The 41,575-nt window shown below is 68.7% G+C and carries 32 protein-coding genes and 1 pseudogene (1 of these 33 running past the window's edge); 23 read left to right on the forward strand and 10 right to left on the reverse strand.

Annotated features, from left to right (window positions below; genetic code table 11):
• On the forward strand, positions 1–642 hold the 3' portion of the coding sequence (locus tag JQN83_RS14340) for a protein kinase domain-containing protein (protein WP_208567629.1). The gene continues 942 nt to the left of window position 1, outside the view; only the last 642 of its 1,584 coding nucleotides appear in the window; the start codon falls outside the window, past its left edge; the stop codon is at positions 640–642.
• On the opposite strand, the gene JQN83_RS14345 is transcribed toward JQN83_RS14340, so the two are convergent.
• Positions 612–4,031, reverse strand: a complete 3,420-nt coding sequence (locus tag JQN83_RS14345; RefSeq protein ID WP_208567630.1) for an ATP-binding protein — start codon at positions 4,029–4,031, stop codon at positions 612–614. The two genes, JQN83_RS14340 and JQN83_RS14345, sit on opposite strands and share 31 nt — an antisense overlap.
• 55 nt (positions 4,032–4,086) lie before the next feature.
• Positions 4,087–6,498 (reverse strand): ATP-binding protein, encoded by a 2,412-nt coding sequence (locus tag JQN83_RS14350; RefSeq protein ID WP_208567631.1) that lies wholly within the window; start codon positions 6,496–6,498, stop codon positions 4,087–4,089.
• 343 nt (positions 6,499–6,841) lie between these two features.
• Between JQN83_RS14350 and JQN83_RS14355 the strand changes: the two genes are divergently transcribed.
• Positions 6,842–7,219: a hypothetical protein gene (locus JQN83_RS14355; RefSeq protein ID WP_208567632.1), complete on the forward strand. Its 378-nt coding sequence runs from the start codon at positions 6,842–6,844 to the stop codon at positions 7,217–7,219.
• Positions 7,220–7,318: 99 nt separating this feature from the next.
• On the forward strand, positions 7,319–7,942 hold the full coding sequence (locus tag JQN83_RS14360; protein WP_208567633.1) for a helix-turn-helix transcriptional regulator: 624 nt from the start codon (positions 7,319–7,321) through the stop codon (positions 7,940–7,942).
• Between the two features lie 380 nt (positions 7,943–8,322).
• On the opposite strand, the gene JQN83_RS14365 is transcribed toward JQN83_RS14360, so the two are convergent.
• A complete protein-coding gene (locus tag JQN83_RS14365; RefSeq protein ID WP_208567634.1) occupies positions 8,323–8,559 on the reverse strand; it encodes a cold shock domain-containing protein in 237 nt (78 codons plus the stop codon).
• A gap of 223 nt (positions 8,560–8,782) precedes the next feature.
• A complete protein-coding gene (locus JQN83_RS14370) occupies positions 8,783–9,562 on the reverse strand; it encodes an NAD(P)H-dependent oxidoreductase (protein ID WP_208567635.1) in 780 nt (259 codons plus the stop codon).
• A gap of 144 nt (positions 9,563–9,706) precedes the next feature.
• Here JQN83_RS14370 and JQN83_RS14375 point away from each other — a divergent pair, with 144 nt between their 5' ends.
• On the forward strand, positions 9,707–10,558 hold the full coding sequence (locus tag JQN83_RS14375) for a helix-turn-helix transcriptional regulator (protein WP_208567636.1): 852 nt from the start codon (positions 9,707–9,709) through the stop codon (positions 10,556–10,558).
• Positions 10,559–10,907: 349 nt separating this feature from the next.
• On the forward strand, positions 10,908–11,435 hold the full coding sequence (locus JQN83_RS14380; RefSeq protein WP_208567637.1) for a DUF6244 family protein: 528 nt from the start codon (positions 10,908–10,910) through the stop codon (positions 11,433–11,435).
• A gap of 12 nt (positions 11,436–11,447) precedes the next feature.
• Here JQN83_RS14380 and JQN83_RS14385 read toward each other — a convergent pair whose 3' ends face one another.
• The 3 genes from JQN83_RS14385 to JQN83_RS14395 form a co-directional block, all read right to left on the reverse strand.
• Entirely contained in the window at positions 11,448–11,930 is a 483-nt protein-coding gene (locus JQN83_RS14385; RefSeq protein ID WP_307799280.1) for an NUDIX domain-containing protein, read from the reverse strand.
• A 148-nt stretch (positions 11,931–12,078) separates the two neighbouring features.
• Positions 12,079–13,290: a PLL family lectin gene (locus JQN83_RS14390; protein WP_208567638.1), complete on the reverse strand. Its 1,212-nt coding sequence runs from the start codon at positions 13,288–13,290 to the stop codon at positions 12,079–12,081.
• Between the two features lie 387 nt (positions 13,291–13,677).
• Positions 13,678–15,972, reverse strand: coding sequence for an ATP-binding protein (locus tag JQN83_RS14395; RefSeq protein ID WP_208567639.1), 2,295 nt, complete (start codon positions 15,970–15,972; stop codon positions 13,678–13,680).
• A 642-nt stretch (positions 15,973–16,614) separates the two neighbouring features.
• Here JQN83_RS14395 and JQN83_RS34330 point away from each other — a divergent pair.
• Together JQN83_RS34330 and JQN83_RS14405 are read left to right on the forward strand one after the other, a co-directional pair.
• Positions 16,615–17,013, forward strand: a pseudogene (locus JQN83_RS34330) (BTAD domain-containing putative transcriptional regulator); the annotation flags it as partial.
• A gap of 145 nt (positions 17,014–17,158) precedes the next feature.
• Positions 17,159–20,254: an AfsR/SARP family transcriptional regulator gene (locus tag JQN83_RS14405; protein WP_307799283.1), complete on the forward strand. Its 3,096-nt coding sequence runs from the start codon at positions 17,159–17,161 to the stop codon at positions 20,252–20,254.
• Here the strand turns inward: JQN83_RS14405 and JQN83_RS14410 are convergent.
• On the reverse strand, positions 20,215–22,026 hold the full coding sequence (locus JQN83_RS14410) for a condensation domain-containing protein (RefSeq protein ID WP_208567642.1): 1,812 nt from the start codon (positions 22,024–22,026) through the stop codon (positions 20,215–20,217). The two genes, JQN83_RS14405 and JQN83_RS14410, sit on opposite strands and share 40 nt — an antisense overlap.
• 184 nt (positions 22,027–22,210) lie before the next feature.
• Here JQN83_RS14410 and JQN83_RS14415 point away from each other — a divergent pair, with 184 nt between their 5' ends.
• The 14 genes from JQN83_RS14415 to JQN83_RS14480 all read left to right on the forward strand — a co-directional run bounded on the left by JQN83_RS14415 (position 22,211) and on the right by JQN83_RS14480 (position 38,107).
• On the forward strand, positions 22,211–23,476 hold the full coding sequence (locus JQN83_RS14415; RefSeq protein WP_208567643.1) for an MFS transporter: 1,266 nt from the start codon (positions 22,211–22,213) through the stop codon (positions 23,474–23,476).
• 279 nt (positions 23,477–23,755) lie between these two features.
• Positions 23,756–24,445, forward strand: coding sequence for an O-methyltransferase (locus JQN83_RS14420; RefSeq protein WP_208567644.1), 690 nt, complete (start codon positions 23,756–23,758; stop codon positions 24,443–24,445).
• A 153-nt stretch (positions 24,446–24,598) separates the two neighbouring features.
• A complete protein-coding gene (locus JQN83_RS14425) occupies positions 24,599–25,201 on the forward strand; it encodes an O-methyltransferase (RefSeq protein WP_208567645.1) in 603 nt (200 codons plus the stop codon).
• Positions 25,198–26,241, forward strand: coding sequence for a hypothetical protein (locus JQN83_RS14430; protein WP_208567646.1), 1,044 nt, complete (start codon positions 25,198–25,200; stop codon positions 26,239–26,241). Before JQN83_RS14425 ends, JQN83_RS14430 begins: the two co-directional genes overlap by 4 nt.
• Positions 26,242–26,330: 89 nt before the next feature.
• Positions 26,331–26,549: a phosphopantetheine-binding protein gene (locus JQN83_RS14435; RefSeq protein WP_208567647.1), complete on the forward strand. Its 219-nt coding sequence runs from the start codon at positions 26,331–26,333 to the stop codon at positions 26,547–26,549.
• Positions 26,550–26,565: 16 nt separating this feature from the next.
• Positions 26,566–29,664 (forward strand): AMP-binding protein, encoded by a 3,099-nt coding sequence (locus JQN83_RS14440; RefSeq protein WP_208567648.1) that lies wholly within the window; start codon positions 26,566–26,568, stop codon positions 29,662–29,664.
• 88 nt (positions 29,665–29,752) lie between these two features.
• Entirely contained in the window at positions 29,753–30,004 is a 252-nt protein-coding gene (locus tag JQN83_RS14445; protein ID WP_208567649.1) for an acyl carrier protein, read from the forward strand.
• Position 30,005: 1 nt separating this feature from the next.
• On the forward strand, positions 30,006–31,196 hold the full coding sequence (locus JQN83_RS14450) for a hypothetical protein (RefSeq protein ID WP_208567650.1): 1,191 nt from the start codon (positions 30,006–30,008) through the stop codon (positions 31,194–31,196).
• A gap of 19 nt (positions 31,197–31,215) precedes the next feature.
• A complete protein-coding gene (locus JQN83_RS14455) occupies positions 31,216–32,112 on the forward strand; it encodes a TauD/TfdA family dioxygenase (protein ID WP_208567651.1) in 897 nt (298 codons plus the stop codon).
• The gene (locus JQN83_RS14460; RefSeq protein ID WP_208567652.1) at positions 32,109–33,569 is read left to right on the forward strand and encodes an AMP-binding protein; all 1,461 of its coding nucleotides are present in this window, start codon (positions 32,109–32,111) and stop codon (positions 33,567–33,569) included. The genes JQN83_RS14455 and JQN83_RS14460 overlap by 4 nt, the downstream gene beginning before the upstream one ends.
• Before the next feature lie 8 nt (positions 33,570–33,577).
• Positions 33,578–34,489 carry a TauD/TfdA family dioxygenase gene (locus tag JQN83_RS14465; RefSeq protein ID WP_208567653.1) on the forward strand — a complete coding sequence of 304 codons (912 nt, stop codon included), beginning with the start codon at positions 33,578–33,580 and terminating at the stop codon, positions 34,487–34,489.
• Positions 34,490–34,574: 85 nt separating this feature from the next.
• On the forward strand, positions 34,575–36,338 hold the full coding sequence (locus tag JQN83_RS14470) for a carbamoyltransferase family protein (RefSeq protein ID WP_208567654.1): 1,764 nt from the start codon (positions 34,575–34,577) through the stop codon (positions 36,336–36,338).
• Between the two features lie 63 nt (positions 36,339–36,401).
• The gene (locus JQN83_RS14475) at positions 36,402–36,644 is read left to right on the forward strand and encodes a phosphopantetheine-binding protein (RefSeq protein WP_208567655.1); all 243 of its coding nucleotides are present in this window, start codon (positions 36,402–36,404) and stop codon (positions 36,642–36,644) included.
• Positions 36,641–38,107, forward strand: a complete 1,467-nt coding sequence (locus JQN83_RS14480; protein ID WP_208567656.1) for a condensation domain-containing protein — start codon at positions 36,641–36,643, stop codon at positions 38,105–38,107. Before JQN83_RS14475 ends, JQN83_RS14480 begins: the two co-directional genes overlap by 4 nt.
• Position 38,108: 1 nt before the next feature.
• On the opposite strand, the gene JQN83_RS14485 is transcribed toward JQN83_RS14480, so the two are convergent.
• Together JQN83_RS14485 and JQN83_RS14490 are read right to left on the reverse strand one after the other, a co-directional pair.
• Positions 38,109–38,822 (reverse strand): LmbU family transcriptional regulator, encoded by a 714-nt coding sequence (locus JQN83_RS14485; RefSeq protein ID WP_307799285.1) that lies wholly within the window; start codon positions 38,820–38,822, stop codon positions 38,109–38,111.
• 20 nt (positions 38,823–38,842) lie between these two features.
• Positions 38,843–39,178, reverse strand: coding sequence for a hydroxyisourate hydrolase (locus JQN83_RS14490; RefSeq protein WP_208567658.1), 336 nt, complete (start codon positions 39,176–39,178; stop codon positions 38,843–38,845).
• 190 nt (positions 39,179–39,368) lie between these two features.
• Here JQN83_RS14490 and JQN83_RS14495 point away from each other — a divergent pair, with 190 nt between their 5' ends.
• On the forward strand, positions 39,369–39,683 hold the full coding sequence (locus JQN83_RS14495) for a glycosyltransferase (RefSeq protein WP_208567659.1): 315 nt from the start codon (positions 39,369–39,371) through the stop codon (positions 39,681–39,683).
• 135 nt (positions 39,684–39,818) lie between these two features.
• On the forward strand, positions 39,819–41,399 hold the full coding sequence (locus tag JQN83_RS14500; RefSeq protein ID WP_208567660.1) for an HAL/PAL/TAL family ammonia-lyase: 1,581 nt from the start codon (positions 39,819–39,821) through the stop codon (positions 41,397–41,399).
• The last annotated feature ends 176 nt before the right edge of the window (positions 41,400–41,575 follow it).

Raw genomic sequence — 41,575 nt, forward strand, 5'->3', positions numbered from 1 at the left:
CCGGTGCTCGCCGCGGCGATCGCCATCGGGTGGAACGCCATCCCCCACGACGCGCCCTCGGCGCAACGTCCCACCTCCTCGTCTGCCGCGGCACCGCCACCGACGAGGATGGTCGCCGCCCAGACATCCGCTCCCGAACGCACCCCCTCGCCCACCGCCGCGCCCCGCTCGGCTCGGCCGAGCAGCCCGCCGACCGTCGCCGACAAACCCTCCCGGCCGACGCCCAGCCCCACCGGGCGGGGCCTGGTCAACGACGCCGGCCGTAACCTGGCCCTCGACAAGTTCGCGACGGCTTCCACCGTGGAAGGCCATCCGTGGCCCGCCGGGGACGCCGTGGACGGCGACCCCACGACCCGGTGGGCCAGCCTGTTCAGCGATCCCCAGTGGTTGGCCGTGGATCTGGGCAAGCAGTGGCAGATCCACAAGGTCGTGTTGCACTGGGAGATGGCCTTCGCCACCGCCTACCGGGTGGAGGTCTCCACGGACGGCCAGCGGTGGACGACCGTGTACCGCACCGAGTCGGGCAAGGGCGGGATCGCGCAGATCGACACCGACGGCGCGGTCGGTCGCCACGTACGGGTGTACTGCACCGAGCGCGTCGGCCCCTACGGCTACTCGCTGTACGAGATCGAGGTGCGCTGAGCGCCCCGCCCCGACGGCTCGTGGCCGGCCGCCGGTTCCACCCCGAACCCGCCCAGCCGGCGACGGGTGCGGCGCAGGTCCCACCGGGCGCCGAGCACGGCGTACAGACCCGCCGCCTCGCCGCCTGCCCGCGCCGCCGCGTGCGGCTGCCGACCGGCCGCGAGGAGCACCGCGGCATCCTCCAGGGCTGCGGCCAACTCCACCACCCGGCCGGCCGCCCGGTAGTGCGCCGCCACCGCCAGCGCAGGCTCCGGGTCGCCGGTGAGCAGCGCCCGGCAGCGGGCCGCCGCCCGGTGCGCCCGCCCCGGCCGGACCTCCCTGGCCGCCTCGTCGGCACAGCTGGCAACCGCCTGTTCGGCCACGTCGTGCCGACCCAGCTCCAGCGCGAGCCGGACGACGCCGGGCAGCCACTGGTGCCGCAGCAGCAGTGGGGCGTACGCCCGCGTCAGCAGCGGGTCGAGCAGGTGCAGCGCCTGCTCGGCGCGGCCCTGCTGCTCGGCGAGCATCGAACGGGCGACCAGCAGGAAGTCGCCGCTCTCGCGCTCGGCGGCGGTGGCCGGCAGCAGCTCGGTCGAGTCCAGGTGCCCGCTGGCCAGCACGGCGTCGTCGCGGTGCGCGGCGACCAGCGCCGCCGTACCGTGCAGCAGCACGGCGACCGCCCCGGGCTCCCGGGTGCCCAGCAGGGTGGCGCCGGGCGGGTCGTCGGTGACCGCGCTGACCACGGACAACACGTCGTCCCAGCGGCCCGACCAGTAGTGCTGCACCGCTGCGGTGACGTGCAGGCCGGACGGCAGCCGGTGCCGCAGCGCGAAGAGCGCGGCCTCGCGCAACGTCCGCTCGGCGTCCTCCAGCCGGTCCAGGTTCTGGAGCGTGAACGTCCGGTTGTCGAGCAGATCGAGGTACAGGCCGCCGAAGGCCGGATGGTCCCGCATGACGTCCAGCGCACGGTCGACGTACTCCAGCGCCCGCTCGTGGTCGCGGCGGATCGTGTTGGTCAACCAGGTCGTCTGCAGCGCGAACACCGCCTCGTGGGGCTGGTTCGCGGCGAGCGCGGCGGCGTGCCGCGCCGCCGCCGCCCGGTCCACCCGGTCCAGGTCGTCGAGTGGGCCCCGGTGCAGGCTGGCCAGCAGGATCCGGTGCCGGGTGTGCCAGAACGCGGGTACGGCGGGGTCGGCGAGCGCCTCCTCGACGATGCCGAACGCCGCCGCGACGTCACCGCCCCGACGGGTCATCGTGGCGAGCAGGTGGCGCATCTCGGCGCGGTCGGCCGGGTCCGAGGCGAGCCGGACCGCCTCCCGCGCCTCGTCCAGCGCCGGACGCCCCTGCCGGAACTCGATGCGGACCAGCGCGATCAGCAGGCGCTCGCGTTGCCGCAGATCGGGCACGTCGGTGCCGAGCACCCGGCGGAGCAGCTCACTGGCCAGCGGGCGGGCCCGGCGGGCCAGTTGGACCTGATGGTCGATCAGCCAGGACACCATCCAGCCGTCCACCATCGGCGCCGCCGCGGCGAGTTGTCCGGCCACTCGAACCACCGGGTTGCCACCGTTCACCAGCACCTCGGCGGTGTGCCGGTGCAGAGCCGCCCGGGACGCGGCGGGGATCCCCTCGTACAACACCTGCCGCAGGAACCGGTGGCGGAAGGCCAGGTCGTCGTCGGCGGGCACGACGACCCGCGCGGCGAGTGCCTCCTCCACGCCGGACACCAGGTCGACGGCGGAGCGGCCGGTCACCGCGCCGAGGTCGTCGACGGAGAACCGGGCACCGAGCAGCGCCGCCGTCCGGAGCACCTCCTGGGTGCCGGCCGTGAGGCCGTCCATGGCGGCACGGATCATCGCGAGCAGCGGGCGGGGGGCTTCGATCGCCGTGGTGCCGGGGATGTCGGCCCTGCCGTCGACCACCTGCACCAGATCCCGACGCAGCAGGTCCGTGGTCAGCTCGTGGGCGTAGCGGGGATTGCCCGCCGAGATGGCGACCACCTCGGCCAGGTTGGGCCCGGGGGGCACCCCCACCAGGTCGGTCAGCGTCTGCTCGATCACGTCCGCCGGCAGGGCCTCCAGCGGGAGCAGGTGTCCCTGTCTCGCCTGGACGGCGCGGCGGAGCCGGGCCAGCTCCCGATCGCCCGGCTCCAGCCGGGCGGCTGCCACCACCAGCAGCGGCAGCCGGCGGGTGCCGGCGACCAGCCGCTCCCAGCACGCCACAGCGGATCGATCGACGCTGTGCAGCCCGTCCAGGACCAGCAGCAGGGGGGCGGTGGCGCACGCGGCGCGCACCTCGGCCAGGACCCGTTCGGTCGTCGCCGGGGTGGCGGCACCGGCCGACCCGGCCCGCCCACCGGAGGCGTGACCTGCGGCGGGGTCGGCCGTCAGCCCCAACGCCCGGATCACCGTCGAGAGTGGCACATGCTGGTCCGGCTCCTGGGCGGTTCCCCAGGCGACCCGGCAGCCGCGCTCGGCCGCGTCGTCGAGCGCGGCGTGGAGAAGAGTCGTCTTGCCGATGCCGGCCTCACCCTCGACCCAGGCCACGGCACCCTGACCGGCCGCGGCCGCGGCGACCAGTTGCCGCAGCCGGCCCAGTTCGGCATCGCGGCCCGCAAGAGCCGCCCGGCCGGTCCGGGCCGGTGCCGGCGCATCGCGGTGCGCGTCGGACGGGGCACCGGAGACGATCTCGTGCAGCCGGGCGAGGGCGGGGCCCGGTTCGACGCCGAGTTCGGCGCGCAGAGCGTCCCGGATCGCCCGGTAGACCCGCAGCGCCTCCGCCCTGCAGCCGCCGCGGTGCAGGGCCAGCATCAGCAGCTCGTGCAGCGGTTCGTGCAGCGGATGGTCGCGGATCAGCCCGGCAAGGTCGGCCAGCACGCCGTCGTCGCCCAGCTCGACGAGGAGGCGGGCACGCTGCTCGGTGGCACCGAGTCGCCGGCTGGCGAGCCGGCTGCGTTCCGCGTCGATGCGCGCACCGGTGAGTCCCGCGTACGCCTCGCCGTGCCACAGCCGTAGCGCCTCGTCGAGCCGGGCCACGGCGGCCGTCCCGTCGCCGGCCACGCGCAGCCGCTCCGCCTCGGCGCTGAGCCGGTCGAACCGATCGCTGTCCAGGTCGTCGGGGTGCAGGCGCAGGGCGTAGCCGTGCCGACCAGAGGTCAGCGACCCGGGTCCGAGGACACGACGCAACCCGGACACGTACGTGTACACACTGCCCACCGCCGTGGGTGGCGGCGCTGGTCCCCACACCCCCGCGATCAGCGCGTCGCGTCCGACGTCGCGCCCGGCGGCTGCGGCGAGCAGCGCGAAGACCGTCCGTTGCCGGGCCGGCCCCAACGGCAGCTCCTGATCTCCGCGCCAGGCCCGGACCGGTCCGAGGACGGCGACCCGCAGCCGGTCCTCCGCAGTGGTCGTCATCGACCCTCCGGCCCGGGAACCGGGAGACGGTCCGTGCCACGGACAGGACCACCGGTCACGAGACGGAGGGCCTTCCGCCGCCGAGGAGCCGGGACCGGGACAGCTGCGGTTCGGTCGGTTTGCCCGGCAGGCTCGGCCGGATCCGGCCGAGCAGCAGACGTAGCTGCTCGATCCAGTGCCCGCCGATGCGGCGTTCCCGCAACGCCGCATGGGCGATCTGCGCCGCGGTCTCGAAGTCGCCCCGCCGCTCGTGGCTGTGCGCGGCGATCCAGCGCATCTCGCCGGCGAGTTCCGGGTCGGCGGTACGGGCCGCGACCCAGCCGGCCTCGGCTGCGGCGTTGCGATCCGCACGCAGCAGCAGCCGGGCCAGCCACGCGGTGAGCGTGAGGCGTCGGGCCGGGTCGAGGGTGTGCTGGGCGTGCGCCTGCGCGAGCACGGCGATGGCGATCCCCGGTGCCGCCTCGGCCACCCGTTCGACATGTTCGGCCAACCAGTTGGCGGAGCATTCGTCGACCAGAGCCTTCCCGACGAGCATCAGGGCGACCACCCGCTCGGGTGCCGTGCCCGCTTCGGCGAGCCGCTGCGCGTACCGGCGGCAGAGGGTGACCCGCAGCGCGGCGGGGGTGCTCTCGCACAGCGTGCGGGCCACGACCCGGTGCCGCAGGCGCAGCCGGTCCCCCGGCGCGAGGATCCCTGCGGCCCGCACCGGGGCCAGCATCCGGGCGAGGTCGTCGGCCGGGTGGCCGGTGACCGCACCCACCTCGGCCATCGTGCAGCCGGCGGGCTGCGAGCCCGGTGCCCGCACCTCGTACGCGCTGAGAAACGCGACCGCCCGCAGCACCTGGCGGGTGTCGTCGGGGAACGGGGAGAGATGTGCGGTGACCGCCGCGACCAGGCCGGACCCCGGGAACGGGTCGATTCCCTCCGTCGCGAGTTGCCGCAGGTATTGCGGGTGCCCGTCGGCATCGTCGAGGATCCGGGTCAGGTCGTCGGGCTCGGGCGGTGGCGACGCGACCGCCCGGACCAGTGCGCCCGCCGATCGGGAGTCCAGCGGACCGAGCGTGAGAGTTTCGGCGGTGGCCGGCCCGACCGCCCGTTCGGCACCGGAGCGCACGGCGGCGACCAGCAGCAGCGGCAGCTCCCGCGCCTGGGCGCCCAGCGTTTCCCAGGCCCGCAGCGTGGCCGGGTCGGCCCAGTGCAGATCGTCGATGACGAGAATCAGCGGCGTCTCGGTCGTGGCGCGACGGACCAGCTGCACCGTCCGGGTCGCCACGTCGGCGTCCGTCCGATCCGGGTCGGTGGCGTCGACCTGGTCGCCCCAGTCGGCCAGCAGCCGGTCGCCGGCCTGGTCGGCACCGGGCTCGCCCCCCGGGTCCGCGGCGGTGGCCTGTGCTCCCACCGCGCGCCGGCCCGGCCCGGTGGTCAGTGCGGACTCGACGCAGTCACGCAGGGTGCCGGACGGGGCGTCCCGGGTGGCCTCGTCGCCGACCGCCCAGCCGAGGCGGCACCCGGCTGGGGCATGGGGCAGCGCGGCCCTGAGCAGCGCCGTCTTGCCGATGCCGGCCGGGCCTTCGAGCAGGATGCTGCCGCCTCTCCCGGCGGCGACCCCGGTCACGGCCCGTCGCAGCCGAAGCAGTTCCCGGTCCCGACCCAGCAGCGGGGCAGCGTCGATGCGGACGGGCGGTTCGGCCGGGGCAGCCGCCGGTATGCCTGCGCTGGGGACCGTCGACCGGCTGGCCAACTCGACGGGGCGGGCGGCAACGGGTGATCCGACCGGCCGCGAACCGCCGGTGGACACGCGGGAATCCGTGGGCCGGGCCGCCACCGGTGGCGCGACGACGAATGTGCGACGGGGTTCCTCCCGGTGCGGATGGGCCGTCATCAGCTCCCGGAGGACCTGAGCCGCCTCCTGCTGGCGTCCGCGCCCGGTCAGCAACTCGGCGTACCGCTCGGCCGTGGCGATCCGCAGCGCGGTCAGGCGGGACCGCTGTTGCTCGGCGAACGGCCCGGGCACCCCGGCGAACGCCTCGCCACGCCACAGGCGCAGGGCCGCGGCCGTGGCGTTCAGTTCGGCGTCGGTGTGGCCGGTGGACCGTTGCCGCTGGGCCTGCGCGTGCAGCGACTCGAACCTGAGGACGTCGACCGAGGTCGGGGTGAGGTGCAACTGGTAGCTGCCGCCGCCCGAGCTGAGCAGCCGTCCCGCCGTCCATCGACCCCGGGCCGGTTCCAGCAACTGACGCAGCGTGGACACGTAGGTGTAGACGTTGCCGGCGGCACTCTGCGGCGGATCGTCTCCCCAGACGGCGTCGACCAGTTGGTCACGGGAGACGGCCTCCCCGGCACGCAGCGCGAGCACGCAGAGGACGGCGGTACGGCGTGCCGAGCCGAGCACGAGCTCGGTGCCGTCCCGCAGGGCTCGCACCGGACCCAACAGTCGGAGTTCGACACCCACCTGCTGCGTTGACATGGCCGCCCTTAGCTCGCTGCTCCGCGTGCCTGGCCCGCGACGTGGTCGGCGCTGCCTGGCACACCACTACCGGCGGGATGGCGTGATGGTCTGACCGTGCGACGTGCCCACCGGTCGATTGTCCACCATCCCCGCCGGTGCTGCCACTCAGGAAGATCACTGGAGCGGCGGGAGACCGGGTGGACGTACAACGTCAGTGGCGCGCACCCGGTGCCGGCGTCTGGCTCGTCCGGGGTGCGTAGTCGTTCCCGACGGGCGACAGACCGGGCAGGTCGGCCCGAAGTACGGGCAGACCCCGGGTCGACGTCTTCCGCCCCGGCCGTCGCCCTGCTGGACTCGACAGGTGTCGGTCGATCCTCGCCCACCGGCGAACTCGTTCGCCGGTGAGCTTCTGCTCACCCTGGCCCGCGAGGGGCGGTTCGTGCTGGACGCGGCGCGGGCCGACCAGGCGATAGCCGAGCTGGAAAGCACGCTCTCCACCGTGCGGGCCCGGCTGCGCATCCTGCGGATCTGGCGACACGCGCCGCCCCAGCGGGTGGACGAGATCCCCGACGAACTCGCCCTGGACGTCGTCGAGGCCATCTTCGCCGACCAGCTCGCGCCGGGCCGGCTGGAGTTGGCCGCCGCGGAGATCCCCAAGTACATCGAGGCGCTGCGCCGGGCCCGGGTGGTGCCGCCCGAGGCGGACCGGCTCACCAGCCGCTGGGGGCCGCGACCGTGAACCTTCACGTGCCGGGGAGCAGCCGTGAAGGTGGCGTGGAGATTCTCTGAAGGGTCGTCGCGCAGACTTTCGCCGCAGCCATCAGAGGCGGAGGTTCCGGTGGAGAAGGTACGACTTGTTCTGCAGGCGTCAGATCCGTTCAGCTACGCGGGTCTCGACAGCTTCCTGCGATCCTGCCCGGCGATCGAGGTGTTGCCGGTCGAGGATCGTGCGGATGCGCAGGTGGTGGTGTTCGGTTGCGAGCAGCTGACCGTGGACGTGGTGGCGACGCTGCGACGCTCGGCGGCGCAAGCGGGTCTGCCCGTGGTCCTCGTACTCCGCACGATCACCGAGGGTGAGCTGCTGATGGCGGTGGAGAGCCGGGTGGTGGCCATCCTGCCGCGGGCGACGGTCACCGCCGAACGGTTGGCCGCCAGTGTGCTGACCGCGGCCAACGGCGGCGGCGTCATGCCGGCGAACCTGGTCGGTGAGCTGCTCAAGCACATCGAGCGACTCCAGCGTGAGGTGCTGGCCCCGAACGGCCTGAGCTCCTCCGGCCTCACGCCCCGCGAGGTCGACGTGCTGCGGCTGATGGCGGACGGGCTCGACACCGGCGAGATCGCCGGCAGGCTCTGCTACTCCGAGCGGACCGTCAAGAACGTCATCTACGGCGTCACCCATCGGCTGAGGCTGCGCAGCCGATCCCACGCGGTGGCGTACGCGCTGCGCAGCGGCATGATCTGAGCCGCGCGACAGCAACGGCCGGTTCGGCATGTCGTCTGCGGCGACCGCCGCCCATCGCGCCCTCGGGACCGACCGTGACCTGCCGTCGCCCTGGCCGATATCGCCCCGGCCCAGGCCGTGCCGCTGGTCGGCGCACACACTGCCGCTGCCCATCCGCCACTTCGACGCCGGACGGGCTGCCGGCGCGCTGCGCCGGTGTGGTCACGCCGCCCGCGTGCACCCGGTCCACCGCTGCATCCGGTACGCCACCGCGCCTGCCCCGCCAGTACCTTCACCTTCTGCCGCAGCGGTGTCCGCCGACGAGACTGCGTAACTGTCGACACACTCCCAGACACGCCCGCTGCCTCGATCGACAGTGTTGTTCCGGTGCCGCTGCCCGGTCAGAGGGTGGTGACTTCGACAGCTCGGGCGGGGTAGCCGTCCTGGCCTGGGACTTCGTAGTGGCATCGCACTCGCCGACCCGGAGTCAGGCTTCGATACTCGGTGGGACCTGCAACGATGTGGCTGAAGTGCACCCAGACGGTCAGCTCAGCGTGATCGAGGGCGATGGTTCCCCAGCCCTCTTCGAGGTGCCAAATTTCCACCACGCCAGTGTCCTGCAGGCTCTGATCACTCACGATTATCAGACTATTGGCTGGGCGGAGGCCGGGCACGAAACTGCCGCGCCCGGCCTCCGACGGTGACTTTGGGCCACACCCAGGTGATGACCCAGTTCCCTTGCGCAGTGAGTGTGCCGTTGCCGCCGCTGCCCTGGTTGTGCCGGAAGGCGAACGTGATGAGAGTGCCGTTCTGGGTGAGGGCACGGCGTCCGGTCGGGGTCACCCCGGCGCAGGCCCGCCGTCAATCCCGCACGTGCAGGTTGAAACCCCCGCGCCCAGGAGCCTCCAGGCCCTCCTTCAATCGTAGTGACGGAATCTCGTAGTCACCGGAGTTCTGCCGCCGGAACGCGATGGGCGCTGTCGTCTCCAGCGTCAGCAATCGTTGCTTCCACCTTTTCGTCACGTCCTCGAATTCTCCGTCGGACATCCTGACGGCGTCATACAACACGAATGGCGGTAGCACCTCCATGCCCGGGTAGTAGAGGATCCCGTGGTGGATCGGGAACAGCAGATCCCCGATGGGGCCGTTGATCCCGCGATCGGTGTAGTGCGACTGTGGGCCGCCCACGGTCACCGAGAGGATCGCCCGCCGCCCGAGCAGGATTCCCTCGCCGTAACGCTCGCCGTAGCGGGTCTCGTCGTGCACGCCCACGCCGTAGGCGAAGTGGAAAGAGAACACCCGGTCCACCCAGCCCTTGAGGATGGCCGGCATCGTGTACCACCACAACGGGAACTGGAAGATCACCGTGTCGGCCCAGAGCAGCTTCTCCTGCTCGGCTGTCACGTCGGGGGTGAGTGCGCCGGCGTCGTACGCCCCACCCGAACTCGGTACCACCCGTAGCGGGCTCGTGGCGTACCCGCCGAAGTCGGCTGCGTCCACGACGGCCTTCCAGTTCATCGCGTACAGGTCACTCACCCGCACCTCGTGACCGGCGGCCTCAAGAGTGGACACCGCGACATCCTTCAGCGAGCCGTTCAGCGAACGCGGCTCCGGATGGGCGTACACGATGAGCGTTTTCATGGCTGATCCCTTCGACGACGTGGGTCGCCACCGATACTCGACGGCCGGGACCGCCCCGTTCAGGGGCCCGAGTTCCGTCGGACCGGACTTCCTGGTACCGGCAGGACCACCCGCACACGGGTCACCCGAGCGATACTGGAGGCCATGGACGATCTCGCGGGCTTCCTGCGTATCCGGCGCTCCCGGGTCGACCCGTCCGTCGCCGGCATCCCGACCGACAGCCGGCGTCGCGTCGAGGGTTTGCGTCGCGAAGAGGTCGCTCATCTGTCCGGGGTCAGCGTCGACTACTACGTACGCCTGGAGCAGGGCCGCGCCACCCAACCCTCGGAACAGGTCCTCGACGCGCTCGCCCGCGTCCTCGGACTCGACGAGACCGAACGCGGTCACCTGCACCGGCTGGCCCGGCAACGCCGCCGTCGCACCAGGTCACCCAGCAGTCGCCCCCGAGCGGACCTGCTGCGGGTACTCGACCTGATCATCGACGCCCCCGCCCTGATCGTGGACCACCGGATGGACGTGGTCGCCGGCAATCGCCTCGCCGGACTTCTCTACGGTCGAAACGCGACGGGCCTGAACACCGCCCGGCACATCTTCCTCGAAGAGACCGAACGTGGCCTCTATGCAGAATGGGAGAAATGCACCCTCGACGTGGTCGGGCACCTTCGCCTGGCCGCCGGCAGATACCCCGATGATCCCCGCCTGGCCTCGCTCATCGGCGAACTGTCGATGGGCAGCGAGCGCTTCCGTCGTCTCTGGGCCCGTGCCGACGTACGCGCCCGCACGCACGGACGCAAGGCCTACCGGCATCCGCTGGTCGGGCTGCTCGAACTGCACCAGGAGAACTTCGCCCTGCCGGATGAATCGGGCATCGAACTGATAGTCCTGTCGGCGCCGCCGGAAAGCCCCGCCGAAGACGGGCTGCGCCTGCTGGCCTCACTCAACGACGGCGGGAACACCCCGGGGAAAGGACTGCGGGTCACCAACTACTCGTCATGAGCCGTGCGCCCATCTGCCACCGGGCACGCATCGCCGGGCCAATTGTCGCGCAGCTGACCATGCGCTGGAACGCACAGTTCGTCGTGATCCCTGCCGGGGCGGTGCCGTCGGTGGTGCCGGGCGCGCAGGAGGTGCGTGCCGTGCGCGATCCGGGTCGTTCGGGGGCGACGTCGATGTGGACACCGGTTCGTGATCCAGCCCGGGCGACCCGGGTGGGTCGCCACCGGAGGTGAGACCGAGCCGAAAACCTACGCGGTACCGCTACCGCTGCTGACTCTGGTGAGCTGGCAGGGCCTTCGGTAGCGTCAAACGCACCCGTCCGCCGTCATCGATTGGGGATGCTGCCTTCGTGTCACAGGTTGAGAAGATCACTGGTGAGCTCCGCGCCCTGATGGCCGGAGTCGAGCGGGCGCAGGGGTTGACGGCCGCTGCCGACCGGCAGGCGCAGGAGGTGGCATTACGTGCCACGAGCGCCGGCTTCCTCGCCGTCGCCGCAGGCGTCGCCCGGATACGCACCGCGATCACCGACGTCCAGGGCACCCTGGGACGGCTGGGAGGATCGATCGGTGAGGCGACGAAAGCCGCCGCCGCCGTACCCCAACAGGCCACCCCGCAGGAGACGGTCGCCGCACTGACGCCCGTGCAGAGCGCCATCGGCGCCGCCCGCGACGCGGCGGGCGGCGTCATCACCCAGATCGGGGAGGCACAGCAGCTCGTCACCACGATCCTCCAGGGCGGCCAACCCGGACCGCTGCTACAGGCCCTCGACGGCATCAAGCAGGTCCTGATGCAGGTCGTCGCCCGCACCAACGGTGCACGACAGGCCACCGAGGCGGCGATCGCCGAGGCACAGCGGGTGGGATCAGCGGGAAACTGACGGGGCTGGAGGTCAGTGCGTGCGGAAGCCGTTCTCCAGGTCGAGCATGGTGCCCTCGGCCTTGGCACGCAGCGCCGCGACGACCCGGCGTGCCAGCAGCTCAGGCATGCGCTCCCGGATCTGCTCCTCGGTGCACCAGGCCCAACTGCGCAGCTCGTCCGGGGGCAGGAGGATGTCGGCCGTGCCCACCTCATCGAGGGTGCCGCCGTCGTAGACGAACATCATGCCCTCGGTGCGGTCCGGCCGAGGGGGCACCCAGTCGGTCACCAGCAGCCGACCAGGCACCACCGCCCTGCCCAGTTCCTCCTTCACCTCACGGGCCGCCGCCTGCCGAGGAGACTCGTCCGCGTCGACGCACCCGCCGACGATCTCCCAGTAGTCCTTGTAGACGGGCTCGACCAGCAACGCCCGCCCGGCAGCGTCGGTGATCAGAACTGCCGCGCCCATCCGCTTACGGGGAAGCGTCGCCGTGTAGTCGCCGGATGGTGTGCTCACCTTCGCAGGCTACCCGCGCCAGCGGCCCCGACATGTCACCTTGGACCGTCCTGGACGGCTGACGAGTCGCGGACGAGATCGCAGCAGACCGTCCATCCTCGCCACCGTGAGCGCCCGCTGCCCGGCCGCCCGGTCGAGGCTGGACCCGCTATGTGGCGCTCCGGTTAGTCCAGTTCCACCAACTCCCGTTCCACCACCGACTCCACAGATTGCCGCTGGTGTCGAGCACGAAGAGCGCCGGCCGGCTTGAATCCTGCGGCGCGACCACGGCGGAGCCACCCCCCGCCGGCCGGAACGGAGGGTTCTGGTCACTCCAGTACCAGTTCGACCCGTCCCAGTAGTTGATCCACAACCCGCCCTCATCAGTACGGTAAAAGGAGAACGGGGAGCTGCCATCGACCGAGAGGACACCGAGCGGGGCGGTCACCAGCGTCTCCCCGGGAGGTGAGCCCAAATTGTGCCACTGCCATCCGGCCCCGGACCGCCAGCGCAGCCAGGCGTTACGGTCGGAGCCGAGGACGAAGAGGTACGGGCGGGCATCCGGCACCACCTGGATCGCATTCCGCGCACCGAACGCGTTACTGCCGGAGTCGAGGTTGACGCCGGGGTTCCCCAGGTCGTTCCAGATCGCGGCCCGACCGTCGACCCGGGCACTCCAGAGGTGTCCGTCGTTGCCGACGACGTAGACCTGCGGGGTGCCCCCCTCCAGCAGCACGCCGAGCGGCCCGTAGGCGGAGACGCCGTCGGGGGGTGAGCCGAGGTTGGCCCAGGACCACACCGAACCGTTCCACCAGTTCACCCAGGTCGCCTCGTCGCCGTCGCTGCGCACGAAGACGTACGGGCTGCTGCCGCCTACGGCGACGGCGGCGAAGCTCGGCCAACTCACGAAGTTCGCACCAGGCGGCGCACCCTGGTTGCGCCACTGCCAGGTGGAGGACGACCGCCACAGGCTCCAGAGGTTGCCGTCGGTGCCGAGGACAAAGGCGTACGGCCGGCCGAAGTTGTCGACGATGGTCACCCCGACCGGCATCCGGATCCCGACCCCCGGCGGTGTGCCCATGTTGGACCAGTTCCACCCCTCGGTCTGGTCCTGCCAGTTGATCCAGAGGTTCCCGTCGGTGCCGATGCTGAAGACGTACGGATACCGGTCACCCACGGCGACCGTGCCGACGATGTTCCGCACCGGGGGTGGGGTGATGGTAGCGGCGGACCTGGTGAGGAGCTGACCGCCGGCGACCGGTCGCGTCGCCTCCCGTTCCGGCTCGGCCGCTGCGGCCGTCGGGGTCGTGCCCATCGTGACGGCCAACGCGACGGTCGCGACCGTCGCCAGCATCCGGCGGACCAAGGTGCTGCCTCTCATTGTGTCCTCTCGTGGCAGGAGCGATGCATTGAATCATGAGGATCGCTCGCGTAGCCACAGTCGAGAAGCCGATCCGGTCGACTTCCCGACCCAGGATCCACCGGCCCCTGAGCACGCACGGCCACCTGAACTCACTTCGCGAGCCGACGCACACCTGACCATCGTGTTCGCCGCCTGGCCGCATCGCGCTGGACCGCCCGCCGCTGCCGCACCATCACTGCCGCCGACCCCTACCAGCCGAACTCCGTACCACTCTCGGGGCCAGCCACAGCACGTGCGACACACCCGATCAGCCCACATCCCCAACGCTCTGTGGTCAGCAGTACACAACTGACGCACTCGCGGCGCTCGTCGGGAGCACCGGTCGCTACCTCGCCGTGGGTGGGTTCACACCTCAACGGACACGGTCGGAGGGCGTGTCGTCGAATGTCGCGACGTGGGTCCGGTGCCATGGGCGGTGACTTTGGTCCGGACGCTACCGGCGCTGGGATGATCGAGGCCGGTAAGTAGTTCGAGGGCCTTGTGCCACGACCGTGAGGCGTTGACGCTGTCGCCCATGTCGTGCTGGGTGTCGCCGAGGTGGTCGAGTGCCTCCGCCTCGCTGAACTGGTCGCCCAACTCCCGGTGCACGTCCACCGCCTGCTCGTAGCAGACGACGGCTTGGGCGTGCTGGCCGAGGTGGTGGTGGATGTGGCCGAGGCTGTCCAGGGTCATTCCCTGACCGGCCCGGTCGTTGAGCTCTCGCAGGAGGACGAGGGCTCGTTCGCAGTAGACCAGGGCCTGTGCGTGGTCGCGGAGCAGGGTGAGGTGCCAGCCGATCGCGTTGTGGCATCTGGCCTGCCCGAGCCGGTGGCCGGTTTCGCGGTACAGGTCAAGGGCTCGGTGGTCGTGTCGGAGAGCCTGCTTCAGGTCACCCCGTCGCTCACACGTGATGGACAGGGTGTTGTGGATGTGGGCCTGTTCAGTGCGGTCACCGGCCAGGACGGCGAGATCCAGGCCGCGATGGAGCTGGGTGTCGGCGTCGTCGAACCGGTACAGCCGCGTGTACGCGCGGCCGAGCTGGCGGTGGGCGCGCGCCTCCATGACCCGATCGGCCACCCGGGCTGCGGCCGCGATCGCGGTTCGCCAGATCACCAGCCCGTCGTGCCAGTGCCCCCGACGGTCCAGGAAGACCGTTACAGCCTGGGCGAGTTGTCCGACCTGTGCCTCCCGGCCGGTGGTGGCGTGGTCGATGATGTTGAGCAGGACAGCGCGTTCACTGGTGAACCAGTCGAGTGCGCGCTGGTAGTCGGTGAACTGTTCCGGTACGGTCCCCTCGGCCGGCGGGGCCGGCTCGGTGTGGTCCGTCGCGGGGTCCAGCAGCTGATTGGCGTTGTACGCCGTGTGCAGGTAGTGGTCGAAGATCCGGCCGATGGCCGCCCGCCGGTCCGATTCGGATTCGGTGGACCGGGCCAGGTGCGCGGCGTAGTCACGCATCAGGTCGTGCCAGGTGTGCCGGCCGGGATGACGCTCGGCGGTGAGGCTCGCCGAGATCAGTTCGAGCAGTGACGACCGTGCCTCGGGGAGGGGAACGGCGGCGAGGCTGCCCGCGGCCGCGACGGTGACATCCGGACCCGGGTGGAGGCTCAGCAGCCGGAACAGGCGGGCCGCCGGTGGGGTCAGTGCCTGATAGGACCAGGAGAACACTGCCCGGACGTCGGTTTGCGGGTCGCCGTCCCCGAAGACGTCCAACCGGCCCGGTACGTCTGCCAGTTCCCGGACCACGGCGGCCAGCGGCAGCTCCAGGTACATCGCTGCGCGGGCGGCGACCACGGCCAGTGCCAGTGGTAGCCGAGCGCAGCGGTCGACGATCTCGTCGACCGCTGTGGGTTCGGCGGTGACCCGGTCGAGGCCGAGCCGGTCGGTCAGCGCATCCTGGGCCTCCACGGTGGTGAACAGGTCCAGCATGAGCGGGTGAGCACCCTCGACGGCCACCAGGCTGGAGAGCCGGTTGCGACTGGTGATCACGACCAGGCAGCCGGGTGCGGCGGGCAACAACGGACGCACCTGGACGGCGTCGCGGGCGTTGTCCAACACGATCAGCATGCGCTTATCGGCGAGCAGACTGCGGTAGAGCGCCGCCTGGGCGTCCAGATCGGCGGGGATCCGGCTTGGCGGCACCTCAAGGGCGTCGAGGAGACGACGGACCGCCTCGGCCGGGTCCACCGCCCGGCCGCCGGGGTCGAAGCCACGCAGGTCCACGTACAACTGCCCGTCACGGAACCGGCCGGCTACCCGGTGCGCCCAGCACACGGCCAACGTGGTCTTGCCCACCCCCGCCGTGCCACCGATGGCGACGATCACCACCGTGCCGGCGCGGGCGCTCATCTCGGCCAGGGCGTCCAGCGTCGCCAGCTCGTGGGCGCGACCCGTGAAGTGGCGCACCGCCAACGGAAGCTGTCGGGGAACCGGCATGCCGCCCGGGTAGTCGGCACCGCCGCCGCCGGGATCCGCTGGCGCGGCGGACTTCTCGCTGAAGGCGTACTCCAGCAGGGTGTATCGGGGGCGCCAGTGCTCTTCGATGCCGGTTGCCACCGACAGCCGGTCCAGCCGGCCGTGCTCGTCGGCGTACCGGTGGCAGTTGGTGACCAGGCCCCTGATCAGTTCCCAGTCGGGAAGTCGCCGGATCTGGCCATTCAGCACGGCCGCGAGCTGAGTCTTACCGCGCCCGAGCTGCAGCTCCAAGGCCCGCAGACTCGGTCCACCGGCCTGCCTCCGCAGGCTCCGTAGATCATCACACAATCGCCGCAGGAGCTGCGGGGCGGATTCAGCGGCCAACTGTGGGCCTCCGGTGTGTACGCCGCCGTCCGCTCTTTCCCACGGACAGCGCGCATTCACCTGCGCCGCACAGTTCGAGTGTCCGCAGCTGTCCGGGATCCACGAATGTCAGTGTAGCGAACGATCATAGTGATTCATCGACATCCATGCTGACGAGAGGATCGCGATCATGCCGCCGACCTACCACATCGGGTGTCGGCCGCTCAGGTCGCCTGCCTTCGCCGGCGAAACTCCTCCCTGGTCGAGAAATTTGACCAGACCTTACCGGACAGTCTCATTCGTCCTTCGTACCGCGTCCCGGGTATCCACATGAACCACCCATCGTGGACTAGGGCCACCGAATGGTCTTATCCACGTCTGGGCCGGAATTCGTTGCGGCACCGAGCAGCCGCTGCGCGGTTTCGCATTCTTGACCGACTGGAGGTCATGGGCGGGACCCGCCAATCGCCGTCCGCGTCGCAGCAGAGGATTAATCTCTTCAGGTTGTTGCTCGAACCTGACCGGGTGATGTCCGTCGAACGCCTGGTGGACGCCGTCTCGCCTACCGCGCCACCGTCGGCAACCAGAGAGCAGATCCAGATCTGCGTCTCGGCCATCAGGCGGACGCTCGGCCGCCGGTGGCAACTCCGACGCCATCGTGACGCGCCCACCGGGTCACTCGATCCGCTGCGTCGTACGGGGGTCGGACCTGATGGCGTCAGCGCCCGGCGCGGACTTGCCCGATACCGCCTGGATGACGCGGTGAACGCCCTACGTGACGCGTTACGGTTGTGGCCCCGCACCGCCCCGCTGGCGGGAGGTCGCCGCCAGCTCGTCCAGCACATCGACACTCAGCTGGTCGAACGGCGGCTTACCACGGCCGGGATGCACGTCGACGCACGGCTCCGGCTCGGCCCGCACAACGAACTGATCGACGGCGGCGAGGCGTCCCCCGCGGTGTCGACGGCTCACTCCCCCGGGCCCCACCGCCCGCTGACGGACCGCCACGACGGGACCTCGCACCTGTCGAGCGACCACGGGATCGTCCGCCACGACGCGGAACGTCCACCTCGTGCCCATCACGTCGAAATGGCTTCGGGTTATGCACTTCAGGATCCTTGGTTCGCTCGACGTCTCACTTGGTCGAATGGCTTTACCGTTTCCCAACGGCCGCCAGCGAACCGTGCTGGCGATGCTCCTCATGCAGGAAGGAAACCTCGTATCGCTCGACCGGATCACTGAGGGGATATGGGGAGAGGATCCACCCGTCACCGCCAAGGGGCAGATCCATACCTGCATCTCCGCTTTGCGGCGTCAGCTGCGAAAATTCGGTTACGGCCAGGTGATCGCCACCAGCCTGGTTGGCTATACGATCCACCTTCCCGCCGAGTCGCTCGACTCCGCTGTGTTCCGCCGGCTGGTCGACTCCGGCCGTGAACTGGCTGCTGCCGGGAAGATCATGGACGCGGCAGCCGAGCTTCGTGCCGCGCTCGCGCTCTGGCGCGGCCCGGCGGTAGCCTCGGACGTCGAGAGCGGGTTGGTCAGAACGATGGCGATCCGGCTTGAAGAGGAACAAATCAGGACTACCGAAGAGTGTATCGAGCTCGAGCTCAAACTCGATCGGCATCACGAACTCGTGGCCGAGTTGAGTGAGCTCGTCCGAGTTCACCCATTGCGGGAGTCGCTGAGAGCGTTGCACATGCTCGCCCTGTACCGGTCAGGCCGGCAAGCAGACGCCCTTGAGTCGTTCCAGGAAATCCGGGCCATCCTCAGGGAAGAAATCGGCCTGGAGCCGTCGGACCAGCTCGACAGGCTGCACAAGTCCTTCCAGGAACGGGTCGACTCGCGGCCAGTCGCGCCCCGGACCGGTCTCGGGCCGGAACCCACCGGCAGGGTTGACGCCGTTGTCCCCCGACAGCTTCCGCCGACTGTCGCCGACTTCACCGGTCGAGAGGAACTGGTCGACACCGTCATCGCGAAGCTCTCCGGATCGGCGTCCGGGGAAGGCCGGCGATACATGCCTGTCGTGTGCCTCAACGGTAATGGGGGCGTCGGTAAGACGACCCTGGCCATACACGTGGCACACGCCGTCCATCATCTGTATGACGGAGGCGCGATCTTCGTCCAGCTCCCCGGCAGCGACGGTCATCGCAGCGACCCGCTGGACGTGCTGGCCAAGCTGCTCGGCTCGCTCGGCTTCCCCCTGGCGGCACTTCCGGAGGAGCCCGGACACCGGATGGCCGCCTACCGCAGCTGGCTCGGCGATCGCAAGGTCCTGATCCTGCTCGATGACGCCGACAGTGCGGCCAGCGTCACGACGCTGATGCCAGGAAACTCCAACTGCTGTGTGCTCGTCACGAGCCGCTACCCGCTCACCAGCCTGCCCGGTGCCGTACACGTCCAGGTGGAGAACCTGGACGAGGCAGCCTGCGTCGAGCTGCTCGGCAAGATAGTCCCCCCTGAACGCGTGGCCGCCGAGTCCGACATGGCACTCGAACTGGTCAGGCTGTGCGGGTGCCTGCCGCTCGCCGTGCGGATCGTCGCCGCCAAGCTGGTGAAGTGGCCGCACCGGAGCATCGCGCAGATGGTCTCCCGCATGAAGGACGAAACTCGGCGACTTGACGAGCTGACCCTCGGTGACATGAGCGTCAGGGCCACGATCGCTTCCTCGCACGGTGGCCTCAGCCAGGGTGCGCGGCAGCTGTTCACCAGGCTCGCGCTCCTCGGCCCGGCGGACTTCGCATCCTGGGTCTGCGCTCCGTTGCTCGATGCCGACAGTGACTCGGCGGCCGACCTGCTTGACGAACTCGTCGCGGCCCGTCTCGTTGAGGTGAGGGCGGACGACACGGGCCGATACCGGTTCCGACTGCACGCTCTGGTGCGCATCTTCTCCCTGGAGCGGCTGGCAGCGGACGAGGTGCCGAGCGAGCGTCGTGCCGCGCTGTCCCGACTGTCGTCCTGCTGGCTTTCCCTCGCCGTGGACGCCCACCGCCGCGTCTACGGCGGTGAGGGGCCGCGCTGTGCCGCGCAGTTGTGGATGCTGCCGGCCAACGTACGCGATCAACTCGTGGCGGACCCGCTTGGTTGGCTCCGGCTGGAGAGCGCGGGGCTGGTTCTCGCCGTGTCCCAAGCAGCTCATCTCGGACTGGACGAGGTGTGCTGGGGGCTGGCTGTCGCCCTGGTCGCACTGTTCGAATCCGATCACCGGTTAGAGGACTGGCTGCGAACGCACGAGACAGCGCTGGACGCCGTCAGGCGGACGGGTAACAAGCGCGGTGAGGCCGCGTTGCTGTACTCGCTGGGGACGATGACGCTCAACAGCGGCGTGCAGGACGCCACGTCCACCCTCGAGTCCGCCCTGCGCCTCTGCGAGGAAATCGGCGATGCGGCGGGCCGGGCCCGGGCTCTCGGTGCGCTCGCGTTCGCTGACCGAATGGCCGGTCGGTTCGACCGGGCACTGCGGGGCTACCGGCGGGCTCTGGCCGACCACCGGTCCGTCGGTGACCAGGTAGGCGAGGTCGATGCGCTGGGCAACATGGCGCAGATCTACATGGACAGGGAACTCTGGGACGATGCCAGGCTGCTCCTTGACCAGGCGGTTGCCAGGAGCGCCACGCAGGCGCGCACAGCCGCCCGGGTCGAGCACCGGCTCGGTGCCTTCCACCTCCGCACGGGGAACTGGCGAAACGCTGAGGAGTCGTTCATCAGGGTGCTGGCACGGGCGCGGGAGTGCGGTGACACGGTGGGTGAGGCGCACGCGTTGGCCGCTCTCGGCTCACTCATGACTCGCCGGGGACAGTACGAGTCCGCGCAGGTCACCCTGTCTGCCGCGCTCGCACTGTCGCGGGGCATGGCCGGCGGTCTGACCAGTGGCCGGGTGCTGCTGTCATTCGTCGAGTTCTGCGTTGTCGTCGGAGACTGGGACCGCGCCGCCACCCTGATCGGCGAGGCGCTGATGACCTTCAGTGAAACAGGCCCGATTCCGGTGCTCCGTGCCAGGTTCCTTGAGTTCAAGGCCCACGTGGAGGCGAGTTTGGGAAATCCCCGGGCTGCGGACGCAGCCCGGGCCGAGGCCCTTGGTATCACCCAGCAGTACGGCTCCGGCATCGCGTCGGACCATCACGACGGCTATCGACTGTGTAGCGGCGCCTCATTGGACTGGCCTTGAGCGTCTGGCAGCCCGCTCCTTCCCGACCCCGCGCTTGTCGCCGGCCAACCGACGGGGTTGTCGACACCGACCGGAACTGCGTCGCAGACGACGTAACGGCGCGGCGTCATCGCTGACGGGTGTGCCGGTAGCGCGGCCATGCACCGTGCGTGAGCCTGCTCCGGCGTCCGGACGGAATCGGAAGCCTCGACATACGCCACCAGCGGCTCGCCCGCCACCTGCGAGAAGATCCGCGCACTGGCTGGCGCGAACGCGTCGTCGAGGAGCCCCTGGACCTCAGCCAGGTCGACCCACTGGACATCGGTCCTGGCCCAGCTCGAGTCCCGACGGACCGGCTCCATCTGAAGGACCTCGACGATACCCTCGTGATCAAGGTCGACGCCGGCTGCCGCCACCAGGAGACGCTCAACGGCCTGCAGCAACGATGTCAGGTGTTCCGCCGGCACCCGGCCGAGGTCGGAACTCCAGCCACCCAGTTCCACCTCGCCTTCCAGCCTGGAAACATCGAATCGGACGGGTGTCGCCAGACGGAACGGCATAGGGTGACGGCGCAGTCGGGTCCGACTCAGCATGGCGTTCAGGTACTCGGGCGATGGTGGATGTTCCTCCACAGGCACACCGCTTTCGATGACACTGCAGTTGTAGATGGCATCGAAACAGAAGAACACACCACGGTCATGCGCTATCCGGTTGCCGACTTCTTCGAGCTCATATGCGTCGTAAACGCCGTGCATGCACCCTTTCAGCATGCCACTCCATGCGTTTCTCACCAGTTCGTCGAAGCTCGCTGAGCCGACATCGATGGCGGCGACGCCTGTTTGGGCGAGCGTGCCGACGTAGTCGTAGAGGTGGCGCTCAAAGCGGTTCGAGGGCATCACCGGAAAGACTATTTCGCGATAGCCGGTACGCACGGAGAGCACGGCGCACACCGCAGCAAGCAGGCAGCTGGACCGGCTGGTTCGCGTGCGTGCGCCCACGCACTGCGCGGCCAGTGCGGCGGCCGGTGACGACATGAAGACGCCCACTGTCTCGTCGCCATTCGCCTCGATGAGCGCAGGCCCCACAGAAGGTGTCAGGTAGAGCGGCGAGGGCATCACGGCAAGCTTGCTGCTCCAGTATTCCAGCGTCCTGCGACGCTTTGCACATTCACGCTCGGAGCGTTCGAGTTCCGCCTGATCCAGCGGCTGATGGCGAGGCGGTCCCACGACTCGGGCCGAGGGATCGCTGATGAGTTCAGCCAGCTCATGCTCGAGGATGTTCGCGCCAGCCCTGTCCACCGCCATGTGGGAGAACTCGACGAGGACCGCGCACACCACGTCAGCGCTCGCGGCGAGGGCAACTCGCAACTGGTGGCCGGCCAGCCGCTCCTGCGCGGTTCGTGGTGGAGTTGAGCTGGCCAGGTACCTGGCCAGCGCAGCCTCGACGTCAACCCGATCGGCCCGGTCGTCTTCCAGCGAACAGATGTCGACCATCAGCGTGCCTGCGGAGGAAACACGCTGACCTGGCGGCGGTCCGGTGACGAAGGACGTCCGCAGCACTTCGTGGCGAGCGACCAGGAGGGCAAGGCTGTCGGTGACATCCTCCACACTCGCCGTACCACTCAGGCTCACCGCACACGTCACGACAGGATACGGCTGGCCCTCCCTCGAACCGAAATCATCAATCCACTTCAGAATGTTGATCTGACCTATGGTCAGTGGCCCCTGCCGGGCGGCCCCGGCGGAGAAATGTACGGGTACCGACGATCGCGGGGTGAGTTTGATGACTGACATACCAATTCTCCATGCACGCTCACGGAGTGCGAACTTTGCTGGTTCTGCCATCGACTTCAACCAGTTCTAGCTGAGGCAATCGCCATCGTCAACAAGCGACAGACATACCTTGACGTCAAGACTGACGGATGATTACGTCTTCGCGTACGGCTGATATGGCCATCCTTCTGAGAGGAGCGGCCGGGTGCGCGTCAACAAGGGGGCCAAACCGCTCGGATTCCTGCTGAGGAATCCTCACTTCGGAACGTTGCTGGTCGTCAACCTGGTCTCGTCGTTGGTGGGAGCGGGCGTCGGCATCGCCTTGAGCGTCCATCTCTACCAGCTCACCGGCTCGCCGATCTGGACAGCCCTGCTCGCGGCCACCCCGACCGTGGCCGGGGTGGCCTTCGGGCACCTGGCCGGGACGGTCACGGACCGCTGGGGCGCCCCCCTGCGGATCATGCGGCTCGCGCTCTTCCTGCGGGTGCTGGTACTGATGGCCCTCTTCGCGGTCGCCGACTCGCCGCTCGGCCTCATCTGCGCGGTGTTCGCCCAGGCAGCCGTCCAGCAGCTCTACACCCCGGCAGAGCAGGTCCTCGTCGCCGACTACGTCACCGCCGAGGACCTGGCCGAGGCCAACGGCCTGAACTCGTTCGCCTCCAATGCCACCAGGCTGGTGGGGCCGGCACTCGGCGGGTTCACGATGGGATGGGTCGGGTTCCGCTGGACGGTCATCGGGGTGACCACGCTGATGCTGCTGTGCACACTGCTCAGCCTGCTGCTGCGAGGATCCGGGCGGAAGACGCCGCCTGCCGGCGATACGGCGGAGCAAGGCACGGAAGGCGCCGGCGACAGGTATCTGGCGATCGTCCGACGCAGCCGTCGCGTTCGGGGCCTGATACTCCTGCAAATCCTCGACGCGATCAGGGAGGCACCCCTGTCTTCCATGTTCCCAGTGCTCATGCTGGGCGTGATCGGTGCCACGTCCGGGCAGATGGGCCTGGTCAACAGCTTGTTCGCGGTCTCGGCCCTGATCGCTGGTCCGATGATCGGCACGGTGGTCCGCCGGCTGGGGTACCGCCTTCCCGTCCTGCTCGGCGCCGCCATCTCCCATGGCGCGATCGTGGTGCTGGCGATCTGGCCGTCGCTCCCGCTGGCGTACATCGTCTTCGTCGTTTCCGGGCTGCCCTTCACCATCTCGTGGGTGGGCGGACAGACCTGGCTGCTGCTCAGCACGCCACTCTCGCTGCGCGGCCGGATCGTGGGCACGACCGGCGCCATCTACGCCGGGGTGTCGCTCGTCGCCATGCTCGCGAGCGGCGTACTGGCGCAATGGTTCGGCCCGCGGTGGGTCATCGGCGTGGGTGCCTTCATCGCGCTGATAGGCCTACTGGCCATCGCCGCACTGCTCGACGATCGCCAGCAGCAGCACAGCACCAGCCAGCCGGCACAGGTGACCTCCGCGACGTGAGCACGACACGCGGCCTCCGCCTGCCGCCACACGCACCGGCCAGCGGCTGCGGGCTCCACTGGGGAGCTGTCACCCGGGCATGCCGGGTCGGTTGTCCTGCCGGCGGGACAACCGACCCACCGCGACGTTCCGACACCCCGGAAGCTGACCACTGCCACTCGGGCTGACCGCTGCCACTCGGGAAGGCCGCTGCCACTCGGGAAGGCCCCTCTGAGGCTGCGGGAGCGCTGGCACATCGCAGCATTGACAGTCGTAGATTTTGGCAGCCAACATTGCGATATGGACATGTCGATGCCTCCAGCAGGACTCAAGTCCGCCTTGTTCTCCGATTCAGGATTCAGCGACCAATCCCGCATCCAGTCGCTCATGGAAGACATATTCCGCCATTCAGAAGACCCCATGATCACCTTGGACGACCGGGTCAGCGTCCTGTCTCAGGTCCTGTACCTCATGTATCTGGCGCGCGCCCGGAAGGCCAGCTCCATAGCCGAAATAGGTTTCAGTATCGGCTACTCGAGCATCGCCTTCCTGGAGAGCTCGCCCGGCGCGCAGGTCACGTCCTTCGAAATTCACAACGAGGCACTGGCCAAGTCGGCGAAGGAGTTCATCGACTCCCGTTACCCGGACCGTCATCACCTGATCTACGGAGACTCCACGCACACGGTCCCCGCCTTCGAGGCACCCCGGTCGACAGACGGTTTCGACCTCGTCTTCGTCGACGGCGCCCACGAGTACCCGACGGTGAAGGCGGACATCGCGAACGCTCGACGGCTGGCCAGGCCAGGCGCCACGATCGTGGTCAACAGCCTGACTCCCTGGTTCAAGTGGGGAATCGGCCCGACGACCGCATGGGACGAGGCGGTCCGGGACGGCATCGTCACCCCGCTCGAGTACGTGTCCAACGCGTGTGCCGTCAGCCGAATTCAAGGTCCGGTCGACCGTGCGTGGGCAGTCGGACAATTCCAGTAAGCGAACGTCCGGCACGCCGGCACCGAAGTGTTGACAACGAAAGCTTGAGAAAGACAACATTCACGTATGGACACGTCAATGCCTCCAACAGGACTCAAGTCCACCCTATTTTCCGATTCGGGCATCAGCGACCGATCACGTATCAACTCGCTCATGGAGAGCGCATTCCGGCGTGCCCAAGGGTCCGGAGCCGCACTGGACGACGGAATCAGCGGCCTGGCCCAGGTCCTATATCTCATGTATCTGGCGCGTGCCCGGAAGGCCAGCTCCATAGCCGAGATAGGTTTCAACATCGGCTACTCGAGCATCGGCTTCCTTGAAAGTTCTCCCCAGGTGAAGGTCACCTCCTTCGAAATCAACACCGAGGCCTCCGTCGAGTCGGCGAAGGAATTCATCGACTCCCGTTACCCGGATCGCCATCACCTGATCTACGGAGACTCCACCCACACGGTCCCCGCGTTCCAGGTGCCCCCCTCATCGGATGGTTTCGATCTCGTCTTCATCGACGGAGGCCACGACTACCCGTGCGTGAAGGCGGACATCGCGAACGCTCGACGGCTGGCCAAGCCAGGCGCCACGATCGTGGTCGACGACCTGACCCCTTGGTTCAAGTGGGGAATCGGCCCGACGACCGCATGGGACGAGGCGGTCCGGGACGGCATCGTCACCCCGCTCGAGTACATGTCCGACGCGGTCGCCGTCAGCCGAGTTCAGGGACCAGCCGAGCGCGCGTGGGCGGTTGGGCAATACCGGTGAGCAGCGTAGCGGCCGAACACGTCGCGGATGTGCGACGTCACCGCACGATTTTGCCGGTGACGACGAACCCCAGCATCCGGGCTTACCAGCCGTATGCGTACCCGGTCTCCATCGTCGAGGCGCATGCCCCCGAAAACCGTGACTGGATTCTTTCGAACTTCATCCACCTGGCCTACGACGAACACCCGGTAGAATCCCCATCACTGTGCTTCTATTCATACGATTTCGCGGCCAATCCTCATCTGCATACGATCAGGGCCGGCCGTGAGTGGATGCAGCGGTGGATCGGCCACAGCTTCGCGCAGTTCGTACACGAACAGCTTCTCGACGGTTGGTATGTGTACACGTTCATCGACGAGTTCTTCGTTCCGCGGCGACCGACGTACGGGCAGAGTCCCCGTCATCATGACGTCCTCGTCCATGGGTCAGACAGTGACGCGGGTATCGCGCATCTACTGGGTTACGACGAGGTGATTCGGTTCGAGACCACCCAGGTTTCCTGGAGAGAGCTTGACGCCGCCTACGAGTCCTGCGCGAACGCAGACCACCCGTGGTCGCGATCATTCATTCTCTTCAAGTTCAACCCACTGGCGTCCTACCGGTTCGATCCACGGTTCGTGGTTGCCGAGCTGGAGCTCTTCCTCGCGTCGGGGAACCCTGGTGGAGCTACGCAGGGTCTGGTCATGCCGGACGATCGCCTGTACGGCGTAGCGGCGCTGGAGGCGTACCGGGACGAACTCCTGGACACGCCGTCCGACGACACGGGGCTCGATCTGCATGCCCCCCGGGCGCTGTTCGAGCACAGCAGTCTGATGTCCGAGCGGCTGCGGTTGCTGCTCGGCGCGGATAGGTGGCAACGCCACTTCAGCGAGCGATACAGCACGGTCCTCCGCTTCTATTCCGCGCTGCCCGTCGCGATGTTCAGTGCGAAACACAACGATGACCGATCGGCGCTACGCCGACTGATGGCCGACTATCCCGAGATCATCAAGCAGCAAATAGGTACGGTGACGGACGCACTGGACTGTCGAGCACGATGATCTCAGACACGCGGAGTGCGGGGAAAAGCCGACGGGCCGTGATCGCGGCGATCTGACCACCTCGCGTTACGCGACAAAGGAGGCTGACGATGCAGGCGCGCAAAGTTCTTGAACAAGAGTTCCGCGTGGTGACTGGTCGCGAGCTGCCGGACATGACGGTGGACGTATTCGGGCTTGGCCTCGACTCGCTGGGGATTCTGTCCTTGCTGGGAGGACTGCGGGAGGCCGGATACGACGTTTCACTGGACGACCTCCTGTCCGCGGCCAGCATGAATGAATTCGTGGTGATGATGGCGGACGCCGGGTGACCAAGGGGAAGCGATCATGATCAGCTCTGGTGTGGACGGACGAGCAACCCTGGCGACGGTGCTGGCAGAGCGCATCCGTCGTGGCGCGGACGAGACAGCATTGGTGGACAGCACCGGCAACGTCCTGTCGTACGCCGACCTCGGCGCGCTCGCCCGCACGTGCGACGAATTCTTCGGTCAACGGCACGCGGAAAGGGTCGTCATCGTCGGCGCGGCGTCGATCGAGGTCAGCGCGCTGATCGCGGTCTGTTTCTGGACCGGGCGGACCTTCATGGTCATCGACGACCAGGAAAGCGACGCCGTGCGGCGGCAACTCATCGACCAGTTCGGCGCCGACGTGATCCTGTTGTCCGGCGCGTCCGCCGACACCACGCCGGCGAACCTGACGAACGAACCGGTCACCGTCACCGGGCGGGACCTGGCTAGACACGCCCAGCAATGGGATGGCCATGCTGTGCTCGAGCACAGCGAACGCATGGCGGTGCGGACACCACGGGCAGCGGCATACTGCGTCCGGACCTCTGGCACGACAGCGGACCCGAAGCTGATCGAGATGAACCGTGCGGCGATCGAACACTACTGCGCGGAGTTCATCGCCAGGTATGCCCTCGCGCCGGGCCACCGCCTGGCGCTGTGGGCGGCCCCCACCTATGACGCCCACTACTGTGAACTGATCCCGGCCCTGGCCAGTGGCGCGGTTGGCGTTGTCGCGCCGATGTCCATGCGCAACGACGGGGACGCGGTGCTGCAGTGGCTCAGCGCGGCACGTATCACCCACTTCGAGACCACTCCGTCGATCCTGAGGCGGGTGGCGTCCGCCGCGGTGCGGCCCGAGGCGTCGTGGCCGCCGCACCTGACGGAGGTGATGTGCAGCGGCGAGCGGCTCGACCCGCGAGTGGCACGGCAGGTCTTCGACGCCGCGGAACGCTGCGGGGCCACGGTCAGACTGCACAACGAGTACGGCCCTTCGGAGTGCATTCTGCTGACCTGGCACGAAGTCACCGCGGAGGATGCCGACTCGGGCGACATTCCGGTCGGTGACGCGATCGCGGGACGGACCCTGTCCATCGAGCCGTTGGACGACCAGTCCGGCTCCTCAGCGCAACACCCCGGTGAGATCGTGGTGGAGTCTCCGTACCTGTGTCGCGGATACGGGTCGGAAGAGGTCGGCACGCTCGTCGCATTTCCGGCGCCCCGTGGCGTCCCGCTGTTCCGGACAGGTGATCTCGGCTATCTGGACCACCGTGGTCGCCTGCGGTTGTCGGGACGGCGTGACCGCACCGTGAAACGACGCGGTGTACGGATCAATCTCGACCAGGTGGAGGCGGTGCTCCACGCGCTCCCGGCCGTGGGTCAGGCGGCCGCTCGAGCCGATGAGGCAGACGGGCAGGTGCTGATCCACGTCTGGGTCGTGCCGTCCGACAGCAGCCTCGATCGTGTCGCGGTCCTGACGCAGATCGCCGACACGATGGAGGTCCGCCTCCTGCCCGACCGGGTGATGATCTGTCCACACCTGCCGCGCCTGCACTCCGGGAAGGTCGACTACCGGTCTCTGGAGGTAGCCGACCCGGGCGACGAGCAGGTGGCGGTGACGGCGGACGAGACGACGGTGAAGGCGGTCGCCGCGGCGTTCGGGCGGGTGCTGCCCGGCGTGGCCGTAACACGCTCGACCGACTTCTTCGCCAGCGGCGGACACTCCCTCCTGGCCCTCGATCTGAGCGCCCACCTGGAGCGCGACCTGGGAGTCAGGCTGACGATCCGTGACTACCTGGCCCACCCCACGGTCGCCGGGCTCGCCGGGATGGTGGACCGCAGCCGTCGTCAGACCCCGCGATCCGCGCCGACCACTCCCCCCGTAGCCCCCGATGAGGAACTGACCTCCACCGAACGGCCGATCTGGGTGTGGAGTCAGATGTTCCCCAGCGACGGTGCGCTGAACGTCGTCGGGGGGTTCACCACACACGCGGCCATCACCGAGCAGCGCCTCCGGGACGCGCTGTCGACCTTGCTCGAGGACGTGGCCCAGCTGCGAGTCCAGTACGTCCCGGGCCGCGACCGCCCACGACGGGTCGTACGCGAAGCACGCGTCGCGCGCGTCGACGTCCTCCGGGTCTCCACATCCGCTGACACCTTTCCCCACCCGGAGGTGGACAGCAGCGCCTACCAGCCGTTCGACGTCGCGGCGGATCAGCTGGTCCGGGCCATCCTGGTCCGCTCGCGTACGCAGGCCGCACCGGTGGGCGTCTATCTGGTCGCCCACCACCTGGTGTGCGACGGAGTGAGCATGGGACTGTTGGTAGCGGAGTTGCAGCACCGCCTCGACACACCGCAACGCCGAACAACGCTGTCCTCGCGGTGCGTACTGCCCCCGGCGCGACCCGACGCCCGTCTCGTCCAGTCCGCGGCCGGGCACTGGTCCGCGGTCAGGCGTCAGGTGGCGGCCCAGCCGTACGACGAGCGGCTGCGTCCCAATGATGCCGCCGCAGGAACGTCGAGCGTCGTCTGGCGGCTGCCGACGCAGCCGGTCAGGGAACTCGCGTACTGCCTGTCGGTGAGCCGGGCGGCTGTCCTCATCACGTTGATCGCCACGGCGGTCGGCCGGGTGCTGGACCGGGACCGGGTTGTCGTCGAGACACCGGTCTCGACACGGACGCCGGACGAGGTGCGCTCGATCGGCAACTACGCGGTTGACGTACCCCTGCTGGTCGATCCTGCCGGCCACGACACCACCCGCGTCATCGGTACGGTCAACCGCGACCTGTTGGCGGCCGTGGACTTCGCGGCGCTGGTCCCGGGGTTCGGCAGCGTACGACCGGGACAAGCGTGGGCACCCGTCGGCGACGTCGTCGTCGTCCTCGAGGACCACGTGCCCGTGCCTGCTGTCGAGATCGACGGCGTGGCGAGCTCGCTCACACCGCCCATCGGCTCGCCACCGCGCCATGCCCTGGCGTGCTACTTCCGGACCAACGCACTGGCCGAGGACATCACCTGTGTCGTCACGGGCCGCTCCGACGGTGGGCTGGCACGTGCTGTGCGTGCGGAGGCCGACGCCACTCTCACCGCCATGACCAAAGCAGTTCTCACCGAGGAGGCCCGGCGATGGCCAACGTCGTGATTCGGCCCGCTGAACGCCGGGAGCTCGAGCACCTGCCGGCCGGGCTGGTCCGCTCCCCCGCGGTCGGTACCCGGGAAGAGGCGGATCGATGAGGGCAGTCGACTACCCGCAGGTCCTGCAAGAGGTCGAGGCCTGCTGGCGTGACGTCGCGCCGGCGTCCGCGATGACGCTGGCACCGCACGACAACCTCTTCGAAGGCGGTGCGGACTCGTTCACCTTCATCCGGCTGGTGCGATCGGTTGAAGCCGCGTGCGAGGTCACGCTGCCGCTGCTCGAGGTCTTCGAAGATCCGCAGCTGGCCACCATCGCGCGGTGCGTCGTCGAAGCGAGGCGACGCTGAGATGGCGACGGTTCTGCCTGCCACCGCGGCCGAGTTCGGCCTGTGGTACCAGGAGCAGGCGGCGGAACTGCCGGGGCGCTACCTGTGCCTCGCGGCCGCGGAGCTACGCCCCGGGACGCGGGTGAGCCTTGGCCACGCGGCCAGCGCCATGACCGCTGTCCGGGCCGCCCATCCCGAGGCGCTGGCGCGGTTCGCGGTCGACGAGCATGGCCTACTGCACAAGGTCCTCGACCCGCCCGCGGCGACGCCACCCGCGGAGTTCCTCGCGTTCCCGGCGGATTGGTCACGCACGGACGTCATCTCCCACTTGACCGGGTTGCCGACCCCCCTCGCGACCGGGCCGCTGGTCCACCTGGCCGCACAGACCGATGACAGGGGAAACGCCGCGCGGCTGTTCGTGCTGGCCCACCACATCGTCTGGGACACACGTTCCGAGGAGATCTTCTGGACCGAGGTCGACCGCCGGCTCACCGGCCCGCGGGAAGGCGACGCGAGACATGACGATCCCGGCGTCAGCCCTTCGGTGCACCACATCGCCACGCGAGACCATGCCCCGCTCGTGACCGACCCACAACGGCACCTGACGATCCCGAACGGCGACCGGGTGTGGGAGCGGCTCGCTGCCGCGGCGCGGCGAGCCGGAGTCACCCCGTTCGCCTGGACAGTCGGGCACCTGGCGGCCGCGGCGGCGGCGTGGTCGGAGCCGGCGGCGATCAGGGCGTACATCGACGTGGACCTCCGGCCGCTGGCCGGCACGTCCCCGGACACGATGGGATTCCATCTGGCTCAACTGGACGTCGCCACCGTCGGGCGTGGCACGTCCGGTGCGGCCGCCGCCGCAGCCGTCCACACGGCCGTGCTGCGCCAGCTGGCCGCCGCCACGCGGCAGGAGATCCGCCCGGACAGCGAAGCCACCGACCGCAGCGGTCACCCCGTCAAGTTCTACTTCCGTCACATCCGGAACCAGCAGCGCCTGCACAAACTACAGCCTGCCGCTGTCCGCTTGCCGGTGGCACGCAACCAGCTGTCGGTAGGCGTGACCGTCACCGATACCAGCCTCGACATGACGGTCACCGCACGACGCGGCACCGCCGACAGCATCGCTGTCGAGCGTTTGGCGCGGCTGGCCCGCCAGCACCTCGTCTCGGCAGCGGCACACGGTGAAAGGGCGGCCAGCGATGCAGCACCTTAGGCTCGACGGCCCACCGCAGGTGTGGTGGCACCACAACTCGGCGGCGGTCGCGGAGCACCTCGGCCGTGACGGTGCGGTCGTCATCGACGGCGACGGGTTGTGCCAGGACGTGGCGACCTTCCAGCGGCTCGCCGCCGCGGCGTGCGGGCCGCTCGCCAGGGACAACCCGGAGCACGCCAGCATCGACGACGACCCCACGGGCACGATCAACAGTCCGACCCCGTTCTCCCGGACCAGAAAGCTGCTGTGGCACAACGAGAACACGTTCGCCCGCCTGTGGCCCAGGCGAATCATCTTCGGTTGCCAGGAGATCGGGGACGGTGGACAGACACCGACCGTGGACATGACGGCCGTCTATGCGCGACTCGGCAGCGCGGCCAGGGACGTCCTCGCCACCGGGGTCACCTACGTTCGCCGACTGGGCATGGACCTCGGGCTCGACTGGCGTCAGGTCTACCGCACCACTGATCCCACCGTCGTCGAGCGCGCCTGCGAACGGGAGGGCACCACCTGGAGGTGGGATGAGCACGGCGGCATCCTCACCACCGAGCAGCGACGGCCGGCGGTCATCCTCGACCCGGCCACGGGCCGACCCTCGCTGACAGCACAAATCCTGCATTGGCATCCCCGCGCGCTGGACCAGGATGTTCACGATGCGCTCCGCCTGTTGTACGAGCCTCACGAATTTCCCAAAGGGTGCCGACGTGGGGACGGCGGGCCGATTCCCGACGCCGTCATCGACGAACTCGTAGAAATCTGCACCGACCTGGAGGAAGTCGTGCCCTGGAAACCGGACCGCGCGATAGTCGTCGACAACCTGCGCCGCAGCCACGCGCGTGACCCCTATTCGGGTGTGCGTCGTTTGCTGGTCGCCGCCGGCGACCCCGTCGACTGCACGGAACTGGCACGGCCGTGACCACCCGCGCGCACAGCCTCGTCGACGACCTGACCAGTTCCACCGCCGCCGCGGTCATCGAACAGGGCGCGGTCACCACGCACGCACAGCTGCTGTCGCAGGCCCGCGAGGTTGCCGTCCAGCTGCGCCGACGCGGGGCCGAACCCGGGGCGATCGTGCCCATCCAGGCGGCACCGAGCACGACCGCCCTCGTCCAGATCGTGGCCATCCTGATGACCGGAGCCGCCTTCGCTCCGATCGATCTCCGCGTGCCGCCCCGCACCGCCGCCAGGATCGCCCGTCTGTGCGGTGCCGACTTCATCCTCGGGGCCGCCGGCGCGACGACCGACGGCGTCGCCTGGCTCGGCCCTGGGGACGTGGCCGACGAGCCGGGCACCCACCGCCTCATCCCCACCGTCCCGCGGGACACCGTGTACGTGATTTTCACGTCGGGCACCAGCGGCGAGCCGAAGGGAGTCGTCGTACCCGAGTCAGCCGTGGCGGCCTACCTCGGCTGGTCGATGCGCGAGTACGACTGCACCCGAGGATGGGGGGCGCCGCTGTTCACCTCGTTGGGCTTCGACCTGACGATCACCAGCCTGCTCGGACCGCTCCTGAACGGCAGACGAGTGGAGGTCCTCGATCCGTTGCGTTGGCCGCTGCACGTCGCCAACGACCCGGGTCTCCTCCAGGGTGCCAGTTTCGTGAAGATGACGCCGAGCCAGGTCACCATGCTGTGTGAGCTGCTGGAGGCGCGTGGGGCCCGGTGCCCGATACCGATCCTGGTCGTCGGAGGTGAGGCCCTGTACGGGCGCAGTGTCGCCCGCTGGCGCGACAGCCTCCCCGACACCCTGGTGGTCAACGAGTACGGCCCTTCCGAGGCGACCGTGGGCTGCTGCCGCTACACGGTGCCGGCCGACTGCACCAGTCACGAGATTCCCATCGGAACTGCTCCGTCGGGCGTCGAGTTGAGTATCGAGGGACCGCCTCCCCGGGCCGGACACGAGCTCTCCGAGGGCGAGCTGGTGATCGCCGGGGTGCAGGTCGCGACGGGTTACCTCACCGCCGCGGACCCGGACGACGCCCCGGCTGGCCGCGGGCAGTTGCGACCGTTCCCCAGTTCCGCCGGCAAGCGCAGCTACCGCAGCGGAGACCGCGTGCGACGCGACCACGACGGGACCTACACCTACGTCGGCCGGCTGGGACGGGAGGCGAAGGTCGCCGGCTTCCGGATCAACCTGGCCGCTCTCGAGTCGTGCCTCAACGCCTTTCCGGGGGTGGTGAGCGCCGCCGTCCGGGTGGACGAGGTGCACGGTCTCCGCGCGGCCGTGGTGGCTCGGGACGACGGAACGACCCAGGACGACCTTCTCGCGCACCTGCGCGAGACATTTCCGTCCTATGCGCTGCCGCATTCCATTCGCATCAGCACACAGATCAACATCACAGAACGTGGAAAGTCGAGCGTGTCATGGGAATAGCGGGAGAGATGTCGGCCACCCCGATCACACCATCCGACATGGACAGCGACCTGACCGCCGGGCTGAGTGAGGAGCAGTCCCGGTATGTCGACGAGCGGTTGATGTCAGCGGGCCGGGTCCTGTTTCGAGGATTTCCCCTCGCGACCACGGCCGACTTCGCGAAGGCGGTCCGGACACTGGGCGGCGACCCATTGCCCTACACGGAACGCTCCACGCCGCGGAAGCAACTCGAGTCGGGGATCTACACGTCGACCGAGTACACCCGGGAGGAGGAGATCTTCTTCCACAACGAGAACTCCTACCAGGCGACCTGGCCGGGCCGGCTCTTCTTCTTCTGCCAACGGCCGCCCGCTTCGGGTGGGGCGACGCCGCTGGCCGACGTGCGTCAGGTCACCGCCTCGCTCGACGTCGGGGTCGTCGAGGAGTTTCGCCGGCGCGGCTGGCGGCACATCCGGAACTACCATCCGCAGATCGGCCTGCCGTGGAGCGAGGTGTTCGGCACCACGAGCCGCGAGGCCGTGGATCTCTACTGCGGAAAAAGCGGCATACAGACGCACTGGAGCAACGAGGGGACTCTCCGCACCGTCGCCGACCGGGTGGCCCTTCACCGCCATCCAGGAAACGGCGAAGAACTATGGTTCAACCACATAGCCTTCTTTCACTGGACGACGCTTCCCGAGCGTGTCAGCGGAGTCCTCGATCAGCTTTTCGGCCGGGACGGCCTTCCCAACAACACCGTCTACGGCGACGGGGCGGAAATCCCCGCGGAGGTATGCGCCCACATCCGCGAGAAATATCGTGAGGCGGCGACCCGGTTCGACTACCAGCAAGGCGACCTGCTGATGATCGACAACATGCTGACGGCCCACGGACGCGAACCGTACGAGGGGGAGCGACAGATCGCGGTGGCGATGACCTGACGCCGACGAAACCTCTGCTCAAGGCTCATCGAGTGTGAAGAAACCGATGTGAACCCGCGGTGTCGACGAAGAGGAGCTGCAAATCGTGCGATATGTCCTGGGAATCAGTGGGCTGGGCCAGAGCCAGCCATACATGCGGCAGTCGTTTCCGGGTCTGGGCGAGCGCGTATATCGGCTCGCCCAGGGCGCGGACTCGGCAGCGGCTCTCGTCACCGAGGACGGCATCGTGGCCGCCGCGGCCGAGGAGCGTTTCGTGCGGCGCAAGGGCACCGGAGAGTTCCCCCGGGCCGCGATCGAGTATGTGCTAGGCGCGGCTGGCATCTCTCCGCGTGACGTGAGCGCGGTCGCACACAACTTCGACTTCGGCCGGTATCAGACGTACTTCGAGTCCGAAGGCGCGATCGGGGAATACCAGAACGTGTACGCGCCCGAGGTCATACAGCGCGATCTGTTCGCGGCGTTTCCCAGGGACCTCTGGAGCGATGACCTGAAGGTCATCCCGATATTGCACCACCAGGCCCACGCCGCCAGCGCGTTGCACTGTTCCGGCTTCGGCTCCGCCGATGTCCTGGTCGCCGACGGGATCGGCGAGTTCGAGAGCACGTCGCTGTACACCGGCGGATCGCAGGGACTGCGGTTGCGTGGCCAGGTGGGCGGACTGCACTCCATCGGACTCGTCTACGGGCTGGTCACCATGCATCTGGGTTTCTGGATGAACTTCGACGAGTACAAGGTCATGGGACTGGCACCCTACGGGGACCGGCGGCGACTCCGTTCGGCGTTCGACGCCCTTGTCGTCCGCCAGCACGACGGCCGTTACACCACGCCGCTGACATACCTGAACGAAACACCGCAGGAGCGCGCTACATACCAGAGGTCACGGGAACATCTCGCCTCGGTCCTCGGCCCGCCCCGGGAACCGGATGCGAGCATCGAGCAGCATCACCTCGACATCGCCGCGGCGCTGCAGGCCGTGACCGAGGAAACCATCGTCGGCTTCCTGGCGGCACACCAGGATGAGCAGTCCAGCGAGAACCTGTGCCTGGCCGGCGGCGTGGCCCTGAACTGCGTTGTCAACCAGGCCATTCGCAAGAGTGGGATGTACCGTCGGCAGTTCGTCCAGCCAGCGGCCGGCGACGACGGAACGGCGCTGGGTGCGGCGCTGACGGTGATCGAGGAAGGCACCGAGGCGCCCGGCAGGCGGATTCGCCCACGCATCGGGCCACCCTATCTCGGTCCGGCTTTCACCTCCGAGCGTATCCAGGCCACGCTGGAGCGCACCGACCTGCGATGGCGGCGGTGCGAACCCGACGACCTCGTCGGTGAAGCCGCCGCGCTTCTCAATGACGGAAAGGTCGTCGCGCTCTTCCAGGGCCGGATGGAGTACGGCCCGCGCGCGCTGGGCAACCGCAGCATCCTCGCCGATCCACGAACCGTCGAGATGAGGGACCGGATCAACTCGATGGTCAAGCAACGGGAGGAGTTCCGGCCGCTCGCGCCGGCGGTCCTGCACGAGTACGCGGAGCAGTGCTTCGAAATCGACGACCCCGACGAGTACCTGTGGATGATCGAGACAGTCGATGTTCGTGAGGCGTGGCGGCCGAGACTCGGGGCGGTGACGCACGTCGACGGCACTGCCCGGATCCAGGTGGTGCGACGCGAGGACAACGAGCTCTACTGGCGGTTGATCGATGCCTTCCGGGCGATCACCGACATCCCGATCCTGCTCAATACCTCGTTCAACTCGCGCGGGGAGCCGATCGTCTGCTCACCCGAGGACGCGGTGGCGACGTTCTCCCGGATAGACATCGACGCGATGGTCATGGGAGACGTTCTGGTGTTGCGGTAGGAGAGCCGGCGGATCCGTGGATCCCCGCGGCCAGGGCACACTCTCGGACCTCAGGAGGCAGCCGTGCGAACCATCGATGAAACCCAAGAGCTGATCGGAAGCATCTGGGTCGAGCTTCTCGGCCTCGACGCGCCGCCTGACCGCTCGGCGCACTTCTTCACTGTCGGCGGCGACTCGATCCTGTGCGTGCGCTTCGTCGCCATCGCGCGCACACGGGGTGTCGAACTCACCATCCGCGACGTACTGGAAGACGACGAGCTCAAGTCCCTCGCGGCCCGAGCACGTCCGACGGGGGAGCGATCGTGAACGGTCGGGGCCGCGACACCACCTCCGAGTCTGTCCGTGCGACGCTCTACGCGACAGCCGGGGCCAGCGAGGCATTCGAGGTTCCGGACGACCGATGGGCGCGGATACCCGCGCTGGGCCTGGTCTCGCCCGAGGATCGTCGACGGCTGCCGGTCAATGCCGTGGATGCCTTCCCGATGAGCGAGCAACAGGCCGCGATGGCCACCCGGATGCTCATGGCCGCTGCTCTCCGAGACCGCGGTGCCCTCGGTGTACCGGCCTATCACAACGTCGCGACCTCGCGTCTGACCGTACCCCGGGTGGAGCCTGCGGCTTTCGAGGCGGCCGGGCTCGGCCTGGTGCGGGAGCACGAGATGTTCCGCTCAATGCTGGATTTGGACCACTACTCACGCCCGATGCAGATCGTACTGGAGCACGTCGACCGGCCATTGGTGACGGTGCGCGACCTGCGGGGACTTCCCGATGCCGAACAGCAACACCGGTTGGCCGAGTTCGCTGACGCCGAGAACACGCGGACCATCGACCTGACAGATCCGCCCCTCGTCACGATCACGGTCCACCTCCTGAGCGAGACGGCGATCACCCTGACCCTGACCGAGCCGCACGCGATCGCTGACGGGTGGAGCACCCACCTGAACCTGGTGGAATTCCTGGACCGCTACGTCGCGGAGCTCACCGGGCGGCCACCCGAGCGGCCGGCATCATCTGACGCGGACGGCTCGCCCCGCTTCAGACTTCGCGAGCACAGCGCCCAGCAGCTCTTCCAGTCGCTCACCGTCGCCGACGCACAGTGGTGGAGCCGGTACCTTTCCGGGCTGGAACCGCGGTCGAGTGCCGGGTCCACTCGTGACGGCCACACCTGGCATGACTCGGTGGAGATCGCGGGCCAGGAGAATCGGATGCTGAGTCGACTCGCGGCCAGTTCCTCCGGGTTGAAGGCTGTGCTTCTCGCCATCCACCTCGAGGCGCTGGCACGACTGGGTGGCGAGCGGAGCATCCTCACCGGCATCCCTGTCAATACCCGACTTGCGGTACCGAACGGCGTGGACGCCCGGGGGATGTTCCTCAACGTCGTCCCGCTGCGAATCGACGTCCCGGCACCGGGCAGGGAGGCCGTCGCCCGGGCCCATCGGGAGCTGATGCAGGTCACCATGCGGGGCCGGACTCCGCTGGCCCAGTTGGCCCGCACCGTCGGCCGGGCAGTGGTTCCCACTTCCCTGTTTGGTTTCAACAGCTTCCACAGCATCGCCGGTGTCGCACAGAGGCTCGGCCTGGACACGCTGGAGGCGTTCGACGACTGGTCCCACACGGACTTCCCGTTCGAGGCCAGCTTCAACCGAAGCGAAGAGGTAGGTGAGCACATCCGCGTTCTGCTCTATTCCGAGGGCTCTCCGCATACGCGCGCCGACGCGACCGCGGCGTACCGCGACGCCGTTGCGCGGTTCGCCCGGCTTGAGGGATGAGTCAGCTGACTCCGACGGCTCGCGTCGCCGGGTTCGGTTCCCGCGAAGCGAATGCCAGGGCCGCGCGAGCGGCCTGCTCGAGCATCTGTTGCGCCCAGGTGCCGACGGAGAGCTGGGACTTGCTGGCCGCCTCCGTGATCATGGCAAGCTGATCGTCGGTGACGTCCAGGTGCAGTTTCGAGGCCATGGCGGTGTCACCGATGCCGGCGTCTTCACGCCCGGCGTGCGCGTGGGTGGTCACCCCGGCCGCGACACCTCGGTCAGCCAGGTCCTCGCCGCGCGTGGAGAGGCTGGCGCGCACCTCGCGCCGCAGGTCGTTCCTCGACCAGCTGAACACCTCCGCCTTCCGAAGCCAGTAGTCCTGCTCCGGCTCGGGGAGACCGGCGACCGCGGCGTGATGCTCGAAGCTCAACCCCGCCCTCCGCCTCGGGTGCGCGAACTTCCTGGCGACCCACGCATAATTGCGTAGCGTCTTGTAGTCGAGCGAAGTCTGCTCGACAGCACTGCGGTAACGCCCGGTGAAGCGGGTTTCGCCGTAGATCAGCCAGTCGCCCAGGCACCATGCCGAGTTGCTCGCGGCCTCGGCCAACCTCTGGCCGATTCCCAGCCAGTTGTCAAAGGGTATCCCGCTGTCGAGGCGCAGTCCTGGTGGCGGCAGAACGGCGACGCCGGCCGTGACAGCGTCCGCGGGCAGGGGCGGGAACTGAGATGACACTGGCCCTCCTGACTTAGCTCTCATTGCCCAGCCTCGCTGAATATGATGCAGTTAGCGGGACTCACCAGCAGCGTGATCTGATAGACCTGGCCCGGGTTGGCCGTGAAGCACACCCCGATCGACGAATTTTTGGGCGCGTACCCGAGCGTGCTGAAGTATTCACCAAGATCGAATTCAAGCCGGTATGCTCCATGCGGCAGTGAAAGTTCCCGCATGCTCAGGACCTGCCCGCTTTCGTCTGCTCGCCCAGTCCATCGCCGCACGAATTCACCATCGAACTCTCGACTGAGGGTGACCGCGAGTCCGGCGGCCGGCCTCCCGTAGATGCCGTCGACGACCCGGACAGAGACGCTCATGACGAGACTCGACCCTCCTGATGATCATGAATCAAGAGCCGACCCTCTCGGGCATCTGGCTCACACATCCGACCATGGAAGACGCCGGTCCTCCGTCGCTCTCACGGCGCTCTCACCGGACCCCTCCCGGGTCAGCACACAGACACCGCGCCGGTAGTGGCGTGAGAGCGACATTCGACAACGTGGTCGCATGCTCAACCACCCACAGTTGTCCGTGGTGATCCCCACCTACAACCAGGCACCATCGTTGCGTAAGACGCTCACGTCGCGCACCGAGGAGCGCGACCCGCCGCCGCTCGAGGTCGCGAATCAGCCGAAAACACAGAGCAGGTCGCGGAGGAGTTCAGTGACCGCCAGCTTCGACCGCGTCGTGATCACGTCCCGCTCGTCGCGGCTGTGGCCGCAGTGGGGCGAGTTCATCCGAGCCGAGGCATCGCGGATCGGCGTCAGCGTCCGCTGCACCCCCGCCCTCCACGGCGAACCCGGCACAACCGTTTCGCCGTAGTACGTCCCGCTCCCCGGCACAGCTCCCTCTGACGATGGTCGCGGTGCATGACGGGCGTCATGACCGGCACTCTCCTTGGAAACCCCCGAACGGGCCCTGACACCACTTCGGCGCGGCAGGCACGAAAGGCTGACAATGATTACCATCACCGGGCACAGTCTCACCATCAACGACGTGGCACGGGTGGCGATCGGCCGGGAGACGGTCGAACTCGACGAGCAGGCGCTCCAGAGGACACGCGAGGCGCATGAGCGGATCACCGAGTGGGGGATGAACCAGCGCCCGATGTACGGCGTGAATACCGGCTTCGGCGAGATGGCGCACGTGACGGTGCCCGCCCGCTACATGAGTGAACTGCAGGTCAACCTGCTTCGCGGGTGCGCGGCCGGCTGCAGCGAGGTGTTCGACGAGCCCGAGGCCCGCGCGATCCTGCTCGCCCGGCTCAACTGCCTTGCCCGGGGCTACTCCGGCGTCTCGACGGAGACCCTGTCGCTGATGGCGGAGCTGCTCAACCGCGGCATCACCCCGGTGATCCCCAAACAGGGCTCCCTCGGCGCCAGCGGCGACCTCTCCCCCTTGAGTCACATGGGACTCCCGCTGATCGGCGAGGGCGAGGTCTTCTTCGGCGGCGACCGCGTACCCAGCATGGACGCGTTGCAGGCCAACGGCCTCAAGCCGGTGGTGCTGGGGTACAAGGAAGGTCTCGCACTCAACAACGGGACCTCGGCCATGACCGGGGTCGCGGCCATCGCGCTCCTGGAGGCCCATGACCTGCTCGAGAACGCGGTGCTCCTCGCCAGCGTCGCGATCCAGTGCCTGCGCGGCTCCGCGGCGGCCTACGACGCGCTCGGGCACGAACTGAAGGGCCATCCCGGTCAGATCCAGATCGCCGAGCGGCTACGGTCACTGCTGACGGGCAGCAAACTCACCCGCAGGCACGCGGAGCTGATGACGGCCATCGAGCAGCAGACCGGTGACGACGACGCGGTCACCGACACCGGGATCTACATCCAGAACGCCTACTCGCTGCGCTGCGTGCCGCAGATCCTCGGCCCGGTCGTGGAGACGATCGCGTTCTGCCGCGGCATCGTCGAACGCGAGCTCAACTCCTGCAACGACAACCCGCTGGTGTTCGCGAGCGCGGACACCTCGTTCCACGGCGGTAACTTCCACGGCCAGTACGTGGCAATGGCGTGTGACTACCTCGCCATCGCGCTGACGGAGATCGGCGTGCTGGCCGAGCGCCAGCTCAACCGCCTCGTCGACCCGGCGACCAGCGGCGAGCTGCCGGACTTCCTCGCGCTGACCGACAGCGGCCTGTCGTTCGGCCTGATGGGCGCCCAGTTCCTCGCCACCAGCGTCGCCTCGGAGAACCTCGACCTCGCGGCACCGTCGTCGGTGAAGACCATCCCGTCGAACGGCCAGAACCAGGACGTGGTCAGCATGGGCCTCAACGCCGCGCGCCGGTGCCTGCAACTGTCCGCCAACGTCTCGACGATCCTCGGGGTACTGGGCGCGGCGTGTTACCAGTCGGCGCACATCCTCGGCGCGGAGCAGCTCAGCGAGCCGGGCCGGCAGTGGTTCGCGCACACCACGCAGACCGTCGGCCCGCACGACGAGACGATCCCGGTGAGCACGATGCTGTCCGCCGCGCGCAGCAGCCTCCTCAGCCAGGAGGGTGCCGAGCTGGCACACAAGTACGTCAACCTCGCGTGACGGGAACCGTACCGGGACGCCGCCTCCGAGCAGTGCGGGTACCGAGCAGGAGGCAGGGCCCCGGCAAAGTCGTGACGGTGTCTGACTTGGGAGTCTTGGTATAGAAGCGCCGCTGTTGGTGGCAGCAAGACGGGCATGACCCGTTCAGAAGATCATCAAGGTTCCTACGCCACGGT

The sequence above is a fragment of the Micromonospora antibiotica genome, assembly GCF_017599305.1.
GTDB classification, from domain to species: Bacteria; Actinomycetota; Actinomycetes; order Mycobacteriales; family Micromonosporaceae; genus Micromonospora; species Micromonospora antibiotica.

Bases quoted from the DNA above. Each gene is read 5' to 3' on its own strand.
- JQN83_RS14345 (WP_208567630.1), bottom strand. From the start codon at position 4,031: ATGACGACCACTGCGGAGGACCGGCTGCGGGTCGCCGTCCTCGGACCG.
- JQN83_RS14350 (WP_208567631.1), bottom strand. From the start codon at position 6,498: ATGTCAACGCAGCAGGTGGGTGTCGAACTCCGACTGTTGGGTCCGGTG.
- JQN83_RS14370 (WP_208567635.1), bottom strand. From the start codon at position 9,562: ATGAAAACGCTCATCGTGTACGCCCATCCGGAGCCGCGTTCGCTGAAC.
- JQN83_RS14375 (WP_208567636.1), top strand. From the start codon at position 9,707: ATGGACGATCTCGCGGGCTTCCTGCGTATCCGGCGCTCCCGGGTCGAC.
- JQN83_RS14390 (WP_208567638.1), bottom strand. From the start codon at position 13,290: ATGAGAGGCAGCACCTTGGTCCGCCGGATGCTGGCGACGGTCGCGACC.
- JQN83_RS14410 (WP_208567642.1), bottom strand. From the start codon at position 22,026: ATGTCAGTCATCAAACTCACCCCGCGATCGTCGGTACCCGTACATTTC.
- JQN83_RS14420 (WP_208567644.1), top strand. From the start codon at position 23,756: ATGGACATGTCGATGCCTCCAGCAGGACTCAAGTCCGCCTTGTTCTCC.
- JQN83_RS14425 (WP_208567645.1), top strand. From the start codon at position 24,599: ATGGAGAGCGCATTCCGGCGTGCCCAAGGGTCCGGAGCCGCACTGGAC.
- JQN83_RS14435 (WP_208567647.1), top strand. From the start codon at position 26,331: ATGCAGGCGCGCAAAGTTCTTGAACAAGAGTTCCGCGTGGTGACTGGT.
- JQN83_RS14440 (WP_208567648.1), top strand. From the start codon at position 26,566: ATGATCAGCTCTGGTGTGGACGGACGAGCAACCCTGGCGACGGTGCTG.
- JQN83_RS14445 (WP_208567649.1), top strand. From the start codon at position 29,753: ATGAGGGCAGTCGACTACCCGCAGGTCCTGCAAGAGGTCGAGGCCTGC.
- JQN83_RS14450 (WP_208567650.1), top strand. From the start codon at position 30,006: ATGGCGACGGTTCTGCCTGCCACCGCGGCCGAGTTCGGCCTGTGGTAC.
- JQN83_RS14465 (WP_208567653.1), top strand. From the start codon at position 33,578: ATGTCGGCCACCCCGATCACACCATCCGACATGGACAGCGACCTGACC.
- JQN83_RS14490 (WP_208567658.1), bottom strand. From the start codon at position 39,178: ATGAGCGTCTCTGTCCGGGTCGTCGACGGCATCTACGGGAGGCCGGCC.
- JQN83_RS14495 (WP_208567659.1), top strand. From the start codon at position 39,369: ATGCTCAACCACCCACAGTTGTCCGTGGTGATCCCCACCTACAACCAG.
- JQN83_RS14500 (WP_208567660.1), top strand. From the start codon at position 39,819: ATGATTACCATCACCGGGCACAGTCTCACCATCAACGACGTGGCACGG.